Genomic DNA, 56,585 nt, shown 5'->3' on the forward strand with positions numbered 1-56,585 from the left:
CGTCAGCCTGCTTGATAAACCCGATGATCTGCTCGGTGGTGAAACGACTCTTCTTCATATCCGTCCTCGTGATTGACGGACTTTACAGCTTCATGTGGTACGGCTCAGTGGGGGCAGGTCACCAGCACCGGTTTTTCCGGCGTCGACGTGGCGGTCACGCCCGCTTGTTGCGTCTTGCTGTGCTCGAGGCGATAGATATACGCCTGCGGACCAATCCGGCGCAGATCACGCAGATCGGCGGCGGCGACCTCGCTGCGGGCGGCGCCCACCACTGGCAAAGCCGAAGCAGAGCAGGGCGCGGTCGCGCAGGCCTTCCAGGCTGTCATCGCAGGTCGCCAGCATGGCCTCGAGTTCGGCCAGGGTGATCGCGGTCTTCTTGCGCGGGCGTTCGCCGCGCTTGACCGCGGCCCGCGCGGTCCGGCTCAGCACCGTACGGATGGCCGGCTGCTCGCACGGATTGGTCACGTGCTTGAGCCGGTGCGCCATGGACAGTACCGCGATCCGATGGCGCACGGTCGCCAGGGGCCACGGGCCTAACTTTGCCTTGAGGCCCGCGGCGACCAAACGCCGCACCACGTGATCGACCACGAATTGCAGCACGGTGGCTTCCGGCACCGGCAGCATCTGCTCGACGCCGTAGGGCGCGCATGCCAACCCGCCCAATAACGCAGGGCGCTGGCGTAGCTGCGCGTAGTGTTGGCTGCAGCCGCTTAAATCGTCGCAGTCCGGTTTTTCCGTGGAACTCGAGAGCAAGCCTGCGAACGCGGCCCCACATGACTTTACATAATATACATTATGCGCGCATATGCGTATGCAGGTGGGAGGCCCATACTGTTGTCGTCACCCGCTTGACCATGTCCATCGACCGCCTAACCATGTCCACCCGCTTAACCGTGTCATCCCTTCTTCGGATTTATGGCTTTGGATGACCTAAGTCGCGTCCAAACAGGCAACTAAGCGAGATCTGTGAACAATGCCGGCCTCTACACGGGCATCGCTGCGACTACTTAACTGTGTCCACCGCTTAACCATGTCATCTGCCCACTGCAGCTAGTCGAGGCTTCAATCGTCCGCACGAGTGTCCGTTGGCGTTTCCCGGGTGAAGCTTGGCCAGCACCTTGGCGTGGCGGAGCACCTCGGCAGCTTCCAGCGGACCGCCGTGGCCCATGTGGAAGCGCTTGGCACCGCTGTTGACGAGCCGCTCCAGCTCACGGGCTACGGTCTGCGGGTCGTCCTCGAATGGCGGGCGGATGGCGTGGCCGTTGAAGGCGATCCCACCGATCAGGATGCCCGAGGCAATCAAGTCGCCGACCATCGCATCCTGCGAGGCCAGTTCGATACCGATCGAGCCTGGGGTATGCCCAGCCGTGTGACGCACGATGCCGTCGACGCCGAACTCCTTGAGCGAGATGGTCTCGGCATCTTTCATCAGCAGGTCGGGCGCGAAGCCCACGTAGGGCTCGTGCGGTACCGGCGTCTTGACGAAGAGCCGGCCGACCCAGCTGGTGGTGCAGTAGGTCATCGGCACCTTGCGGCTGTAGTAATCGGTGTCGTCCTGGTGCGCCAGGATCGGCGCGCCCGACAGTTCGCGGATGCGCGCGGCGCTGCCGGCGTGATCCGTATGTGCGTGGGTCACCACGATCAGCTTGATGTCCTTGAAGGTCAGCCCATGCTTGTGCAACACGCGTTCGACCTTGCGTTCCGAGCCGGGGATGCCGGTGTCGACGAGGATGCTGCCTTCGTCGGTCTTGATCAGGTGGGCGTTGACCATGTTGAACGGCAGGATGGGGATCTGGATGATCTCTTGGTTGTTCATGGAAGTGTCCTGTTGAAATGATGAGGTATCGAGGCGAGTCGCTTGGGCGGCGGATGCTTCCCCACCGCGTATGCGTCGTTTGCGGTGGGCTGCATCAGCGTCTTCTTGCCGACGTCGGTGCGGTTACGGATGACGCGATGCGTCTCCTGCGCTTGCGGTCAGGCGGGCCACGCCGCAGTCACCGCAGCGGGTCAGCGCAACCTCGCGCTGGGAATCGGTCAGCGCGAAGAAGCCGCCTTTGGGTTGCGCCAGCACGAACGCCTTGATGATGCTGGTGAGATCCGCCGGCGCTTCCAGTGGCAACAGGTGTCCCCTGCCCTGGAGTACCACCAGCCTGGCCTGGGGAATGCGCGAAAGCAGTTCGCGACGCAGCACCTCGGGCGGGTCGACCCGATCGTGCTCACCGGAAATCACGATGACCGGCACATCGATCTTCGGCACGACCGCGGTGATGTCTTCCTGGCTGGTCGCCAGTGGCCAGGCTGCCTTGGCCGGGCTGGCACCGGCCAGACTGTCCGCGATGACCGTGTCGAGATCGCCGTCGGACAAGCCGCCCGGTGCGAGCACCTGCTGCACGGTCGCGACGATGCTCTCGCGCGAGTCGTAGGCATGCACCATGCCCTGGCGAGCGTCGAGCGGAAGCGCCAACGGCGTCGGCGGCGCCGGAGCCACCAGGACCAGTCCCGCCAGGCCGCGCGGACGCCGCGATGCCGCCAGCTGTGCGGCCTTGCCGCCCATCGAGTGGCCGATCAGGATGTAGCTCTCCAGCCCCAGCGCGTCGACCACGGCGAGCACGTCGTCGGCCAGGTCGCTCAACGCATAGCCTGCTTCCGGTGCAGCGGACTTGGCCCAGCCGCGCTGGTCGATGGCGACGGTGCGGTAGTCGGGAGACAGCGCGTCGACCACGTGTTGCCAGGTACGCAACGAGCCGCCCCAGTAGTGCAGGAACACCAGCGTCGGTCCGCCCGCGCCCCGTTGCTCGACATGCAGCTCGAGACCATTCGCTTTGATCATCATGGGATAGCACTCCTGCGTGTCATCAGGGCGTGGCGCCGATCCAGGATCGGTGCCACGCCATACGGCCATTGCGGCCAGGCGTGGCGGGTCAAGCCGCCGCCGTGAGGATGAAGTCGGCCACGGCCTGCGGCTGGGACAGCATCGGAACGTGGCTGCTGTCGACGCGCGCCACGGTGGCGTTCATGCGCGCAGCCATGCGCTCCTGCTCTACGCGGGGAATCGCGTGATCCTGGTTGCCGATGAAGTAGAACGTGGGCCGGCTGCGCCATGCCGCTTCGGTCAGCGTGCCGCCCAGTGCGGAGGCGTGCAGCGGTCCCTGCGTGGCATGGATGACGGCCTTCTCGGAGTCGTCCAGGTCCTGCGCGAACAGGGTGAAGATGCCTTCACGGGTGAGCTTCAGGAAACCCTGCGCATCCGGGCGTATCTCGGCGTTGAGCGGTGCCGCCTCGAACGTCTCGAACAAGGTGCCGGCCGACTCGCCCGCATCCGGCGCGAACGCGTCGATGTAGACCATGCGGGCCACCTTCGGGTCGTTGCCCGCTTCGCCGATCACCGCGCCGGCATAGCTGTGCCCGACCAGGACAACCTCACCCTCGGCCAGCGCGATGGCGCGCTGCACGGCAGCGACGTCGGCGTCGAAGCCGGTCAGCGGCAGCTGGACGGCGGTTGCGGAGAGCCCCTGCCTGGCCAGCAGCGGGATTACCTTCGACCAGCTCGAGCCATCTGCCCAGGCGCCGTGGACCAGAATCACATTGGGGATGGAAGCGCTCATGCGTTTTCTCCGTAGCGGTGTCGGCGGGTGCCGTGGGTTGTTTGACGGAGAAACTGTAGGCGACACAGCGATGGCAGAAAGGACATAATTCCCACTCATTCTGCCAATGGAGAGAACCGGACATGCCGCGCGCCAAAACAGCCAGGACACTGTGGTTTGTCGTGTTCCCGGGGTTCGAGTTGCTCGACCTTGGCGGCCCGCTCTGCGCATTCACGCTGGCGCGGGACTTTCATCAGGGCGGTTACGACATCCGCGTCATCTCCGCCAAGGGCGGCCTGGTTCGCGGAAGCTCCGGCATCGCGATCGACACCACGGCGCCATCGCCGCGCGGGCATGTCGACACTTTGATGGTGGTGGGCGCGCCGACGCCGGACGCATCCGATGCACAAGCCGAGACGGTGGACCTCGTGCGCGCCATCGCCCCGCGTGCCCGACGCACGGCGAGTGTCTGCACCGGGGCTTTCCTGCTCGCGGCCGCCGGTCTGCTGGACGGCCGCCGGGCCACCACGCACTGGCGCTGTGCCGCCGAGCTGCAACGCCGCTACTCCACGATCAAGGTCGAGTCGGACCGGATCTTCATCCGCGAAGACGACATCTGGACCTCCGCCGGCATCACCGCCGGGATCGACCTCGCGCTGGCGATGATCGAGGAAGACTGCGGCGCCGAAACGTCCAAGGCCATCGCGCGCGACCTGGTGGTCTACCACCGCCGCAGCGGAGGACAGTCGCAGTTTTCGACCCTGCTCGATCTGGAGCCGACCCCGGGTCGTATCCGCGACGCGCTGGCCTACGCCCGCCAGCACCTCAGGGAACATCTTTCCGTCGAGCGGCTGGCCGAGGTGGCCAACATCAGTCCACGCCAGTTCGCACGCCAGTTCACCGCCGAAACCGGCGAGACCCCTGCCCGCGCCATCGAGCGCCTGCGCTGCGAGGCCGCCTTGCCACGGATCGAAGAAGCCAGCGAGCCGTTGGAGCAGATCGCAAGGCAGGTCGGTTTCGACATGGAGCGCCTGCGGCGCGCCTGCCTGCGCATCTATGGGCTCTCACCCCAGGCCCTGCGCCGCCGCAGCCGCGGCTTGCAGGGCTAGCGCAGAGCATGGGTAGCGCGTGGTCTCGCCTGGCTCGGGGTGGCAGCCGGAAGCGTCGGGCCTCGAACCGGATCGTCAATTGGTTACGTGCCGGCATCACCATGGACGGGAGGCGCAACGCCGAGCAGGAGATGAAGGATCGTGGCGCACGTTACGAACCGCCCCTGATGCCCATTGCGTCGAATGTCGTGGTCAATGGACGACTGGTGACGGGGCAAAATACCGCGATCCGTCAGGGCGATGGCGAAGCAAGTGGCGGCGATCAAAGCGGCGAAGCGATTCGTGCCGAAGGCCATCCGCCTCACCCCCGATAGCCAGCCCTAATCGCCGTCCCGTGCCTGGGCGACGCGGACATCAACACGACGTCGCCACCACACGCATGACGGCGATAGCTACGCAGTACGTCTCGAAAACCGGTCACCCGACCAAAGGTCTATGTAGGTGAATGCACCAAGCACCTGCGCCACCACGTCCCCGCCAACGGCGTCGACATGCTTTGTGGGTATCGATACCCCGACGCGTCCATCCTTCAGGGTAAATACCTCGGCACCCAGGCCTGCGCCGTCCAGCGTCCGTGCCACTAACGCGGCGTCAGCATCTTCGATAATGATTTGCTGTCCCATCAGCTTTTGAACTCCACCGCAGCCAGGTCGCCCAGGGCCGCTTTGATGCGATCGAGCTGCGCGCTCGAAACTCGCTGCCCTCGGATGTCGTAGACAAGGCGACAGATGGATAAATGATCTGGCAAGTGGTTCCTGGCGTGAAGGATGCGGGCCCGGTTGTATTCGGTGCTTTGAAGTATCTTCGCATCGCTCGAAAGGTCGTGATTTGCCACGAATACGAATACTCCGCGTTCCTCGAGTACATATTCTGGCGTAATCACGTGGGTAGGCCTTTGCCAAAAGGAAATGGGTTCAATCTTAACGAAATCGCCCTCCCCGCACGGCCTCATGGAATTGCCCGCTCTGGGTCGCGAGCGGATCTTTGAACTCAAGCAACAAGGCGATCGCGCCATGCGGCGAGCAGAGATGCCTGTCACGTCGCATCACTGCACCGTGTCGACAAACCGCTCCGTCAGCAGATCCAACAGGCTGCGCAATCGATTCAGCCGCTTCAGGTCCTTGTGGTAGCCCAGCCACGTATCGCGTGACGGCGGCGGTTCGCCCAGGTCGATGCGGCGCAACGTCGGAAAGGCGTCACCCAGCGCCACCGGCAGCACGGCCAGGCCGATCCCTTCGGCGCACATGCGCGCCTGCGCCTCGCGGTTGTTGCTGGTGAACGCCACTGTGGCGTGCGGCAGGTGCTTCTTCAGCCAGCCCACGTCTGGCATGCCGCCGAACGCGGCGTTCATGGTGACCAGGCGTGCGCCGCGGCCATCCTTGCGCAGACGGGCACCGTCGCCACGTGCATACAACGCATACGGCATGCGCAGCAGGCGGCGCGAGATCACGTCCGGCTCGTCGAATGCCTTGATGCGGAATGCCAGGTCCGCCTCGCGCCGCGCCAGACTGTACAGACGCGCGTCGGTAAGTAACTCCACCGTCACCGCGGGATGCCGCCGGGCGAACTCGGCCAGAACCGGCGCGAGCACGTAGCTGCCGAACCAGTCCGACGCCGCCAGTCGAAGCTGCCCGCTCAGCGTGCTTTCGCGGCCAGCCAGGCCACGCTCGAAGGCGAGTGCTTCCTCCTCCATGCGCTCGGCGCTGGCTACCACCGCCGCGCCCTCATCGGTGAGCACGAAGCCCTCGGCCGTGCGCTGGAACAGCGTCTGCCCTACCGCGGCCTCCAGCGCACGCAGGCGACGGCCCATGGTGGGCTGGGTCTGCCCCGCCACACGCGCTGCGGCGCCCAGCGAACCCTCGCGTGCGATGGCGAGAAAGATGCGTACGTCGTCCCAATTCATCGCTGGCTCCGGCAGTGGGAGTTCATGCATTTTTGCATGAATGGAAAACGAAAGCGTTGATTCCCATGCGCCCGGATCGGATCCATCATGGCACCACCTTCCGTTGGACACCTCGCCATGAACTCGCTTCCCACCACCATGCAAGCCGCCGTCGCCGAACAGATCGACACCCCGCTGCGCCTCGTGGAGCTTGCCGTGCCGGCACCCGGCCCGGGCCAGGTGCTGGTGCGCGTGGCCGCCGCCGGGCTCAATCCGCTGGACACCAAGATCCGCGCAGGCAAGGCAGCCCACGCGAGACATCCGCTGCCGGCGGTGCTGGGTATCGACCTGGCTGGCACCGTGGTGGCGCTGGGTACCGACGTTCATCAGTGGCAGATAGGCGACGCCGTCTACGGCATGACTGGCGGCGTCGGCGGCGTGCAGGGTTCCCTTGCCGAATACGCGGCGGTGGATGCCGCATTGTTGGCGCCGAAGCCCGCGAATCTGTCCATGCGCGAAGCCGCAGCGATACCGCTGGGTTTCATCACCGCGTACGAGGGGCTGGTGGACCGAGCCGGTGTGCGTGAGGGCCAGCGCGTGCTGGTGCACGGCGGCGCCGGCGGGGTTGGGCATCTCGCCGCGCAGCTCGCCCGTGCCCGCGGCGCGGAGGTGTTCGCCACCGGCAGCGCCGCGCAGAAACCCATGATCGAGGGCTACGGCGCCACCGCCATCGATTACACCACCACGCCGGTTGCCGACTACGTGCAGGCGTACACCGATGGCGAAGGTTTCGACGTCATCTATGACACGGTCGGCGGCGCCACGCTGGACGCCTCGTTCGAGGCAGTGCGCGCGTATCATGGCCACGTGGTCAGCGCGCTCGGCTGGGGCACGCACGCGCTGGCACCGCTGTCGTTCCGCGCCGGTACGTATTCCGGCGTGTTCACCCTGCGCCCGCTGCTCACCGGTCAGGGCCGCGCCCACCACGGCGAGATCCTTCGCGAGGCCACCGCGCTGGCCGAGCGGGGCCAGCTGCGTACGCACCTCGACCCGCATCGCTTCTCGCTGGCTGAGGCGGAGCAGGCTTATCAGCTGATCGAGAGTGGCAGGGCCGCCGGCAAAGTGGTGGTGGATGTGGCGGGTTAAGACGCGAACTGACGTTCGGTCATCATTCCTGTTGCGATCTTGCTAAGAACGTACAAGCGTTAAGGAGACGCCGTGTCGTAGCGTCTCGCTAAGCATGGCGATCGCGAGCTGGCGGTCGTCCTCAAAAACTCCCGGTGCCTACCCCATGTTTCACGGCTTATGGCTTCGCTGGAGGATCGACATGGGACCCCGACGGGCGCTTGGCGCTGTTCCGCTGACCCTGCCCTGGCTCGACCGCAGGCGTTCACGCATGGAACCGTGTTTGAGGATGCTATTGCAGACCGTGATAGCGAGCACTGCCCTATTCTGCGGCCAGGCCTCATCCGATGAGATCGACGATCAAAAGGCGCGCCTCACCCGAGAAGGTGTGACTCCTGCATTGATATATGACGGAAGCGCTGTCGCAAATACTTCCGGCGGTATACGAACAGGCACGGCCTATGTCGGCAATCTACGCTTGCAGCTTGCCCTGGATGGAAACCAACAGCTTCGTGCACCAGGCTGGACAGCCTTTTTCCAGGTGCTTTCGATACACGGCGGCCAGCCGAGCAACTTCATCGGAGATGCTCAAGGCGTCAATAGCTATGCGGCAAAGCCGGCGCTGCGATTCTACGAAGCATGGGGGCAGTACAGCTCGCAGAGCGGACGTTGGTCGCTACTTGCCGGCCGATATGATCTCAACTCAGAATTCTATCGCCTCGCGTCTAGCGGTCTTTTCTTGAACAGTTCGTTCGGCATGGGGCCTGAGTTCTCCCAAAGCGGCATCGGTGGACCATCCATCTTTCCCGACACCTCATTCGGAGCCAGGTTTACCTTCAAACCCAACGCTAGTGTTCTGATTCGTACAGCGGTCATGGATGGAGCACCGGCCAATCGGGCCGATGGGCAGAGTCGATTTCCTGGTCAAAAAGAAGGTTTACTGCTTGTCTCGGAGATCGCCTTCCTGACTCGCCCGGGGTCAGACGGTTCGCAGGGCATTGCCAAGTACCGCGTGGGTCGCGGTGCAAACTTCCCTGCCTACGACGACAAACTTGCTATCGGAGCATGGCACTACACCGGCACGTTTCGCGACCTGAGCCTCGTTGACAACAAGGGACGTCCTTTGCAACACGAAGGCAGCAGCGGTGCTTACGTACTGATAGACCGAACGCTATTGAGGTCGGCCGACAATCCCAAGGCACGGCTATCGGGCTTCCTGCAATACGGCGTCGGGGACGGGAGAATCACTCAGTTCGACTCGTTCGTCGCCGCAGGTCTTACGGCCTCCGGATTCATGACAAGCAGGCCGGACGATACATTTGGCGTCGCCCTCACCTCTGCACGGAACGGATCGCACTACATCGACTCGCTCGAGAGGCAGGCGATTCCAACGACAGGCCGCGAGACTTCCATTGAGGCCACCTATCTTCTTCAGGTGAATCCCAGGTTGGCCATTCAACCGGATATTCAGTACGTGATCCATCCTGGCACGAACACCACGAGAGCAAATGCAACCGTTGTCCAGGTGCATTTTCAATGGATGCTCTAGGGGACATGGGCACGGCCGGAGTCACGATTCACACCATCCTTCGCAACGTATTGTCGTGACGAATAAAGTGGTGCCACAGCGATGCGGCCAGGTGGGCGCCAATGACCCAGTAGAAGATCTCCCCGAGTGTCTCGTGAAGTTCACCGACCCACTCATGGGCGGCATGGTCGGGCGCGACCAGCGCGGGAAGCGACCAACCGCCCCACGGCAGGCTGACGAGTTCGCCGCCATAGTTGACCTGAAGTATGCCAAGCACAGGCTGCACCAACAGGAACGCAAACAAGGCGAAATGCGACACGCGGGCGATAAGGGCAACCATCCTTCCGGGCGCAGGAACGATGGGCGGTGGTCGGGTGGTGAGCCGGGAAAGAATGCGGGGTATCAACAGTGCCAGCACGGCAAGTCCTGCAAGATAATGCCATCGCATGATGGCCGGGGCCTCGTCGTCACCGAGGTTGACGAACACATACGCCGCCACGACCGCCAGGACCGTGAGCCAGTGTGTCCAGCGCACGAGTGCGGAGTAGCGGTTTGAAGGTTGCTTCATCGGTGTCACCCTTGTTTGGGCGGCGATGCAGGGCATCGGCATGCCGCGATTGAGCTCGGATGCCGATAGGTTAGGGGTCAGGATCGAGCAGGCTGTTGACGCAGATCAATGGCCGATAGCGGTGCACTTGCTAAGGCCGCGCTAAGGTCACGCCCGTTCAGCCATCCCCAATCGCTTGATCTTGTACCAAAGCGCCCGCTCGCTGATCTGGAGCAGCCGCGCGGCAGCGGCCTTGCTTCCGCCGGCCCGCTTCAACGCCTCGTCGATCAGATGCCGCTCCAGCTCATCCACGTGCAAGCGCAGGGAGAGTGAGTCGCTTTTGTTCGGCGCAGCCTTCGCGTCGACATCGGCGGCGCCGGTCGTAGGCACGGCCGGCGCCGGGCCGAGGCCCGCGGGCAGGTGCGCCACCGTGATCAGGTCGCCGCGGCACAGCACCATGGCCCGTTCGATGAGGTTTTCGAGTTCACGCACGTTGCCCGGCCACGCGTAGCTTTCCAGGATCGCCAGCGCGTCGGCCGACATCCGGGGCGGCGTCCGGCTGAGTTCGATCGAATACTTGTGAATGAAGTAGTCGACGAGCAACGGGATATCGCCGTGCCGGTCACGCAGGAGCGGCACATCCACCCGGACCACGTTGAGCCTGAAATAGAGGTCTCGCCGGAGCAAGCCCGCATCCACGGATTGTTGCGGATCCCGGTTGGTGGCCGCCACGACTCGCAGGTCGACCGGCGTGGCCGTGTTGCCGCCTACTTTCTCGATCACGCCTTCCTGCAGGACGCGAAGCAGCTTCGCCTGGAGACCGACGGGCATTTCGGTGATCTCGTCCAGGAACAGCGTTCCGCCACTGGCGAGCTCGCACTTGCCGATACGATCGCGCAAGGCACCGGTGAACGCGCCCTTGACGTGTCCGAACAATTCGCTCTCGAGCAACTCGGCGGGAATCGCAGCGCAGTTGATCGGCACGAAAAGCCCGCTGCGCCCGGAAGCCACGTGGATCGCCCGTGCCACCAGCTCCTTGCCCGTGCCCGTTTCGCCGACGATGAAGATGCTGCTGCGCGTCGGAGCCACCTGTTTCAGGAGATCGTAGAGATCCTGCATGGGCTTGCTCGTGCCCACGAAGTCGCCCCAGCCACGGGACACCTCCTCCTTCAGGAAGCGGTTCTCACGCTGCACCACCTGCATCGTCAGCGCGCGCGTGACCGCCATCTCGATGGTTTCCATCTCGAAGGGACGGATGACATAGTCGGCCGCGCCCACCTTCATCGCCGCCACGGCGGTTTCGATGGTCCCGTAGGCTGTCATCACGATGACCGGAATATCGTTGTCGGCCTCACGCAGCGCGCGCAGCAGGCCGATGCCATCCAACCTGGGCATGCGAAGGTCGGTAAGTACAAGATCGAACGATCCCGTCTCGAGGATCGCCAGCGCTTCCTGGCCATCGCTCGCCTGCTCCACGTCGTGCCCCATGGACTTCAGGGAAAGCTCCAGGATGCGACGCATCTTCGCTTCGTCGTCTACCACCAGGATGCGTTTTGCGGTCATGTCTCGGGTTCTTGGTCATTGAAGCGCAGGTTGAACGAAGCGCCGCCCCAGGCGCTTTCGCCTACGGACACCGTGCCGCCGTGCGCCTGCACGATCTGTTGCACGATGGTGAGGCCGAGGCCGATCCCCCCTTCCCTGCGGCTGAAGAAGGGATCGAAGATCCGTTGCCGCAATTCGATGGGCACGCCCGGGCCATCGTCGGCGACGCTGACCCATAGCGCATCCTCGTCACGGTGGGTGCTGACCCGGATTCGGCCGCCCTCCCCCACGAACGACAACGCGTTGAGGATGAGGTTCAGGAAGACCTGCATCATCTGTTCCCTGTCGCAGCGGAGCATCACCTCTCCCCCGTCGGATTGCCTGGACAGGGTGACGTTGGCGCGCTCCACACGCGACTCGAGGAGGGCGATGACATTGTCGACGATCTCCAGCAGATCGTGCGACATGAAGTGCGGCGGATTCGGCCTTGCGCATTCGAGCAGCAGGGTGACCAGGCGATTCAGCCGTTCGGTTTCACTGAAGATGAAGCCGATCAACTCGCGCTGCCTCTCGTCGAGGTCGGCCTGCCTTTGCAGCAACTGGGCCGAACTTCGCAGGATGCCCATCGGGGTGCGCACTTCGTGCGCCATGATCGCGGCCATTTCGCCGACCACGGCCAATTTGCCTGCGCGAACGATCTGCTCGCGCGACTGCTCCAACGCCTGGATCATGTCGGTATAGGCGCGATGCAGTTCCTCCACTTCCGAGGTGGCGCCGGACGGCATGGTGGGGAGCAGTGTCTGACCCTGACGGAAGCTCCGTGTGAAGGCCGTCAAGGCCACGATGGGCGACGCGATGCGGTCGGCCAGCCGCGATGAGATCCACAGCCCGATGAGCAAGGTGACGAGCAGGACACCGAGCATGGCCCATAGAAGCGCCCAGATAGGGCCGAACGATACCGACGTCGGCTCGATCATCAGGATGTGCCAGCCCATGCCCTCGAACGGCGGGTATCCTTCGGACGTGGCCGCCCCGACGAGCAGGTCGCCGTATCCCAGCCCTGCCCCGTCGTGCACATAGGAAGTGGCCCCGGATCGCGGAAGCAGCCAGTCGTCCAGGCGGAGACGCGAAAGGCCCGGCGCAGTGCGCAGGCCGGCCGACGCACCGAGTGCGCGGCCCTCGCTATCGATCAGGAGCAGATTGCGCGCACCGTGGTTCACCGCACCATCGAGTAACCGCTGCACGGCCCCCCAGTCGAGGAATACATAGAGATAACCGATCGTGCCTTCGCCGAAGGCATTGGCTATGGGACTGCGCAGTACGATGGCGCGTGTACCGGCGCCCGGCGACACCAGCGCCATCGAAATAGCATCGAGACCCTGCCCCGGAACGCCGCGCCATCCAGACAGCCGCGGCGCATCGCCGCCGATGTAGGACGGATCGCTCGCGGCGACGACGCGCCCCTGGGGGTCCGTACACAGCAGTACGTCATAGACCGTGTCCTGCCCGGCCCGCAGGTTCGCAAGGAAGTTCGACAGGCGCTTGTCGACATCCTTCACCCGGATGTCCTGCATGACCTCCAGGCCTCGCCATACGCGCATGTTCTCGACATGGGCGAAGAGGAAGGTGTCGATGCGCTGCATCATGGCCGTCGCGCCGAAGCGGAGGTTCCCCGCGATTTCGGATCGCAGGGCGCTACGGAACTGGAAAAACGACAACACGCCGACCACGGCCATGGTGCCGAGCATGGTCCATAACAGGAGCCGAAAGAGTACCGATCGTGTGGTCAAGTCAGGTCAGCTTTGCGAATGCCGGCACCAGTGTCGCAGAATCGTCCACGTTTCATCCCCCTGAAGGTATCTCCATGCGCCGGTACCCCCGTCGTCCCCCGAGCCTGGGCGTGATCGCTCTCGTGGCGGCCCTTTGCTCCGCCTCGCCGGTCCACGCCGGTGACACCGCGGATGGGAGCCCGTGGCAGCCGGCACCCTATACCCTGGGCCAGGGACTGTACTTTCCGGCCCTGGGCCTTCGTATCGGTGGCTACGCCGACGTTCACTTTTTCGACCTCGACGGTTCGCGCAGCACGTCGAGCCTCCGTGACGCCAGCATGTTCGTCACGAAGGACCTGGGCAGCCGATGGCAGCTCTTCACCGAACTGGCAACCTCCCGCACCACCAACGTGACCGGCGCCCGGAACGAGGGAGGGGATGCCGAGGTGGACGTGGAGCGACTTTACGCCGATTTCCACGCCACCCCCTCGGTCACGTTCCGGTTCGGCAAGTTCCTCACCCCGGTGGGCGAGTGGAATCTGGTCCACGCCGATCCGCTGACGTGGACGGTCTCGCGTCCGTTATCCACATCGGCGGCGTTCGCCCGGCACGCCTCGGGTGCCATGGCATTCGGTACGGTCGGCATCAAGGGGCGGGATCTGGACTATTGGGTGTTCGCCGACAACAGCCAGACGCTGGGCGTGGGTCAGGATGCGGACGACGCATTCACGGATTACACCGGCGACCGCAGCCCGCGGAACAACTTTCGCCACGCGGTGGGCGGTCGTGTCCTGTACCACCTTGCCGGCGACAGCCTCAGCGTGGGTGCTTCGTACGTGAACTATCAGCTGGATATGCCGCGGCACGATTACCAGCTCATCGGTGTCGACTTCACATGGACGCTGCGGTACCTGGAACTGACGGGCGAAGCGATCTACCGGGCCGGGCCATCGCAGCTGTCCGACGAGCGCGGCGGCTTCATCGAAGCGGGGGTACCCATCGCCACCCGGCTCTATCTCATCGGCCGGGTGGAGCGCTATCACACGACGACGCCGGAAACCACGACCACGGTGCGCACCGAAGCGATCAACTACCGGCCCGTGCCGGGGGTGGTCCTCAAGCTGGAACACCGGAACGGGCGTGGTGGGGACATCGTTCCGGCCGGCTGGCTGGCCTCCGTGTCGGTGTTGTTCTGACGCATGCGAACCAGCAGACGCATTGCGCGTTACCTCTTCGGTGCGCTGGTTGCCGCCGGCCAGCCGGCATGGGCGGGTCAGCTGCAGATCGCCGTGATCACCGCGCCCGCCGAACCGCGCCTGACGTTCGACCGGGACACGCTGCGCAATGTCTATCTCAAGCGCATCTTCGTCGACGGTGACGGCCTGAAGCTCACACCGGTGAACCTTCCCACGGACGCGCCGTTGCGCGACGCCTTCTCCCGCACGATCGTGCGCATGCCCGCCGCGCGCTTGCAGGATTATTGGGACAAGCAGTACTTCCAGGGCGTCAGTCCTCCCTACGTGCTCGGTTCGGACGAGGCCGTCGTCAGGTTCGTCGCGGCCACTCCGGGCGCGATCGGTTACGTGGCGTCGTGTCATGTCGACACGAGCGTCCATGTGGTCGCCCTGCTGCCGTGGCCGGCGGGCATGACCAACATGCCGGCACTTTGTCCGGACCGTGCCGGCCCCTGATTCATCCGACATTTCTTGCAGACAATTCATGCGCACTGCAACGAATGAAGGCCGTCGCGTCGCGTAAAATCCGCGTTATTCCCTTATCCATCAACGTGATAGGTGGATGGCACGGTTCTCGCAAAAGAGGGGCACCTCCCCTCGTCGCGAGCGATGCCCATGTCCCCTGCCCCATCGCCTTCCTCGTCCGATCCCTGCGTGCTCGACGCAGTGGAGCCCCTGCTCGCCGAATTGCGCACTCCGGTAAGCGTGAATGTCCTCCACTCGCAGCACCCTGAGCGCGCCGACGCCGAGGCATTCGTGCGTCGGGTCTTCGAGCGGCGCTACGGCGCGGATGTCCAGACTTTTCATCCGACCCTGCTGAGCTTCCGCGACCCAGCCCGGCACAGGGCGGTGGTCGGCTTTCGTGGCGGTCACGACGGCGCGCTGTTCTCGGAACAATATCTGTCCTCGCCGGCGCCAGGCATGATCGCCGATCGGCTGGGTATCCAGATCGATCGCGGCGAACTCGTCGAGGTCGGCCACCTCGCACTCGATAAACCCGGCGATACCCGGTGGGTCATCGCCGCCGCCACGCAACACCTGCACGCGCGGGGTTACCGCTGGGTGCTCTTCACGGCGACGCGTGCGCTGGTCAATGCGTTCCAGCGCCTGGGCCTGCATCCGATCGAACTGGCCACCGCACAGGCATCCCGCCTGGCGGACGGCGGCTCGCACTGGGGCGACTACTACCGCACCAAGCCGGTCGTATGCGTGGGCAACATCGATTCGGGCCATAGGAAACTGCATCGGCACATCGGCCCGTCGCAGCCATGGCTGCGGGCGCTGCTGCGCGAAAGCCGCGAGAGCGCCGATCCGGACGCGCCCCCGTGCGCCTTGACGTGCGGAGGTGCGTGATGCGCCACGTCCTGAAGCAGATGGCACGACATGCGCTCACGCAACCGGACACGATCGCACTGGACGACGGCCGTTCGACGTTGACGTACCGCGATCTAAACCGTGCGATCGCAGCCGTCGGCGCCCGCATAGCCGCTGAGCGCATCGCGGTGATGATGGACAATGGCGTCGCATGGGCCGTCGTCGACCTCGCCATTGCTGCGTGTGGCGCCGTGTCCATACCCGTGCCCGCCTTTTTCAGTGACGGGCAGATCGAGCACCTCCTGGCCGATGCGGCGCCCGATCTGCTGATCACGGATCGCCCTGATGGCGGTGTGGCCTCGCCACGCATGCTCTACCACGAGGCGATCATGGTCGCCGGCACCGAGCTTCACCTCTTCAGCCTCGCGGTCAAGGATCGGCGTACGCTGCCGTCCGACACGCGCAAGATCACGTACACATCGGGAACCACAGGGCGGCCGAAAGGCGTGTGCGTCACTGGTGACTCCATAGACCAGGTCACGGATTCCCTGGCGAGCGCGGTGTCCGCCGAACCGGGCGATCGAAGTCTCACCGTGCTGCCATTGTCCACGCTGCTTGCGAACATGGGCGGCATCTACGTGCCCCTGAGCCGTGGCGCCACCGCCGTGCTGCCTCCGCTGACGCAGTGTGGTTTCACAGGTTCCAGCGCCGTGGAGCCGCGTGCCTTCCTTGCTGCCTTTCATCGCTTCGCACCCACCGCCACGATCCTCGTTCCGCAGTTGCTGAAGCTTCTGGTCGAATGCGCGCAAGGTGGGGCAACCCTTCCTTCCACGCTGCGCTTCGTGGCCGTCGGCGGCGCGCCGTGTTCCGAGCCGTTGATCGAACGCGCCAAGGCGCTGGGCATTCCGGTGTACGAAGGATATGGCTTGTCGGAAGCTACGTCGGTTGTCTGCATGAACAGGCCCGGCAACGAGCGTCCGGGCAGCGTCGGCATGCCCCTGCCGCATGCGCGCCTGCGCATCGCCGATGACGGCGAGATCATTGTCTCCGGCGCGCTTTTCGGCGGCTATCTCGGGCTGAACGAGGCACCGCCGGAGCGATGGCACACCGGTGACACCGGGTGGCTCGACTCCGATGGATTCCTCTACGTCAACGGCAGGAAGAAAACGGCCTTCGCCACCGCATACGGACGCAACGTGTCGCCCGAATGGGTGGAGAGCGAGCTCGTCGCTACCCGGCCCATCTTGCAGGCCGCCGTCTTCGGCGAAGGGCGCGACTTCAACGTGGCGGTGATCGTGCCCACGCCAGGCGCATCGCCGGGCCACGTCGACAGCGCTGTCGACGCAGCCAACGCGCGGCTCCCCGACTACGCGCGCATTCACGCGTGGCATGCCGCCGAACGCCCCTTCAGTGCCCATGACGGAACCGCCCGCCCAACCGGCGGGCTGGACAGGCAGGCCATCGCCGCCCGCTACGCCTCCAACATCGATGCCCTTTATGAAAGAGAAGCTCCGCATGTCCACCCATGATCGTCTCGTGCGCGACACAGAAGCGAACCGGCAGGCGTTCCTGTCCATCCCCATCATCCAGCGCGCCCTTCGTGGCCAGGTCACGCGCCGCGAATACATCGCGTTCCTGGGCCAGGCGTACCAGCACGTGCGGCAGACGGTCCCGCTCATGATGGGCATGGGCTACCACCTGCCCGAACGGCTCCGCTGGATGCTGCCGGCTGTCGCCGAATACATCGAGGAAGAGATCGGCCACGACCAGTGGATCCTCGACGATCTGCTCGCCTGTGGGGCAGACCCCGACGCCATCCGCCTTGCGCCGCCGATGCACTCCACGGAAATGATGATCGCCTATGCCCATGACGGCATTGCTCGCGGCAACCCCGTGTCATTCCTGGGGATGGTGTTCGTGCTGGAAGGCATCAGCGTGGCGCTCGCCAGCCGTGCGGCGGGAGCGCTCCAGACCGCCCTCGGCTTACCGAAATCCGCGTTCCGTTATCTCGCCTCGCACGGCGCGCTCGACGTAGACCACGTGGGCTTCTACGAGCGTCTGGTCGACCGTCTGGACACGGAGGCCGATCGCGAGGTCCTGATCCACGCAGCCAACCGGTTCTACGTGCTCTACGGCGACATCTTCCGCGAAATCGATGCCACCACATCTGAAGGAGACACCCCATGATCGCTTTCCGTTCATCGATCGCCATGCTTGTCTGCGCATGCCTCGCGGTCGTTCCCTCGCTATCGCGTGCCGATGACCTGGACGCCGCCATCAAGGGCCTGAGCCAGGACTGGTCGCACGTGACCTACGAGTTGCCCAAGGCACAGCAGGACGACGCATACACCGCGCTCGAAAGTCGCGGTTCGGCACTCATAGCCCAATACCCGCAACGGGCCGAACCCCGTGTATGGCAGGCCATCATCCTGTCCACGCATGCGGGCGAGCACGGTGGCCTGGGCGCGCTTGGCATGGCGAAGCACGCACGCGATCTGCTCCAGGAAGCGCAGAAGATCCAGCCCGACGTCCTGCACGGATCCATCTATACGACACTCGGCAGCCTCTACTACCAGGTGCCCGGATGGCCGCTGGGTTTCGGCGACAAGGACAAGGCACGAACGCTCCTGCAAAAGGCGTTGCAGATCGATCCCGACGGCATCGATCCGAATTATTTCTACGCCGATTTCCTCTACAAGACTGGCGACAAGAACGGCGCCGTGGAACACCTGAAGAAGGCGCTCGCGGCCCCACCGCGGCCAGGCCGGGAGCTGGCGGACAAGGGCCGCCGGGCGCAGGTGCAGAAGCTGCTCGATACGGTCGCCGCGGACAAGTGACCATGAGCCTGGACCTTCGCTCGCAACGTATCCTCCTCACCGGCGCCGCAGGTGGCATCGGCCGGGAGCTGGCCTTGGCGCTCGCCGCAAGAGGCGCGCGCCTGGGCCTGCTCGGGCGCACCGATGCGTCCGTTGCCAGCCTCGATCACCTCGTCGCCACGCAGCGGCTCGATGCCGTCGTGATCCAGGGCGACCTGACCGATGCATCGGCACGTCACGCCGCGGTGTGGCGCATGATCCAGGCCTTTGGCGGCCTCGACGTGCTTATCAACCTCGCAGGAGTCCTGGACTTCCGCTTCTTCGACGAAGCGGACGCCGGCGCCATCACCCGTGCCCTGCAGGTCAATGTCGAGGCACCCATGCAAATGGTGCGCGAGGTGCTGCCCGCCATGCTGGGCCGGGGCTCCGGGCGCATCGTCAATGTGGGCTCCACCTTCGGGAGCATCGGCTATCCCGGCTTCGCCGCCTACTCGGCGAGCAAGTTCGCGCTGCGCGGTTTCTCGCAAGCCCTGCGTCGCGAATTGCATGGTACGGGCGTCGGGGTTACCTACGTTGCCCCTCGTGCCGTCCGCACGGCCTTCAATCCTCCGGCGGTGCACCTCATGGCCGAGCGCAAGCTCATGCGCATGGATGAGCCTTCGTGGGTGGCGGCGCGCATCGTGCAGGCTATCGAGCAGGAACGGAACGAGGCTTACCTCGGCTTCCCCGAAAGCCTGTTCGCACGCATCAATGGCGTGTTCCCCTCGCTGGTCGACGGCGCGCTGAAGAAGGTTCTGCCGGATCTGTCCCACCACGCACGGAGCGTCCCGTGATCGCGCCCGATCCCATCGTCGGTCACGGGATATACCGCATCCTCGTGTGCCGTCCCAACCATCGGCTGGGCAACACGCTGCTGCTGACTCCGCTTATCACCGAACTCCAGGCGCGGTACAAGGGCGCCGAGATCGATATCGTCAGCGAGGGAGATATCGCTCGCGATGTGTTCAAGGGCTTTTTCAGCGTAAGACAGGTCTTTTGCCTGCCGCGGCGCGGCTTCAAGCATCCGATCGCGTTCCTGCGGATGATCCTGCGCATCCGGCGCACGCACTATGACCTGATCGTGGACCCGAGCGTGCACTCGGGCTTCGCCAGGGCGCTGACAAGGATCTTTCGGGGGCGATACAAACTGGGTTTCAGCGACGCGCCCACCAAGGCGCTCACGCATGCCGCGCCCAGGACGGTGGCGGGACGGCACATGGGGAAGCGCCCCGTGAACCTGGTCCGCTGGGCGTCCGGCGACGACGTTTCCGCCTTCCGGAACCATCCGCCCCTGGTGATCCACCTGAGCGAGGATGAACGTGCAGAAGGCCTGGAAGCCCTCGCGGCACTGACCACTCCTGGCCACGGGGCGCCATCGACGTTCCGTATCGGCATCTTCGCCAATGCGACCGGTGCCAAACGCTACAGCACGGAATGGTGGGCCGACTTCATGGCGACGCTGAGCGCGGCCCACCCCGCGGCGTCAATCCTGGAGATCATCCCCGCACACGGACATTCCATGCTGCGCGAGGCATGGCCGGGCTATTACTCGTCGGACATCCGCAGGATGGCGGCGGTGCTGGGCGGGCTGGACCTGTTCATCACCGCCGATTGCGGCGTCATGCACCTTGGCGTCGCGGCGGGTGCTCCGACCATCGGCCTGTTTCATGTCACTGCGACCGACGTCTATACCCCCTACGGCGGGCACAATGCCGGCCTGGATACGGGTACATGCAGCGGCCGCGATACGGCACGGCATGTTCTCGGCATGATGGAGATCAGCCTCAGCAATCGCCGTGCAACCAGCGATCCGGTGATTACCGACGTGCGCGCCCCGACAGCCAGGCGTAGTACAGGATCGGAATGACCAGCAGGGTCAATACGGTGGACACCAGGATGCCGAAAATCAGGGAAACGGCGAGCCCCTGGAATATGGGGTCGTCGATGATGAAGAAACCTCCCACCATCGCCGCCAGCCCGGTCAGCACGATGGGTTTTGCACGCACCGACGCCGCCTCCACCACGGCCTCGGCCAGCGGCTTCCCGTCCGCGATGGCGTGATTGATGAAGTCGATGAGCAGGATCGAGTTTCGTACGATGATGCCGGCAAGGGCGATCATGCCTATCATCGACGTGGCCGTGTACTGCGCACCGACCAGCGCATGGCCGGGCATCACGCCGATGACCGTCAAGGGGATCGGCGCCATGATGATCAAGGGCACCACATAACTCTTGAACTGGCCGACGACCAGGAGATAGATGAGCATGAGGCCGACGGAATAGGCCAGGCCCATGTCACGGAACGTTTCATACGTGATCTGCCATTCGCCGTCCCACTTCACGGTGATTCCGGATGTGTCTTTCGGCTGTGAGATGAATTGCTGGTCGATGGTCTCACCCGCCACCCGATGCTGCTTGAGGGCTTTCACCAGGGAGAACATGCCGTACAACGGACTGTCCATCGCACCCGCGTCGTCGCCCACCACGTATGCATAAGGCAGCAAATCCTTGTGGTAGCGCGCGTTTTCCCACGGGGCCTCGATAACGTCGACCACTTCCGAAAGCGGTATCAGCGCGCCACCCTGGGCACGCACGCGCAGCGCGAGCAATTGCTGCATGGCGGCCTGGTCGCCTGGCGGCAAACGCAAGCGTACCGGGACGGCATACTTGGCGTGGCCGTCCATGAGGAATGTGGCATCGTCGCCGGACAGCGCCGTACGAACAGCCTGTGCAACGACGGCCTGTGTCACGCCGAGTTTGGCGGCACGGTCGCGATCGACCACGATGACCTCCCTCGGTGCGTCGGCCTCCACGCTGGAATCGATATCCACGATGTCACGGTTGGCATGGAACAGTTCCTCCATGCCCCTGGCTGCGCGGCTCACGACCTCCTCATCGGGGCCATATACCTCGGCGACGATCGGGGCCAGCACCGGAGGGCCCGGCGGCACCTCCACGACCTTCACCGACGCCCCGTAGCGCGCGCCGATCTTCGCCAGTTCCGGCCGAATGGCCAGAACGATGGCGTGGCTCTGGCGATGGCGGTCCGCCTTGTCCACGAGGTTCACCTGCAAGTCGCCGACGGTCGCCCCCTGGCGCAAGTAATACTGACGGACCAGGCCGTTGAACGTGATGGGGGCGGACATCCCCGCGTACCCTTGCCAGTTCCTTACCTCGGGAACCTTTGCTATCGCCTGCGCCAGTTCGCCCAGCAGGCGGTCGGTCCGTTCGACGGTGCTTCCCTCCGGCATGTCGACCACCACCTGGAATTCCGACTTGTTGTCGAAAGGCAACATCTTCAGGACCACGGCGTTAACGACGACGAATCCCACCGCAACCAGCACGAGCAGCACCATGGAGCCAAACAGCCATGTCCGGTGGCGACGCGAAGCGCGGCCCTGGATGAAGGGAGACATCAGCCAGCTGAAGAGGCGATGCAGCTTCCCCGACGCAGGCGCCTCGTGGCCCATCGCCCCCGGGTTATCGGCGCCATGGCGAAGCAAGCGCAGCGACAACCATGGGGTGAAGACGAGCGCCACCATCAGCGAAAGAAGCATGCCGGCCGAGGCGTTGATCGGGATCGGACGCATGTATGGCCCCATGAGTCCCGATACGAAAGCCATCGGCAGGAGCGCGGCGATCACGGTGAACGTGGCGAGGATGGTCGGCCCGCCCACCTCGCCGACCGCCGCCGGGATCGCCTCCCGCAAGGTCTGCCCGCCCAGGGCCATGTGGCGATGGATGTTCTCCACGACCACGATGGCGTCGTCCACCAGGATGCCGATGCAGAAGATCAATGCGAAGAGCGAAACGCGATTGATGGTGAAACCCATCGCCCACGACGCGAACAGCGTGAGCATCAAGGTGATGATGACCGCCGTGCCCACCACGATGGCCTCGCGCCACCCGAGGGCCAGCCACACCAGCACGACCACGGAGAACGTGGCGAAGATCAACTTGTGGATCAGCTTGTCGGCCTTGTCGGTGGCGGTCTGCCCGTAGTCGCGGGTAACGGTCACATGGACGTCGCCAGGAATCAGCACGTTTCGCAAGCGTTCGATACGCGTCGCCACCTCCGAGGTGATGTCGGCGGCGTTGGCACCGGGCTTCTTCGCGATGGCTAGGGTTACGGCCGGTGCCGAGCCGGTCGCCGGTCCGGGTTTTCCCGCGGGCGCGCCGAACCAGGCATAAGTCGCCGGCACATCGCTGCCTTGGTGGATGCGCGCCACATCGGACAGAAAGACAGGTTGGCCGTCCTTGGAGCCGATGACCAGCCGTGAGACCTCTCTCGCATCGAGCAGGAAGGTGCCGGCGGTGACGGGGATATCCCGATCGTGCGCGATCCGCTCGCCGGCTTGCATGACGACGGTGGACGCCTTCAATGCACCCGACAAGTCACCCAGCGCCATGCCATAAGAGGCAAGCTTTGCCGCGTCCAGTTCCACCATGACGGCCCGATCGGGGGCACCGATGGTGTAGACATCGCGCGTCCCCGGCACGCGCTTCAGCTCGGTTTCCAGGGTGTGCGCCACTTCCGCGAGGCGGGTGGGATCCTCGCCTGCCCGATCGCTCCATAGCGTGAGCGCCATCACCGGAACGTCGTCGATGCCCATCGGCCGGATCAACGGTGGACCCACCCCCAGGTTTGCCGGCACGAAATCCTGGTTCTGGAAAACCTGGTTGTACAGGCGAACGATGGCCGTCTGGCGCGGCACGCCTACCTGGAACTCCACGGTGATGACGGCCATGCCTGGCCGGCTCACCGAATACACGTGTTTGATGCCCTCGATCTCCGAGAGTTTCTGTTCCAGCGGAAACGCGACGAGGTTTTCGACATCGCGAACGCCCGCGCCGGGAAAAGGCACCATGACGTTGGCCATGGTCACGTCGATCTGGGGTTCTTCTTCCCGGGGTGTGACGAGCATCGCCGCCAGGCCAAGCAGGAGCGCCGCCAGTGCCAGGACAGGCGTCAACGGCGACATCTGGAAGGCCCGGGCGATCCGGCCGGAGAGACCCAGCTTCCGATCGTTCATTTGCCGCTGCCCTGGCGATGATCGATCAACCAGCGCGTCGCCGCCGACGGGTCCAGGGCAATCCGTTCCCCGCTATCCACCCCGGAAAGCAGCTCGACCCTGTCGCCATAGCGTTCGCCCACCCTCACCTGGCGCAAGGACACGTTGCCGCCGCCGATCACGTACACCGCCTGGAGTTCGCCGTGACGAACGAGCACGCTGGCCGGGACCATCAGGCGATGGGTCTGGCCAGTGGCAAAGGCCACCTTTACCGTCATGCCCGGATAAAGCCCGGTGTTTTCCCCAGGCAGCTCGGCGCGAACCGTGAACGAATGCGTGCCCGGGTCCGCATAGGGAAGGACGATGACCCTGCTCGCCGCCACGCGTCGCGCCGGTTCGCCATCCAGAAGGATTTCGGCGGCGTGGTACGTGCGGATCGCGTCGACTGAACTCTGCGGCACCTGCACGGTGACGCGCAGCTCCTTGAGCGATGCGAGTGCGATGAGTTGTTGTGGCGCCGGAGGGCCCGCCTGCACCGACTCACCGACCTGTACGAAGCGCTGCGTGATCACACCTGCATAGGGCGCCCGCACGACGGTGTAGTCCTCTTGCATGCCGACCTGGCGGAACGTCGCCTCCGCGGCCACTAGCGCCGCTTGCGCACTGTCGCGCTGGGCAAGCGCCTGGTCCCGTTCCGCACGGGCAACAACGCCTTTCTCCGCGAGAGTGGCGATGCGGTCGTAATTCACCTTCGCATTCACATAGGCCGCGCGGGTCGATGCGATCTGTGCCTTCGCCGCTCGCGACGCGGACGCCTGTTCGACATGGCTGAAGCGTACGAGCACGTCTCCCTCGGCAACGACATCGTTCACGTCATAGGGCAGCTCGACGACACGGGCGGTTGTCTGCGCGGAGAGAATCGCCGAATTCACGGCTTCGACCGTTCCATCCCAAACCTGTTGCTGCGGGTACGTCTCCGCACTCACCACCATGGATGTCAGTCGCGGTGGCTCCTGCTCACGGGGCGGTGCAGCCGGCTGCCCACATGCCGTGAGGACCATGACCAGCAACAGCGGCAACGCCTGCGTGCTCTTGAAGCGATCCATCGTCAACATCCGCGACAGTCGGTCATGCACTTCTACCGGGGAAGGCGCTGCCGGGACGCACGCCCAGTCGCGCCAATATCCTGGCCAGCGGGCAGAAGCCCGAGAACGACGCCTGCAGCAGATTCGCCCCGACGAACAAGGCGAGCAACAGCCACCATGGCGATACCAGATACGCCAGGGCGACGGAAAGCAATACCATCGCGCCGGCGAAAGCCAGGACGATGCGGTCGATGTTCATGGCAAGCACCTCATGTCGGTGGAGAGAATCACTTTGCCGCCCGCTCACCCTTGAGCGGGTGGATGCCCAGCAGTTTCAGAACGTAGGTCTCGATGACGGGATGCGTGTTGCCTGTCCGGACCTTGTTGAGGAAGTACTTTTCGAAGGCGGCCTTGGCGAGGCGAACCCATTTGCCTTCCTTGATCCAAACGACGTTTCTCGGCGGTATTTGCGGCAGGGCCACGAACGCCGCACCCGTGTCTCCCATGTCGGCCAGGCAGACGGCATTCCACGTCGCCTCGGCTTCCGGAGGCCGGCCATCCAACGCCGATTTGATGTTCGCGACGATGGCACCGACCATCGACTCGATCATGAATCCGGTCTTGGGAGCGCCCGTGGGTACGGGCGTCGCTTCCACGGGGGGAATCGCGACGCAGACGCCCGCGGCAAATACTTCGGGAAACGTCGGGTTGCGCTGATGCTTGTCGATGACGACAAAGCCTCGCGGATTGGTCAGGCCTTCCACGCCACGCAGCGCCGGCACGCCGGTGAAGGCGGGAATGAACATGGCGTAGGCTTGCGGCAATTCGTGGCTGCGGTGGACGTGACCTTGATCGTCCATCTCATCGACCTTGACCATGTGGGCGTCGATGGAGGTGACTTTCGCGTTGGTTATCCAGCGGATGTCCCGCTGGCGCAGCGCCGCCTCCAGCATGCCCTTGGAATCGCCGATCCCTCCGAGTCCCATGTGCCCTATGTAGGGTTCGGCGGTCACGAAGGTCATGGGAACGAGGTCGCGCAGCTTGCGCCGACGCAGGTCCGCATCGACGATCATGGCGAATTCATAGGCCGGGCCATAACAACTGGCCCCCTGCACGGCGCCAACGACCACGGGGCCGGGGTGGTTCAGGAAGGCCTGATACGCCTCCCAGGCATGTTCCGCATGGGGGCCGGTGCAGACGGACTGGGTAAACCCGCCATCGGGCCCCAGGCCAGCCACCTCATCGAATGCCAGTCGTGGCCCCGAGGTGATCACCAGATAGTCGTAATCGATGACCTGGCCGTCGACCAGGACCAGGCGTTTGTCGCCTGGCTGCACGGATTGCGCGGGGACCGGTTTGAAGGCGATGTCGTGCTTACCGAGCGGCCCCTCCAGGGCAACCCGTATCTGCTCCGGCTTTCGCCATCCCACCGCGATCCACGGATTGGAAGGCGTGAAGTTGAAAAACGGGCCGTCGCCGACCACGGTGATCCGGTGGTCCGTGCCCAAGGCCGCCCGGAGATCGTACGCCGCCGCGATCCCGCCAAGACCTGCACCAAGAACGACGATGTGTGCCATGCGTGCATCCTCCTTACGGCCATGACTGAAGCGTGGAACCTCCATGCCGGCAGCCTGGTGACGGTGATCAAGCGATATGTAAATTAGTATATTCTAATGTAGATTTACCTTAATTAGATGTTCGTGGTATTGTCAAGACCGTCGATGACGTTGACGGAGCGCTTCATGCCGCAGGCGAGCCATCTGGTGGATATGCGAGAACGCGCCGAGGACGCTTCTCAATTGCTCAAGGCCCTGGGTAATGCCCAGCGCCTGCGCATGCTCTGCCTGCTGGTGGAGGGCGAGATGTCGGTGGGCGAACTCAACGAACAGCTGAGCGACCTGAGTCAGTCGGCGCTTTCCCAGCACCTGGCCAAGCTGCGCAAGGAGGGCCTCGTCACCACCCGCCGGGAGTCGCAGACCGTCAAGTACCGGTTGGCTCCCGGCCCGGCAGAACGCCTCATCGAAACGCTCCACGGCATCTACTGCGCAAAACCGGACTAATCCCGCTAGCGACGTCGGTTGCCGGGAGATTCCTGCCACACAGCCGGAGACGACCATGACCTACTACTTCGCGAGGAAGCTCGATCTCGATTTCGACGAGGCCATCCAGCATGTCACCGAGGCGCTCAAGGCAGAGGGTTTCGGCATCATCTCGACCATCGATGTCCAGGACACGCTGAAGAAAAAGATCGATGTCGATTTTCGTCCCTACCGCATCCTGGGCGCGTGCAACCCTCATCTTGCGTACGAAGCGCTTTCCATCGAAGACAAGGTGGGCACCATGCTCCCCTGCAATGTCGTGGTGCAGGCCATGGACGATGGAACGACCGAAGTCGCCGCGATCGATCCGGTGGCATCGATGCAAGCCATCGCCAATCCTCGGCTCGAGGCCAAGGCAGCGGGCGTTCGCGACAAGCTGAAGAAGGTCGTCGATTCGCTTTGACCTTCGCCGGTTACCGCCCCCTGCCCTTTTGAAATGCCCCGGCAGAACGCAGGCCACCCTCACTCACTGCGTCGCCCGTGATCCTCACACAAAAATCCAGGAACGCGCGTACCTTCGCCGCGGGATGCCGGCGGGATGGATAGATCGCGTATAGCGGAAACATCTCGTCCGGCCAGTCCGGAAACAATTCAACGAGCGTCCCGGAATCCAGCAGCGGCTGGATGCCCAGGGACATCAACTGGGCGACACCGGCGCCGGCGACGCACGAGGCGATCATCGTACTCACGTCGGTCAGGAGCAGCGGTCCTCGCGTAACCACCGGCTGGATAGTCCGGCCTCGATGGAATTCCCAGCCGAAGGGATGACCCGTCTGTGGGTCACGAAACTGCAGGCAATCATGCATTGCGAGCTCTGCGGGTTTGGCCGGTGTGCCCCGTCGCTTCAGGTAAGACGGGGCAGCCACAGTGAGTATCCTTGTTTCAAGGAGGCGCCGTGCCACAAGCGAAGAGTCGGGCTGGGGTCCGAAACGCACCGCCACGTCCATGCCGTCGGAGACCAGGTCGCCGATCGCTTCGCGGGTGAACACCTCGATCTGGAGGTCGGGATGATCCTGACAGAAGGCCGGCAGATGCGGGGCCATGACCAATGCGGAGAAGAATGGGTCGACGTTGACGCGTAGACGCCCTTCCACTCGATGAGCCGCCTTCGACGCGCGACCGGCAGCTATCTCGATCCCCTCCAGGTGAGGCATGACCTCGTCATAAAAATGCCTCCCTTCCGCGGTCAGCCGGAGCGACCGCGTGTTGCGGTCGAGCAGGCGGATGCCCACCCTCGCTTCGAGACGAGCCATCGAACGGCTCACCCCCGAAGGCGACATGCCCATGCGTTCGGCTGCCTTGGCAAAACTCCCGGCCTCGACAACCGCCGCCAACAGGCTCACTCCACCCAGCAACCGACCATCGAACGACATCACTCTCTCTCCAGACGAGGCACTCGCGGAACAGCGCCCTGCCATCGACTCTAACGCGCTGGCGGACTGTACAAGTCGTGCGTTGAAGTCACGAGTCTAATGCCATGAATTCGCTTCAGTCACGAATTCAATAGATGCACAGTGCGCCTTGGACATCTGGAGAGATCATCAATGAATCACAAGAACAGCATCCTCATCGTGGGCGCCTCACGCGGTCTGGGTCTGGCCCTGGCGGAAGAATTCTGCACCCGCGGCTGGCACGTCATCGCGACCGTACGTAGCCCCTCCCCTGCGCTGGCCGATCTGAAGAAACGCTTTCCGGCGACACTGCAAGAAGAGCAGGTTGATATCGCCAACGAGGCCAGTGTCCGTGCTTTGCGCGACCGTCTCGATGGCCATCGCCTGGATATGCTTTTTGTCAACGCGGGGATCGCGAAGTCGATCACCTCGTCCGCAAGCACGGCACCCGAACGGGACTTCGTAGACATGATGCTTGTCAATGCATTCAGTCCGATGCGTTTCATCGAGTTGTTCGAAAGCCTTGTTGCGCCCCATGGAACGATCGGGGCCATGTCTTCGGAACTGGGCAGCATTACCAACAACGGGGGTTTCTGGGACCTGTACGCCTCGACGAAGGCCGCGCTCAATATGCTGATGAAGTGCTTTGCTTCTCGCCGACCCGATGACCGCCGCGCCATCCTCGTGGTCGCCCCGGGCTGGATCAAGACCGACATGGGCGGAGACGAAGCCACCTACACCATCGAGGAAACCATTCCGCTCTTGGTCGACATGCTGGAAAAGAACCATGGTCGCCCCGGTCTTCGTTATGTCGACCGCTTCGACAACACGTTGCCTTGGTAATCTGCCAGACGTCAGTCGCTTTCCAGCATCACATTCCGAACGAACTCCACGAATTGGCGTGCTTTTGCCGTGGCCATTCGGCCAGTGGGGAAAACGGCCCACAACTCGATATCCGGCAGTGTCCAGTCTTCCAGCAGGCGCCTTACGCTGCCGTCGGCAAGTTCCGGCGCGAACATCCAGTCGGACGCGATGGCAAGCCCCATGTGCGCGAGGACGGCGGCGCGAATGCCTTCTGCCGCGCTGAAACGGGCCCGCCCGCGTATGAGTACCGAAGCCTCCACCCCGTCGCGGCTGAAGCTCCAGGTGTTGTTGGTCTGGCTGTACAAGACCGTTTCATGGTCGACGAGGTCGGCGGGCACGCACGGTGTTCCGGCACGGGCGAGGTATTCGGTCGTCGCCAGTACGGAGCGCCGTGACGACGCCAGCTTCTGTGCCACCAGGCTCGAATCGGACAAGGTTCCCATCCGCAACGAAACGTCGATCCCTTCGGCAATCAGGTCGATCATCCTGTCGTCGAGCACCACGTCCACATCCAGGTCCGGGTGAGACTGGAGAAATCGGGGTAGATGGGGAATGACATGGAGACGAGCGAACGTGGGGGCCGCCGACACGCGTAGCCGCCCCGACAACCCCGAGCCGGCGCCCCTTGCAGCCAGTTCGGCCTCGTCGGCCTCCTGGATGGCAATGCGCGAACGTTCGTAAAAGCGCAGGCCTGCCTCTGTCGGTGTCAATCCGTGCGTGGAGCGCAGCAGAAGCTTGGCGCCAAGCCTTTGCTCCAGTTGCGCCACCGTTTTCGACACGGCCGGCTGCCCGACTTTCAGCACACGCGCCGCTCCGGAGAACGAACCCGCCTCCACCACGCGCACGAACGTGGTCATCGCAAGCCATCGGTCCACTTTATTCCTTTCGGGAATAGAAGATATCTCCACATGGTATCTGCCATTCCGACCTGGCGCTATTCAGAATCTCTTCCAACAGCCCCGGCGGGTCTCCCCGCCTGCTTCCCACAAGGATCGCGTTCATGCTCGCGCTTTACGCCTACGCCACTCCGAACAGCATCAAGGCGCTGATTGCGCTGGAAGAATTGAAGCTGGACTACACCCTGCACCCGGTCAACGTGAAACAGGGCGAGCAGAAGCGCGAGAGTTTCATCGCGCTCAATCCCAACGCCAAGGTGCCCGTGCTGGTGGATACGGAGAGCGCGTCAGGCGAGTCATTCGTGCTGAGCGAATCGGCCGCCATTCTGGTGTATCTCGCCGAGCGCCACGGGCAACTGCTACCGGGCTCCGGCCAAGAACGCGCGAGAGTATTCGAGCAGCTGTTCTTTCACGCATCGGCCCTCAGCCCGAGCTTCGGCAATGCGGGCTTCTTCACGAAGCTGGCCGCAGAGCCGCAACCGCTAGCCCAGGAGCGTTTCTCCGCCGAAGCCGAGCGCGTTTCCGCGCTGCTCAACGATCTGCTCTCCGAACGCAGGTTTGCCGCCGGCGAAGCCTACAGCATTGCCGACATCGCGCATTTCGGTTGGTTCTGGCGCCGCGCGTTCGCGGGCATATCGCTGGATGCCTACCCGCACCTTTCCCGCTGGTACGCCGGCGTCGAACAGCGACCTGCCGTACAGCGTGCCATCGCACGTATCGACGCGCTCGCCACATCCGCCTGAACCCTCTGTCGCTCCCAACCAAGGAAACAGCCATGTCCCGCTTCGCCGACTATCGCAATGCCTATCCCAACGCCCGTCTTACGCGCTCGCCGGAGGGCGTACTGGAAGTTGCCCTGCACACCAATGGAGGCAAGTTGATCTTCAACGGTCACACGCACGAACAGTTCGTGGATCTCTTCCATGACGTTGGCAGCGATCCGGAGAACCGCGTGGTGATCCTTACCGGCACCGGGGACGCCTTCATGGACGAAATCAGTCCCGAAGGTTTCGACTTCTTCACGCCCCGTGGTTACGACAAGATCTACCGCGAAGGCAAGAAGGTTCTGATGAATCTCCTCGACATCGAGGTGCCGCTGATTGCCGCGCTCAACGGCCCGGTGCTGTTGCACTCGGAGTACGCACTGCTTGCCGACATCGTCCTGGCCACGCCGGAAACGGTCTTTCAGGACAAGCCGCATTTCGACTTCGGCATCGTGCCCGGCGACGGTGTGAACCTGCTGTGGCCGGAGGTCATCGGCAGCGTGCGCGGCCGCTATTTCGTTCTCACGCGGCAGAAGCTGGACGCGGCCACCGCGCAGGCGTGGGGTGCGGTGAACGAAGTCGTGCAGGCCGATCGACTGCTGGCCCGCGCGCATGAAATTGCCGCGGAACTGGCAAAGCTGCCTCCGCTCACCAGCCGTTATACCCGTATCGCACTCACGCAGAAGCTGCGCCGGATCATCGACGAGGGCGCCGGTTATGGCCTGGCCCTTGAAGGTATCAGCGCGGCCGAAGTGGCGCGTTCGATGAGCCCGTCTGCCTGATCCGATCGGCAGGTTCGCCGCACGGGCAACCTGCCGCTCCTTCCCGTTTGGTCTCTTCCAAGGAATTCCCATGTCACTGCAAGACAAACTCGACGCGTTCAAGGCCGATTTCGAGGCCGGCAAGCCACCCTACAACGTGCCCCCTTCGGTCATCGAGACCATGCACCGCGCCACCGCCGAACTGAAAGCCTCCGGCGCTGCGCACAAGGCGCTGAAAGCGGGCGACAAAGCTCCCGCTTTCACGCTCAACGATCCCGACGGGAACCCGGTATCGTCCGACGATCTGTTGCGCAAAGGTCCCCTGGTGGTCACGTTCTACCGCGGGGTGTGGTGCCCCTACTGCAATATGGAATTGCAAGCGCTGCAGGCCACGCTGCCGGATATTCTCCGGGCTGGAGCAAGCCTGGTGGCCATCTCGCCCCAGGTCGCTGCGAACAGCCGCAAGTCGGCGCGCCAGAACGCGGTCACCTTCCCTATTCTGTCCGATGCGCATAACGAGGTCGCTGCCGCGTTCGGGCTGCGCTTCACGATGCAGGATTACCTGGTGGAACTGTACAAGTCGCTGAAGAACGATCTTCCTGCGTTCAATGGCGATCCGAGCTGGACGCTGCCCATGCCGGCACGCTACGTGATCGCGCCGGACGGCACGATCGTTTATGCCGAAGTGAATCCCGATTACACCCGTCGTCCCGATCCATCGGAGATGCTGCCGGCGATTCGCAAGGCCGCCGCTTGATCAACGCGAATGCCGCTCGCCCCATGGTGAGCGGCACAGGAGCCCTCATGTCACGTACCTTTCTCGTCACCGGCGCCAGCAAGGGCATCGGACTTGCACTTTCGACGCGGCTCGCCGCTGCCGGCCATCACGTCATAGGCCTGGCGCGCCGTGCGCCAGATGCTTTCCCGGGAACCTTCGTGCCGGTCGATCTGGGTGACGATGACGCCACCCGCTCGACGCTGCACGACATCGCGCAGCGCATTCCGCTTGACGGTGTGATCAACAACGTCGGTCTCGTCCGCCCTGCGCCACTGGCCGACGTAACGCTGTCTGCCCTGGACGAAGTGTTGCGGGTCAACCTGCACCCTGCCCTCCTCTCCATGCAGGCGGCCTTGCCCGGCATGAAAGCACGTGGCTGGGGCCGCGTCGTCAATGTGTCCAGCCTTACCATCCTCGGCATGCCGGATCGCACCGCATATGCCGCAGCCAAGGCTGCAAAGGTCAGCTTTACGCGTAGTTGGGCGCTCGAATTGGCGGGCACGGGCATCACGGTCAATGCGGTGGCGCCGGGTCCGACCGAGACCGAACTGTTCCGCGCCAACAATCCCCCAGGCAGCGACGGCGAGCGACGCTACCTCTCGGGCGTGCCGATGCAACGATTCGGGAAACCCGAAGAGATCGCTGCGACCATCGCTTTCCTGCTGACAGAGGAAGCGGGATTCATGACAGGGCAGACCCTGCATGTCGACGGTGGTGCCTCACTCGGCCGAGCCGCATTTTGAGGGACGTGCAAACGGCCCTGACGCATCGCCGCGCCGCGCCGCGTTAGCGCGTCCTGATCCCGCCAAGAAACAAGTCGACCAGGTGCGTCACCCGCGACTTCACGGCCCCGCCCTGCTCCACCGCCAGCGAGATCGCCGTGATGACGCAAAGCAGGTCGTCGAAGGAAACGTCTTTCGCGACGGCCTTGGCTTTTTGCGCACGCTGCAGCAGGCGCTGCCCTTCCGCGGTGCCTGCGTGGCATCCCGTGGTGTGGCTCTTGAGCACCGTGCCGAGCTGCACGGCCAGCCCCTGGTAGTGGCTCGCGTGGATCACGAGTTCGATCATGAACGCGCGGAGCGAGGTACCGGGGTCCATCACGTCGTCGCGCGTGCGGCTGTTGGCGGCAAGCGCGAGCAATCGTTCGTCGCAGAGCGCGCCGAGTAGGGCTTCACGCGTGGGGAACCTGCGGTAGAGGGTGCCGATCCCCACCTTCGCCCGTTTTGCCACGTCTTCAAGAGACGCGTCGGCACCGCGTTCGGAGAACACCGCGTCCGCCGCCGTGAGGATGCGCTCGCGATTGCGCGCCGCGTCGGCGCGTAGCGGCGTCTCGTCGATCTGCTGGATGGCTTCGGTCATGGAACGTCCCGGTTGCAAAGCGGATGATGCCTCCATATATTAAATGGAGCAATCCTCCACTTATATAAAGGGCTCCTATGAACAAGCGTTTCGAGGGCAAGATCGTGGCCATCACCGGCGCCAGCGAAGGCATCGGCCTCGCCACGGCGAAGGCGTTCATCGCGGAAGGCGCGCGTGTGTACATCACCGGACGCCGGCAGGACCGGCTGGACGCCGCGGTGGCGGAACTCGGCGATGCCGCTGTGGGCGTTCAGGGCGATGTGGCGAATCCGGCCGATCTGGACCGCCTCTACGCCCGCATCCGCCAGGATCACGGCAAGCTGGACGTGCTCTTCGCGAACGCGGGCACGGCGGACTCCGACGCCCTTCCCCTGACCGACATCACCGAACAGGACTTCGATCGGATCTTCGGCGTGAACGTCCGTGGCCTGCTCTTCTCCGTGCAGAAGGCGCTGCCGTTGCTTGCCTCCGGCAGCACGGTGGTCCTCAACGGCTCGGTGGCCGGAGCCAAGGGGTTTCCGGGGCAGTCGCTCTACAACGCCACCAAGGCGGCGGTGCGTTCCTTCGCCCGCAGCTGGACGTCCGACCTGAGGGATCGCGGCATCCGCGTCAACGTCGTCGCGCCCGGCGGCACGGAGACACAGCTGATGCGCGGCTATCTCGACATCCGGCCGGGTGCGGAGGAGATGTTCAACCAACTCATTCCGCTCGGCCGCATTGGCCAAACGGAAGAAGTGGCAGAAGCGGTGCTCTTTCTCGCATCGAGCCAGAGCAGCTACATCGCGGGCGCCGAGCTCGTGGTGGACGGCGGACTGGTCGCCGTCTGATCCTGGCACGCCACGTCCCGCACGGTGCGGGGGAGGCGATCCATCACGCCTTCCCCGCGCGGAGGTCCGGCGGCGAGCCGACTCAAAACCGATAGCTAAGCATCAACCGGTTGTTCGTCCAGGGCATGTTCCCTGGATTCAGGTTGTTCTTTCCGCCTACGGTGTGCTCCCACCGGTTGCGTAGCTGCAGCCCCTTCAGCAGCTTGTCGAGCTTCCATACGATGTCGACGTAGACATCGTGGCTGGTGCCGCGAAGCACGGTGTCGTAGTGCGCGTACGATGCGATCAGCTGCAGATCGTCGTGCAGCAGACTGTACTGCGCGCGTGCTTTCCAGGCGTGTCCGGGGCCCTGCTCCACCAGGCCGCGCAGCATCGAGGTCGTGTAGAGCGGATCGGTGGCGTAGGTGTTGGTATAGGGCGAGATGATGGCGCCCGCCCCGACAGCATTCCGGTCGCTGTCGAGTTTGTTGTACGAGACATCGAACTTCGCCTTGCCCACCCCCACGCCGGCGTCGACGCCCCGCGCCGAAGCGTCCACGCGCTGGCCGGCCACGCCGGTGATCTTCGTGTGCGTATCGACGATGACGTTGTCGGAACCTGTCGTCTCGCGCACGAACTGCGCACCGATGAAGGGTTTCAGCAGCGTGCCGGTGTCGAAGGTGTACATGCCATCGACGTAGCCCAATCTCCCGAAGTGCTCGAAGTCGTAGTACCACGCCTGCGCCTTCAGGCCGTGGCCGGCATAAGTGCTGCCCAGCGCGGTGGTGCCATCCTGCGACCGCGCCGACGACGGCAGCGAGCCATTGTTGCCGTACATGCTGTCGCCGTGATACGTGGACGGGTAGTACACGTTGTCGTCGTTGTAACCGTCCGACGTGCGGCTCTTCCAGCGCAGCGTGCGGATGGCGTAGATATCCCAGCCCTTCGCCGGTTTGAAGTCCAGCGTGGCGCCCTGGTATGACGCCGGCACCACGCGCGAATCCGACAGTCCCATCCACGGGGTATTGAGGTACTGGTCGCCGGCACGGACCACCACCCAGCGGTTCGCGTATTCCACGTAGGCCTGGCTGAAGCCGTCGATGACATTGTCCGGGCCCATCAGCGAGGCATCGATGCGCCCCTTGTCGTGCGACTGCGTGCCGAACGAATGCGCGGAGAACCCCGTGACCACGGCGCTGAAGCCGTCCACCTTGCCGCTGCGCACCGTGAGCAGGCCCGTCAGCGAATTGGCGAACTGATCCTTGCTCGTGGGGTTGTCGTAGTTGCGGTCGAAGCGATAGAGGCGCACCTCGCCATCGACCTTGGCGTCGCGGAAGAAGTCGTCCGCGTGGGCACAGGCGACGAGACAGGCGAACGTCGCGGCCGCGAGGATCCGGCGGCGCATCAGTGGGCCACCCGTGCGACGGGGCCGTGCTTGGCGACGGGTTGGCCTACGGTCGCATCCTGCCTACCCTTCCCCACCGGGGCGCCGCTGCGGTGGAGCATCCACACGCCGAAGAAGCTGATAACCGCGGAGGCCGCCAGCCACGCGCCCGGCATGGCCTTGTCGCCCGTGCTATGAATCAAGTAAGTGCTCACCGCTGGCGTGAAGCCCCCGAAAATCGCCTGGGCCAGACTATACGCCACGCTGAAGCCACTGGCGCGCACATGCGCCGGCATCATTTCGGTCAGGCTCACCACCATCACGCCCTGGTAGCCGCCGTAGAGGAACGACAACCACAGCAACACGGCGAGCATGCGGCCGAACGATGGCTCGGCCACAAGCCACGCCATGGCCGGGTAAGCCGTGATGGCCACCGCCAGCGAAAACGTGGTCAGCGTGCGCACGCGGCCGAATCGGTCGGATACCGCGCCCATCAGCGGCACGAAGATGAAGTTCGAAATGCCCACGCACACGGTGACCACGAAGGCATTGCGCGCGGTGAGGTTCAGCACTTCCTTGCCGTAAGTCGGGGTATAGGCGGTAATCAGGTAGAACATCACGCTGGTGAGCGTCACCAGCATCACCGCGTTCAGCACGATCTTCCAGTTCCTGAGCAGGCCGGCATAGATATCGCGCAGGCTCGGCGTATGCGTCGCCGCACGTTTCTCGAACGATTCGGTTTCCTGCAGCGTGCGGCGGATATAGAACAGCAGCGGCACGATGAGCGAACCGATCACGAACGGGATGCGCCAGCCCCACGCCATGATCTGTTCCTCGCTCAGCGAGAAGCGTAGCACCACGCCGAGAACGGCGGCGAAGATCACGGCCACCTGCTGGCTGGCGGACTGCCACGCCACGTAGAAGCCGCGCTTGCCGGGCGGTGCGATCTCGGCGAGATACACCGAGACGCCGCCGGATTCCGCGCCGGCCGAGAAGCCCTGCAGCAGGCGGCCCACGACCACCAGCAGCGGAGCCGCGAGACCGATGGTCTTGTAGTCCGGGGTAAAGGCGATGATCAGTACGCCAACCGACATGATGGCGAGGCTGGCGATGAGGCCTTTGCGGCGGCCATGGCGGTCGATATAAGCACCCAGCACGATCGCGCCCACCGGGCGCATCAGGAAGCCGACGCCGAACGTCATCAGCGACATCATGAGGGAAACGTAGCCGCTTGCGTTCGGGAAGATCGCATGGGCGATGGCCGACGCGTAGAACCCGTAGACCATGAAATCGAACATCTCAAGGAAGTTGCCGCTGACTACCTTGAACACGCGGCCGAAGCTGGAGCCGCCTTCTTGCACCTGTGCCATGCCGTTCTCTCCCCGAGACGATTGCAGGATGACACGGCTTAAGCGCGTTCCATATCTTGATACGCCGTGCCGTGATGTAAAACAGTCAAGCACTGCTGCCGAGAACGCGTCAACAGGTTTTTTCGCGCCGTTCCAGTATGTAATACGTTGATTAGGTTGGTTATTTTGATGCGATGCAGCATCGCTTGACTGGGTTTTCCAATCGGGTTTACGGTTATTTGAAACGCCGTTTTGGATATTGGAACGATGGATACCACCCTGTTGAAGGGCCTGAACGTGCTCGAGGCCGTGGCCCGCTCTCGCACCCCCCGGGGGGTCAGCGAACTGGCCCGCGAGCTCGAGCTCACCAAGAGCAACGTGCACCGCACGCTGCAGACGCTCATCGCCGCGGGATACGTGCGGCCCGGCAGCGTCGCCGGCACCTACGAGTGCACGCTGAAGCTGTTCGAGATGGCCAGCGGCGTGGTGGCGCGCATCGACGTCCGTCAACTGGCAGACCCATTCATGCAGCAGCTGGCGCGGCTGACGAAGGAAACCATTCACCTCGCGATCCTCGAGGGCATGGACGTCATCTACCTCAACAAGATCGAATCGCCGCAACCCGTTCGCGCGTATTCGACCATCGGCGGCCGGGCTCCCGCTCATTGCGTCGCCTCCGGCAAGGCATTGCTCGCCTGGCAGGGCGAAGCCCTGCTGCGTGAACTGCCCGCCCGCCTGCCCTCGCCCACGCAGCGCTCCATCGCCTCGCGCGACGCGCTGCTTGAAGAACTCGGCCGCGTCCGCCGCCAGGGCTTTGCCGTGAACCGCGGCGAATGGCGCGAGGGCGTGGGCGGTGTCGCCGCCATTGTCTTCGACATGCATGGCATGCCCGTGGCCGCCATCGGCATGTCCGGCCCGGTCGAACGCCTGCGCCCCGCCAGCGTCCGCAAATACAGCCAACTGGTGATGGAAGCCGCGCTCGGCCTGTCCCGCTCGCTCGGCTATTCGCAACCCGGCTATCCGCCGCTGGCCGCCGCCTGAACTTACCTGAGGAGTACCCCACGTGCAGCCTTTGAAAGGCATTCGAGTCGTCGAGTTCTGCAGCGTCGCCGCAGGCCCCTTCTGCGCCATGTTGCTGGCCGACATGGGTGCCGACGTCGTCAAGGTGGAACACCCGGAGGGCGGCGACAGCATGCGCGCCTGGCCCCCCATGAGCGAAGGTTTCAGCGAGAACTTCGCCTCGGTGAACCGCAACAAGCGCTCGGTCGCGCTCAACCTCAAGGACGCCGACGACAATGCCCGCGCCCGCGAACTCGCCGCCGGTGCCGACGTCGTCATCGAGAACAACCGTCCCGGGGTCATGGCGCGGCTTGGGCTGGATTTCGCCACGCTCTCGGCGATCAATTCGAAGCTGGTCTACTGCTCCATTTCGGCGTTCGGGCAGGATGGCCCGCGCGCGGGCGAAGCCGGCTTCGACCTCACCATCCAGGCCATGGCCGGCGTCATGAGCGTCACCGGCGAGGAAGGTGGCGCACCCGTGAAGTGCGGCGTGCCGCTTTCCGATTTCGCCACCGGCCTGTATGCGGCCTTCGCCGTCGCCAGCGCGCTGCGCGACGTGCGCGAGCACGGCAAGGGCACGCATATCGATGCCTCGATGTTCGGCGCCTCGCTCGCCGTGGGGGCGCTGCAGACCAGCCAGTACTTCGGCAGCGGCATCGATCCGGTGAAGCTGGGCTCGGCGCACCCGCGCAACGCACCCTATCAGGCATTCAAGGTATCCGATGGCTACGTGGCCATGGCCGCGGGCAACAACGCGCTGTTCCGGTCGGCTGCTGCCGCCATCGGCCGGGAAGAACTCGCCGGGCTCGCACGGTTCGGTTCCACCGCCTTGCGGGCGCAGCACCAGGCCGAACTGAAGCAGATTTTCGAATCGGCATTCGAGACGCTTTCGGTGCCGCAGGTGCTGGCCATGTTCCGCCAGGCAGGCGTTCCCTGCGCCCCGATCAACAGCTACAGCGACGCGCTCGCCGACGAGCAGGTCGAGTTCATGGGCTGGGTGCAGCCCCTCGAACTGCCCTCGGGAGTCGTCACCCGTACGTTCGCCTCGCCCCTGCGCTTCGACGGTCGGGGCCAGCCGATCTACCGCCGGCCGCCCGCGCTGGGTGAGCACAACGCGGAGATCTTCGGCGAAGCGCCCGCCACGGTGGAGGCCGGCCATGGATGAGTTGCTGGCACGGCGCGGCGAGGGCGTGCTCGAACTGACGCTCAATCGCCCCGAGAAGATGAACGCGCTTTCCGCCTCGCTGGTGGAGGCATTACACGCGGAACTCGACGCCGCGGATGTCGACGGCACGCGACTCGTCGTGTTCCGTGGCGAGGGCAAGAACCTCTCCGCCGGGTTCGACTTCAGCGGCTACGACGCGCAGAGCGACGGCGACCTGGTGCTGCGCTTTGTCCGCATCGAACAGTTGCTGCAGCGCGTGTTCCACGCCCAATACGACACGCTGGCGTTCGCGCAGGGTCGAAACTTCGGTGCGGGCGTCGATCTGTTCGCCGTATGCAACCGCCGCGTGGCCACGCCCGATGCGTCCTTCCGCATGCCAGGGCTGGGTTTCGGCCTCGTGCTCGGGAGCCGTCGTTTCGCCGGCCTGGTGGGTGAAAGCTGGGCCCGCCAGGTGCTGCAGGAAGGCATCACGTTCGATGGCGCCGAGGCGCATGCGCGTGGCTTTGTCACCGCGCTGGCCGATCCGGACGGTTGGGCCGCCGAACGCGAGCGCGCGGACACCGCCCGCCGCGGCCTTGGCGACGACGCCACCACGCGGCTCTTCCGCGTCACCCATACCGACACCCGCGCGGCCGACATGGCCGAACTCGTCGCTTCCGCCGCACGGCCAGGCCTGCAGGGCCGCCTGCGCGCCTACCGCGAAGCGCTGGGCAAATAAGTTACCGGAGGACACCCGTGAGCACGTCCAAGATCATTCCGCTCGGCGAACTGACATCGCTCGTCGCCAACGGCAGTTCCCTTGCACTCGGTGGCAGTTTCCTGCACCGCGGCCCGTTCGCCTTCGTCCGTGAGCTGATCCGCCAGGGCAAGCGCGATCTCGAAATCATCAAGCAAAGCCCGGGCTACGACATCGATATCCTGTGCCGCGCGGGCTGCGTGCGCCGCACACGCGCCGGGATCGTGGCGATGGAAGGAAATTTCGGCCTCGCGCCCTACTACCGAAAGGCGGTGGAGAAGAAGGAGATCGAACTGGAAGAACACGCCTGCGCCAGCCTCACCGCCGGACTTCGCGCCTCCGCCTTCGGCGTGCCGTTCCAGCCCTGTGGCGGTCTGCACGGTTCCGCCTTGCCCGAACTTAACGGCTGGCAGAAGGTTGCCGATCCCTACGGTACCGGGGAAGCCGTGTACGTCATCCCGAGGATCACGCCGGACTTCGCGGTGATCCACGCCAATGAGGTCAGCCCCGAAGGCGACGTGCGCGTGTTCGGCACCTCGCATTGGGACCGGATCATGTCGCGTTCCGCGAAGCGCGTGCTGGTGATCGCCGAGCGCGTCGCCAGCAGCGAATCCTTCGCAAGCCAGCCCGAGCTGACACTCATCCCGCATTTCCTCGTCGATGCCGTCGCCGTGGTGCCCAGGGGTGCATGGCCGGGCTCGTGCTGGCCGCATTACGAAGTGGACTACCCCGCCGTGGAAGCCTATCTGCCCGACGGCGCCGATGTGCTCGCCGCCCATCTTGCCGCCGCCCCGGAAGCCCAGGAGGCCGCCCATGCATGAGTCGTGGTCGCCGTTCTCGTTCATCGTGACGAACCTCGCCCGCTTCGTGCGCCCGCATGAAGTGACCTTCAGCGGCGTGAATTCCACGCTGCCGATGCTTGCCTGCCTGCTGGCCAAGCGCGCGTACGATTTCGAGTTCACCTACATCAACGTGGCCGGTGGCGTCGATCCGCAGCCGTCGTCCATTCCCATTTCCAGTTCGGATCCCGTGCTGGCGGAAGGCTCGCGTTCGATCTTCTCGAACGAGGATTTCTACGACCTGTGCACGCGTGGCGAAATGGACCTCTGCTTCCTGGGCGCCGCCCAGGTCGACGGCCTGGGCCAGACGAACGTTTCGAGCATCGGCGACTGGCACAACCCCAAGGTGCGCCTGCCCGGCGGTGGCGGCGGCGCGGTGATGCTGCCGACGGCGCGCCGTGCCGTCACCTGGCGCACCGAGCACTCGCGCCGCACGATGGTGGAGAAGCTCGACTTCCTCACCGCGGCAGGTGGTATGGCCGGCGTGGTCACGCCCATCGCCGTTTTCGTGAAACGCGACGGCCGCCTGGCGTTGCAGTCCTGGCACCCCGAGAGCTCGCTCGATGAAGTGCGCGCCCGCACGGCCTTCACCTTCGATGCCGAAGGTGCGGGTCCGGCGGAGCCGCCGACCGAGCGTGAGCGCGACGCGCTGCGCTCCCTCGATCCCACCGGCACCTTCGAACGCGACGCGGGCGTGCGGCTGCGCCCCGAGGCGGCCGCATGACCGGCGGTTCCTTGTCCCTGATCCTTCAGGAAGCGCTGCGCGCGCATGCGGGCCTGGGCCGCCGCGCGTTCATCGTCGGTGATCGCTCCGTGAGTTATGGCGAGTTCGCGGACCGCGTCGAAGCGTATGCCTCCGGCTTCGGCCAGGCCGGGCTGGGTCGTGGCGACTTCGTCGGCATCGCCTCCGCCAAGACCATCGAATGTGTTGCAGCGTTTTTCGGCGCCATGCGCGCGGGCCTCTGCCCCACGGTGATGGAAGCCCGCATCTCCGCGGAAGAACTCGCCTCACGCATGCAGGCGGTGGGCATGCGCCTGCTGGCTTGCGACGACGAAGAGCAGCAGGCGGGCTGTGGCGAAGCGCTTGCCGCGATAGGCGCCCGCGCGGTGCCGTTGGGCAGCCTCGCTTCGTCGGCCCCCTTCACGCCGCCGGAACTGGACGAAAGCGACCGCGCCCTGCTCCTTTTTACGTCAGGCAGCACCGGACGCCCGAAGGGCGTGCTGCTGTCGCATGGCAACCTGCTCGCCAATGCACACGGCGTGGCGCTGCACACGGGCGTGACCCCCTCCGATCGACTGCTGCACATCATGCCGCTGCACCACACCAACGGCATCAACAACCAGCTGGTAGTGCCGCTGCTGGCCGGCGCCGAGATCGCGCTGGTGGAACGCTTCCGCGCAGAGGACATCGTCGACTGCCTGCGCCACTACAAGCCGACGTACGTCACGGGGGTACCCACCATGTACTCGCGCGTGCTGTCGCGGCTGGAGCCGGGCGAGCGCTTCGAATCCCTCCGCTTCCTCCGCTGCGGCTCGGCGCCCATCACGCCGGCGCTGCATGAGGCGATCGAAGACGCCTTCGGGGTACCGCTCGTCGTGTCCTACGGCCTGTCCGAGGCCACCTGCACTACCACGATGAACCCGCCGCACAAGCGGAAGGTCGGCAGCATCGGTACCGTGCTCGACGGCCAGGAACTGGCCCTCTTCCGGCCGGGCAGCAGCGAACGCGTGGCTCCGGGCCAGGACGGCGAGATCCGCATCCGCGGCCCGGTGCTGATGCAGGGATACATCGGCGCCGAGGTGGAATCCCCCATCGTCGACGGCTGGCTGCGCACCGGCGACCTGGGCCGCTTCGACGACGAGGGCTATGTCACCATCACCGGGCGGATCAAGGATGTGATCATCCGCGGCGGCGAGAACCTCTCCCCTGGCCTGATCGAAAACCAGCTGGAAAAGCATCCCGCGGTGAAGGAATGCTGCGTGGTCGGCACCCCCGACGCCGACCTGGGCGAAGTGGCCGTGGCCTTCGTGGTGGCCCAGCCCGGTCACAGCATCGAACCGGGCGCCCTTCGCGAACACGTGCTCCAGGGGCTGTCACGGGTCTACGTTCCCGCTCGCATCCACGTCCTTCCCACCCTCCCCACCGGCAGCCTGGGCAAGGTGGATCGTCATGCCCTCAAGCGCATGGCGGCCCGCGACGATGCTTCGGCGATGCCGCGTCCCACGCCAGCATGACCTGAGAGATACCGGCTTCGACGACACCCAGGCGGACCCGATCTCGCGCGAGCACCGACAGTCCCATCAGGAATGCATCGAAGACGGCGGCCAGCGCTTCGGGCGCGACGCCCGGGTCGAGTTCGCCGCGGTCGATGCCGCGTTGTACACAGGCGATGAATCCCTTGCGGGTACGGGATCGGGAGCGCGTAAGCGCGGCACTGACCGACGCATGCTCCTCCGAACGCGCGCTCATGACGCCTAAGCCGACCATGCAACCCCTGGGATGGCCGCGTTCGTACTGCATCCTGGCGGACTGGCGCAAGGCGGTCTCGATGGCGTCCCTCGGCGCGATGTCGGTGTCCCACAAACACTCGGTCACCTGCGCATACGTTTCCAGGTAACGCTGGACGCATTCCTGGAACAGCGCTTCTTTCGACCCGAAGGCCGCGTAGAAGCTCGGCGCGGAAATCCCACCGCCCATGGCAGCCTTCAGCTGGTTCAGCGATGTCGCTTCGAAGCCATTCTGCCAGAACAGGTGCAGTGCCTCGTCGACCGCCTTGTCGCGATCGAACGTTCGTGGGCGTCCCATGACTGCCATGGCGGCATCCTCCGATCAGGTATCGAGTTAAATACTAATCGATATAGAAGAGATTGACTATGTCGGCATACGCAACTAATGTACCGACCGATACAGAATTACCGATGCGTCGCGCCCGCATCGGTCCCCGACCGCAATGTCCCGGAGTCTCCCATGCCCGACGGCACTCCCCGCGCGTCCGAGCGTTCGACACACGAGACGCATCGCTGGCTGGCCCTGGCGGTGCTCCTGACCGGTACCTTGCTGCCGCCGCTCGACTTCTTCATCGTCAACGTGGCGCTGCCCGCCATCCGTACGGACCTGCGGGCGCCGTCGGATGTCGCCCAGCTGGTGGTTTCCGTCTACGCGACCGCGTATGCCGTGACGCTCATTCTTGGCGGCCGGCTGGGCGATCTATACGGACGCAAGCGCGCTTTTGTGGGTGGCATGCTTGGTTTCGCGGTCGCCTCCGCGTTGTGCGGTTGGGCCCCCTCGCCCGCCGTGCTGATCGTCGGCCGCTTGCTCCAAGGCGTCGCCGCAGCCGTGATGGCTCCGCAGTCCCTCGCCTCCATCCACGCCCTGTTCCCAGCTGCGGAGAAAAATCGCGCGCTGAGCCTGTACGGCGCCACCTTCGGCCTGGCGTCCGTGGGCGGCCAGGTGCTCGGTGGCGTCCTCGTCTCCGCGGATGTCCTTGGCCTGGGATGGCGCAGCGTGTTTCTGATCAATCTGCCCATCATCCTGCTGGCCGTCCCGGCGGCGCTGGTCCTGCTTCGCGAAAGCACCGGCGAACGGACGGCGCGGCTCGACGTGCCGGGCGCGTTGCTGCTGGCGGCCGGACTCCTGGCCCTGGTGGTTCCGCTGATCGAGGGGCGGGAGCAACACTGGCCATGGTGGTGCGTGGTCCTGCTGATCGCCAGCGGACCGCTGCTTGTGTCGTTCTGGCGTTTCGAGCGGCGCCAGGAACGGCTAGGTGGCACACCGCTGGTGTATCCCTCGTTGCTGAAGGCCCGCGGCTTGCAGCGAAGCCTGTCGGCAACGTTCTTCTTCTACTGGCTCGCCCCGTTTTTCCTCGTTTTCGCGGTCTACGAACAGGTCGGTCTGGGGCACAACGCACTGGCCACCGGATTCGCCATCCTGCCTCTGGGCGTGGGCTTCCTCCTGGGTCCGCTATGCAGTCCGCGACTCGCAAGGCGCATGGGTGCGCGCACGGCCGCTCTTGGCATGCTGCTTGAAGTCCTGGGTGCGCTTGCCGCCAGCATGCTGGCACTGGCGCAGGCACCAGCGTGGCTTCCCGCGCCGCTCTTCCTGATCGGGCTGGGGCAAGGCATCGCCTTGCCCGCCCTCGTCCGCCTGAATGTGGATCAGGTGGATCCGCGCTGGGCCGGCCTTGCCGCCGGACTGGTCAGCGCCACGCTTCAGATCAGCGCAGCCGTGGCGACCGCGCTGGTCGGCGGCCTCTTTTTCACCCTCGCACCCGACGGCGGCGGTGCCCGGCTTACCCAGGTCGGCTTCGCCTTCGCAACTTTCACGATCGGCGCCGCGTTGGCCCTGGCTGCCGCGCTCAGCTGGCGTCAGGCACGTATTCACGGCTGATCGGCCATTCCCCCTTTCCCAAGAAGGCACCTATCCTTGAAGACACGTTCTTTCCGGCATCTGCTGGCCGTACTCGCCTGTGCAGGCATACCTTGCGCCATGGCAGGCCGGACCGATCCCGTCGCGCAGGCCGAAGCGGCGTTCGACGCCTGGCGCATGGATGAAGTGAGCGCACTGTTGCCGACGTTGCCCGACACGGCCGACGGCGACTACGTGCGCGGTCTCGTTGCCAATCGGCTGAACGATATCGAAGCGTCGAAACGCGCCCTCCAGCATGCGCTGCCCGAACTGGAGCGACGGCATTCGCCCCGCGCGACCAACGCGCTGCTTACCTTGTCCGACGACTACCAGAAGGCCGCGGCATACGGGGATCAGGCCAACGCGCTGCGCGAAGCCGTGGAGCATCACTCGAAGGACCTGGGTACGGCGGCGCAGGGTGTCAAGGATGTCCTTGCCCTGGCCACCGCTCTCAGCGGCTCGCCGCGTCAGACGATCACATTTTCCGGGCCGTCCCGATTGCCCATCCGGCGCAATCCCCTCGGCACGTTCGACGTCGACGCCGTGGCGAACGGCGTCGACGGCTCCTGGATGTTGGACTCAGGCGCCAATTATTCGGTCGTCAGCGAGAGTTTCGCCAGGCGCCTCGGCCTCTCGATCAAGGGTACGACCGGGGGCGTGGGTTCCACCACCGGGACCTCGGTGCAAAGCGAGGTGGCAGTCGTCGAGGAGATCCACCTGGGTAGTGCGACGCTTCGCCATGTCGCGGTGCTGGTGGTCCGCGACGATTTGCTGCACATGAAGCTGCCCGGCAGGGAACACCAGATCTCGGCTGCGTTCGGCTTCCCCGTGTTCCAGGCGCTCGGCCAGATACATTTCCATGGCGACAAGGCCATCTCGATCGGACCGGCGCCCGGTTCCATGGAGGGTGGCGTGCAAATCTATATGGACGGCCTGGCGCCGGTTGTCATGGTCGCCACCGAAGGAGAGTCGGTTCCCCTCGCCCTGGACACCGGTTCCAGCACCACCAGCCTGTCATCTGCCTACTGGATGAAGGTGAAGGATCGTGCCGACGCCTGGCCACGCTCGCGACATCCTTCGGCGGGCCTGGGTGGCGCGCGCAGTCTCGACACGGTCACGCAGCCTGCATGGAAATTCGCCATCGGCAAGGACGAGATAACGCTCAAGAACGTGCGTATCGAAACGGAAAGCCGGCCTGGGCCGGGCGGCCCGCCCATGTTCGGTACGCTCGGTCAGGATCTGTGGGCGAATGCCGCCGGGTTCACGCTGGATTTCCGATCCATGCGTTTTCGCATCGACCGGAATTGATACCTGCGGCGTTTTAGGCTGATGATCAGGCGCCTGCTGATCGAGGGTGGCCGTGATGAATCGACGTGACTTTCTTCGCCTCAGCGGCGCGACCGGTGCGGCCGGACTTCTCGGCGTGCAGCTATCCAGGGCGCATGCCGCTGCCACCGGGGCCGCCGGTGCACCGGGCGAGGGGCTGGCCAAGCCGGATTATGCGCTGCGCATCGGCCGGAGCCTGGTAGAGCTTGCGCCGGACCATATCGTGTCGACGACGACCTATAACGGGCAGTTCCCGGGGCCGCTGATTCGCCTGAAGGAGGGTCAGCCCGTAGTCATCGATGTACACAACGACACCGACGTACCCGAACAGCTGCATTGGCACGGCCAGTTCCTGCCTGTCGCGGTCGATGGCGCCGCCGAGGAAGGCACGCCGTTCATCCCCGGGCACGGCATGCGCCGGCTGGCGTTCACGCCCGGGCCGGCGGGACTGCGCCTCTACCACACGCACGTGCTGGCCGGCAGCGACCTGACCCGAGGGCAGTACAGCGGACAGGTGGGACCGGTCTATATAGAGCCGCGACACGAGCCGGGCCGGTATGACCGCGAAGTGTTCCTGGTCCTCAAGGAATTCGATCCGTTCTTCAGCAAGGGCGGCGACATGGCGATGGATTTCCTTGCCCCCGGGCAACGCGATCGCTCGCTGGAAGAGGCGGGCGAGTCGGCCATGAAGGCTTCGTTGGCCCGCGGCACCGCGCACGGTTACGAAGTCGGCTACCAGACCTTCGCCATCAACGGCCGCATGCTCGGCCACGGCGATCCGGTGCGCGTGAAGGCGGGCGAGCGGGTGCTGTTCCACATCATCAACGGCAGCGCGACCGAGGTACGCAGCCTCGCCCTGCCCGGCCACACGTTCAAGGTGCTGGCGCTCGACGGCAACCCGGTGCCGAACCCCGCCGAAGTGCCCGTGCTGTGGATCGGCACGGCCGAGCGCATCAGCGCCATCGTGGAGATGAACCGGCCGGGCGTGTGGGTGCTCGGCGATCTGGCCGACGACGACCGCGAGCGCGGCATGGGGATCGTGGTCGAATACGCCGGCCAACGGGGCAAGCCGAAGTGGGTAGCGCCCAAGCCGTTTGCGTGGGACTACCGACGCTTCGCGCTTCCCGGCGCGCAAGCCGCCCAGGTCGACGAGATCATCGAGATGACGTTCGCCAAGGAGAACGCCGCTGAGCAGGGCTTCAACCGCTGGACGATCAATGGTCAGGCTTTCGACATGCAGGCAATGACGCCGAAGTTCCGTCTGCAGTACGGCAAGCGCTACCGCCTGCGCATGCACAACGCCAGTGACGACATCCACCCGATGCATCTGCATCGCCACAGTTTCGAGATCACCCGGATCGCGGGTCAGCCGACGGCGGGTATCCTGAAGGACGTCGCGATGTTGGGCGGCTACCAGTCGATGGATATCGACTTCACCGCCGACCAGCGCGGGCTCTCGCTGTTCCACTGCCACATGCAGTTGCACATGGACTACGGATTCATGGCGCTGTTCGACTGCACATGACGCGCGCGGGATCGTGGTCGACCACGGTGGTGGCCCACCAATTGATTTTCGTATAGCCGTGTCGACTGCACTTCGGCGATGCGTTTCACACTGACGGCGATAGAGACCATAGTTTGAGCTATCGTCCATGCATGCCCTCGAATCCCGCCCCCATCGTTGCCGGCAAGCGCGGCCCAGGTGAACTCAACGCCCGGACCCTGTTCTGGTGGCTCCACAGCGCCGGCTGGGCCGGGGTTTTTCTGGTCGGCTATCTGTCGGCTCTTGCCTATGGAAAGTCCTACGAGTTGTGGAAGCTCCTGCTGCCTGTCGCCGTCACGGGGTTCCTCGGCACCCTCGGTCTACGCTATCTGCTACGCGCGCTGAGTGGCATGCCCCCCGTACGCTTGGCAATGCTCATGATTGGCCCGGTGCTGGCTGTGAGCGCAGCCATGGGGATTACTTACGCGGTCATCCTGTTGAACGGATGGTGCGGCGGCTGCCGGGTACCGAGTTCATGGATGGGTTACGCGGCTTACATGGGAAGCCAGACGTATATGGTGGTGGGCTGGGTCAGCCTGTATCTGGTGATCACCACTTGGCGCAAGCTGCGTGCGCAGACCGAGGCAGCCCTGGTCGCGACCTCGATGGCACACCAGGCACAATTGAAGATGCTTCGGTATCAGTTGAATCCGCATTTCCTCTTCAATGCGCTCAATGCCATATCCACCCTGGTGCTCGATCGCGACCCTGTGAACGCCAATCGTATGGTGCAGCGGCTGAGTGCATTCCTGCGTCATTCGCTGGACGCGGATCCGATGCAGCTGGTGACGTTGAAGCAGGAAATCGATGCCACGCGCCTATACCTGGACATCGAGACGGTCCGGTTTGCAGAGCGACTAACCGTGCGGATCGAGGTCGACGATGCCTGCTGGCCCGCATTGCTGCCGAGCCTGTTGCTGCAACCGCTGGTGGAGAACGCTATCAAGCATGCCGTGGCCCAGCGGGTCCAAGGCACAACGCTCATCGTGCGCGCCGGACGCGAGCATCACAGCCTGGTACTTTCCGTGTTGGACGACGGCCCAGGTGGGTCGCCCCCCGAGACGGATCCCGCGCCGTCGGATAATGCTACGCACGGCAACGGCGTCGGTCTGGCCAACACGCGCAACCGATTGCGCATGCTGTATGGCGCGCGCCAGAGTTTCGAAGCACGTAGCAGGGATGAAGGGGGCTTCATGGTCGTCCTGAAGTTACCATTCGAGGTGGGAGGCTCGGCGGGCGAATGAGTCGACGGCGAACCGACAAGAGAACGATCCGGACGCTCATTGCGGATGACGAGCCATTGGCGCGGCGTGGACTCGAACTGCGCCTGGCCGGCGACCCTCACATCGACATCGTGGCCCAAGTGGGCGACGGCGAAGCAGCGATACGGGCCGTGGTGGAGCACTCTCCCCATCTGCTGTTCCTGGACGTGCAGATGCCTGGGATGGATGGCTTTGCCACGCTCCGAGCCATCCCTGTGCAGAAGATGCCGCTCGTGGTGTTCGTCACCGCCTACGATCATTACGCGATCAAGGCTTTCGAGGTAAACGCCCTCGACTACCTGCTGAAGCCCGTGGACGACGAGCGGCTGCACCAGTCCTTGCTACGCGTTCGCGAGGCCCTGGGGCGCCGTGACGCCAGCGAGCATCGCTCCAGGCTCCTGGGCTTGCTCGGCTCGCTCCGTGGACAGCCCGCGCTTACCCTGGAGGAAGCGCTGGAGGCGCGTCACCTGTGCCCACCCCCTCCCTCCGGCGCACCATTGGCGATCCGCGATGGCACACGGACGCTGCGTCTTCCCCTGGAAACCATCCGCTGGATCGATGCCGCCGGCGATTATGTCTGCATCCACACGGACGGGGAAAACCACGTCGTGCGGACCACCCTGGGGCAGATCGAAAAGCGCCTGGATCCGGCCCGTTTCCCTCGCATCCATCGATCCATCCTGATCAACGCAATGCGAGTTAAGTCACTGCGGCCCTACGTCAACGGCGAATATTTCCTCACGCTGGATTGCGGGCAGGAATTGAAGCTCTCGCGCGGGTACCGCGACCGAATCGCCTTGTTCAAGTAGGCCCTCCCCTGCTCCCGCGCCGAGCCGTGCGAAACACGCGGTGAACGGCATTGCCTGCGTCCGGAACAGAAACCAAGCTGATCGTGAAACGCTGCATAGAAGCGGTCGATGGCCACCTGGGTCCTGGAGGGGAATATGTGCCACCACGAGATGCCGGCCAAAATGGCTGGCGGCCTGAAGAAAACGTTGTTCATGTTGTGCCTGCTGATGGCGCCGGCCAGCGTATTCGCGCAGAACACACAAACGGACGAGGATGCAATTCGCCGCACGCTCAACGACTATATCGAAGGAAGAAACAACAGCGATATGGAAAGGTTGACGCGCGCCTTCGACAAGCAGGCCGATCTTCGCTTCCGCAATCCGGACACCGGACGCCTTTCCATCTGGAGTCTGGCCGATTATGTCGGCAAGTTCACCCCGGGCAAGAAGCTTGCCTGTTCCGGCAGGATCGTTTCCGTAGATGTCGCAGGCGGCGCCGCCCAGGGAAAAGTGGTGCTGAACTGCGGCGAGAAGATCTATGCAGACTACATAAATCTCCTGAAGATCGGTGAAAGCTGGGTTATCGCCAGCAAGGTCTACTCGCTCTACCCCGCCCGAAAGAAGGTGCTGTTCGTCATCACGAGCCACGAAGCGCTTGGAACCACCGGGAAGAAGACGGGCTTCCACTTCGGTGAAGCCGCCAGGGCATACAAGCCGTTTCACGATGCAGGTTACGACGTCGACTTCGCCAGTCCCAAGGGCGGGCAAACCTACTTCCACGGGGCGGACCTGAACGACGAAACCGAGAGGTGGTTTATCCGTCACCCCGATGCCGTCGATGCGATATTCAACGCGAGGAAGTTATCGGAGATCGATCCAGAGAAATATGCAGCTGTATATTTCGTGGGAGGTCACGGCGTGATGTGGGATTTGCCCGGCGACGGCAGCAGCGAGACCATCGCCAGGACGATCTACGAGCACGGCGGTGTGGTCGGTGCCGTATGCCACGGCCCTGCCGCCTTGATCAACGTGAAGCTCACTAATGGCCGATACCTGGTCGCGGGCAAGACGGTCACCTCCTTTACCGATCGGGAGGAACGTGAAATCAAGCTGGATCGCGTGGTCCCCTTCCTGACGCAAAGAGCGCTGGAAAACAAGGGAGCGACGTTCCGGGCCGCCACCAACTGGGAGGCTAATGTGCAGGCGGACGGGCGACTCGTCACAGGCCAGAACCCTGCATCCACAAAGAAGGTGGCCGATGAAATGATCAGGCTGCTGAACGCCGCGAGCCCCGTTCAGTAAGTGTGAGGTCCGCTGGGGAGCCCGACGACGCGGGCAATATGTGTCGTACATCACGGAATGGAACGGGGACCGGACAAAGGGCACCGGATCGGCACGATCACGCGCAACGGTTCAGGAGCGTGAACGCACAAAGGTATTCCGTCACATGTCGGAAAACGGACGGTGCAAATGCCCCTTCTGGGGGTATCGCGCATTGCGGTCCTGGCCTTTAATCGGACGGTGCGCTCCCCCTCCGCACTCACCTGTAGTGTCCAATGAACCTGAAACCCAGCGACCTCCCCCTCCTGGTCTCGCTCGATGTGCTTCTGGAGGAACGCAACGTCACGCGCGCGGCATTGCGGCTCAATGTCACCCAGCCGGCGCTTTCCGGACACCTTGCACGTCTGCGCCGCCTCTTCAACGACCCGCTGCTGGTGCCCTCGCAGACGGGACGCGGCATGGTGCCGACACCGAAGGCCGAGGAAATGGCCGCCACCCTGCGGGATGCTCTCGCACAGATCGGCACCCTTAGCGAGTTCGACCAGACATTCGACCCGTCGCGCGACGCCGCGACGTTCCGCGTCGCCGGCTCGTTCAGCGCCATCGGCACCTTTGCCCGCCCGCTCATCAGGTCGTTCGACGCCTGGCACAACCGCGACCTGCGCATCGCGTTCCGCGTCGGCCGCGAAGATATCAATGTGCTCGCCCAGTTCGAGCACGGCGAGATAGACGTCCTTCTCGTACCCAGTGAGCAGATACCCCCGAGCCTGAAGGCACGGCCCCTGGTGGCAGATCGTTTCGTGATGGTGCAGCGCGCCGGCCATCCGAGGGGGCGCGGCCCGCTGACCATGGCGGAGTATTGCGCCCTGGGTCACATGATCGTCTCGCCGATCGGTCGCCTGGATGGGCTCATGGACCAATACCTTGCCGAACAGGGCTACCGGCGCGATGTGGTCGTTTCCGCACCGGACGGCGATTCGATAGGCCCGGTGCTGCTCACGACCGACCTCGTCTGCACCATTCCGCTGTCGATGGTCGACTCCGTGGGACCGGGCGTCGAGGCATTCTCCATCCCGATGGATATCCCGAACATGTCCGTTGCCATGGCGTGGCCGGAACGGCTCGACAAGCGGCCGGCCCACCGATGGCTGCGCGAACAGATCATGACGGTCGGCCAGCGCCTCGATGCCCTGCGCCGCACCGTCGACAACTACCTCCCTCCGTCACCCAAGCCCCATTCCCGTGGATATAACTGACCGCTTCGCCCTGCCCCTCAGCGACACGCCACCTTGCGGCCCCAACCTCGAATACGACAGCGCGTTCCTCGCGCTGGAGGCCGTTGCCGCGACCACGCCGGAGCGCGCGATCGGCGACGCCGTGCGAGAGGCCGAAGAGCCCGACTGGCGCGACGTGGCACGCCAGGCGGAGGCACTTCTCGACCGGACGCGAGATGTCCGGGTGGGCGCACACCTGGCCACCGCATGGCTGCGCACAGGCGGTCTACCCGCATGGTCGCGTGCCGTAGGACTTGTGCGCGGGTGGCTGGAAGCGTTCTGGGACGAGGTGCACCCGGTCGTTGACGAGGAAGATGCCGTCGAGCGCATCAATGCCGTCGGTGCCCTGGCGGCTGTCGATGACGTCATGCCCTACCTGCGGCGTACGCAGGTGCTGCGTGTGGAACGTATCGGCAGCTTTACCTTGCGCGATCTCCGCATCATGTCGGGAAGCCTCAAGGGGACCGAGGACGCGCCGGTCCGGGCGGATGCGTCGCCCGACGATATCGAGGCGGTGGTGTCGCATGTGGACGAGGCCACGCTCCGCGACACCGTCGCAGCGGTGTCCGACGTACTCGCGCACCTCGACGCCATCGACGGTCTGTTCGCGACACGAACGCCGGGACAGGGTCCCGACTTCGACGGCATGCGTCGCGAGCTGCGGGAACTCGACGCCTTCCTCCGTGCGGCATTTGCGCGGCGCTTTCCGGGAACGTCGGGGGCCGGAGTGGATGGCGCGGCGGACGAAGGCACGGAGGGCACGATCGGAGACGCGTCTGCGGGCCCGCATAGTCGCGGCCCCATCCGCGGCCCCGACGATGTGCGCCGGCTCATCGACGAGATCTGTGCATGGTATGCCGTGCACGAGCCTTCCAGTCCGGTACGGCCCATCCTCCGTCGGGCCCATGGCCTGGTGGGCCTGGGTTTCGCGGAGCTTCTCAAGGCCCTGGCCCCGGGCGGCTACTCCGAGTTTCAGAACATCGCCGGCGAGGACGAGGTCGACTGACCTCGTCACGTCGCGTTCCGGTCAGGCCAGGCGTAGCCACAGAAACATCGCGCCTCCGGCTACCGCAGCCAGCAGCACGCAAAGCATCACCGCCAGCACGGTCCTGGTCTTGCTCGCACCGGCATGGCGCGCGCCCTTCCGCACGGCGCAATCCCGTCGCCGCGCAGGCATGTCGAGACGGCCACCCGACTCGCTCGCATACCGCCGGGCGGCAACGGCCGCCTCTCCCAGGAGCTCGCGTCGACGCCAGCGATATTCGTCGGTGCGGATGCGCGATGCGCTGTGCGCGTCGCTGAGTTCGAGCAAGCTGCGGTTGATCCGCTGCGACCAGTCCATCAGCGAATCTCCCTGACCAGCCGGAACCCGACGTCCCGGTCGGCGGTACCATCGGACGCGCGGGTGGCATCGACGGAACACTGCGCCGGTCCGCTGCGGAAACTTCCGCCGCGCACCGCGAGCGCACTCCCGCGCGTGACCCACTCCCACACACCGCCAGTGACGCCGACCAGGCCCCAGGGATTCGCCTTGCCCGTGGCGGGACCCAGTTCGGGCGAATGGATCAGCCGGCCCAGAGCGGACGACGCTTCGCCGCATGCATCGCCGTCGCCGGCCCAGTTGGCACCACCCCGGGCGGCCGTCAGCCATTCCTGCTCGGTGGGCAGCCGATAGACATGGCCGCTTATCTGGGTCAGCCACGCGGCATAACGGCGAGCGAAGTCCACCGGAATGGAGCGCGCCGGATCGTTGGCATTCTGGCCGCGGTTGATGGCGCAGGTCCGGGTTGCGCGGCAGAACTGGTCGAGGTTCGCGACGGTCGCTTCGGTACGCATCATGGCGAAGGGCTTGCGGCCATTCGGAATCACGACCATCGCCGGCCCATAGGCACCGACAGCGAACGTGTCGAAGCATTCGCGGGTCGTACCCGCAAGGCCTTTCCGTGCACAGGGATCGCGCGGCGTGCCCGCGACCGGGCCGGCCGTCGCCGTGGCACGCAGCTTCTTCAGCACGTTGTCGAGCGTGCCCTCGGGCAGACCCTTCGACGCGACCATGGCCGCTTCCATGTCCTTCATGCCGGCGGCATCGTCCTGCCGCGCCGCTTGCAGGCGCTTGCTCAGGTCGTCCTGCTCGGCGCTGGTGACACTCGGTGCCTTCGCGGCATTCATGACCGCCACGGCGAGGTCATAACGCGTCTTGGCCCGACGCAGGTCTGTCCGCTCGCCCGTCGCGTCGAGCGCCGTCTGAATGCTCGCAGCTGCGTCTTTCCAGCGGCCGGCCGCGCAAGCGTTGCGGGCCGCCGCGAGCGCGGCCTGGGCAAGCAGGCCGGCTGCTTCGTCGTCCGCTGGCGGCGGTGCCGTCGCCCCCGCGTTCAATGCGCGGAAGCTTGCAAGCGCCTTGTCGAGGTCGCCCGCGGCCGATGCATGACGCAGCGACTCCAGGCGCGACGTCCGCTCGGCGATGGCGAGATCCGTGCCGTCCTGGGTGGGCGGCGGCATGGGCACGGCGGCGGATGTCGCCGGCGCCGGCCCCTTGAGCGTTTCGGCGATCGCTGCCAGTCGGTTCGACGCAGGAAACCACGTGCGGGCGATCGCAAGCTGTTTCTCTGCGGCCGCGGTGTCGCCCTGCTTTTGCGAAGCTTCGACGGCCATGCCGAACTTGAGTTCGAGTTCGGGATTGGCGAGCAGACGACTGGTCGGGTCGACCGAACGGATGCGTCCAAGGATCGCGGGAACGTCGTCGGCCGCGTCGCCGAACAGCCGTCCCGCAAGGATGGCTTCGCTCAGCGCCGTGTCGAGCCGGTTGAGCTGATCCTCGCGCTCATGCATCACCTCGTCGCGACGACGATCGAACTTCGGTGCAAAGGTCTTCAGCTCGGCTCGTAGAGCGAACGTGCGCTCTGCACCGGCGTAGTCGAGCCGCCCCTTGGCTGGGTCCCAATGCGCGGCCAGCTGGCGCACGAGAAAACCGTCGATCGTATCGGCGCCGTCGACCACCACGCGCCGCCGCTCGTCGCCGGTCAGGCTGCCGAGGCCCTGACGCACCTGATCCTCGCCGGTGAAGGCGTCCGGTTGTCCGGGATCGAACCGTCGCAGTGTGTCGGCCACGTGCTGCTGTTCCGCACGGTGCGAGGCATACCATACGCCGCCGGTCGCAACCACGCCGGCCACCACCGCCGCGGCGACCCACGGTGTCGCGCGTTCGCGCAGCCGGCGGCGGCGCAACCCGGCCAGCACCGTGGCGATATCCGCCGTACGCCGTTCGGCCGTCACGGCCAGCGCATCCGCCAGCGCCTTCTGCTGTCGCTTGTCGAGGCCCGGCACGACGGGTGGCTTGAGCCCGGCGCTCAATGCTTCCTCCGCCGTCTTCTTGCCGAAGGGGTGGTGGCCGGTAAGCAGCTCGGCAACCACGCATCCGAACGCATAGACGTCGTCGGCTGGCGCCGGCGGTTCGCCACGAAGCATCGCCAGGCTCGCGTAGGCGGGCGTCATGGCGCCGAGGGTGCCTGCGTCGAACACGGTCTCGTCGTCGTGACCGTTGCGCGGCACGTTGCCGTCGCGCGCCACGTGGCCGGCACGGGCGATCCCGAAGTCGAAGACCTTGGCCACGCCCGCCGCGGTGACCATGACGTTGCCGGGCTTGAAATCCGAGTGGACGACGCCGGCCTCGTGCGCGCGCTGGAGTGCCGCGGCCATGCCTTCGATCAGCGGCCACGCTTCGGCGAAAGGGAGCCCGTCACGGCCGCGGCTGCGCATCAACGCGCGCAGGTCCGAGCCCTCGACGTATTCCATCGTCATGAAGACGTTGCTGCCGTCCTTGTCGAAGTCGTACACGCGCACGATGTGGTCGTTGGCGAACTGCTGTGCCC

General features: G+C 64.7%; 53 protein-coding genes and 1 pseudogene (1 of these 54 running past the window's edge). 33 read left to right on the plus strand and 21 right to left on the minus strand.

The features are described from left to right. Positions 1–122 precede the first annotated feature (122 nt). The 4 genes and pseudogenes from HBF26_RS19440 to HBF26_RS00020 all read right to left on the minus strand — a co-directional run. Positions 123–710: pseudogene (locus tag HBF26_RS19440) on the minus strand (site-specific integrase); the annotation flags it as partial. Positions 711–1,033: 323 nt separating this feature from the next. After that, the gene (locus HBF26_RS00010; protein ID WP_167121838.1) at positions 1,034–1,816 is read right to left on the minus strand and encodes an MBL fold metallo-hydrolase; all 783 of its coding nucleotides are present in this window, start codon (positions 1,814–1,816) and stop codon (positions 1,034–1,036) included. Positions 1,817–1,939: 123 nt separating this feature from the next. Beyond that, a complete protein-coding gene (locus HBF26_RS00015) occupies positions 1,940–2,833 on the minus strand; it encodes an alpha/beta fold hydrolase (protein ID WP_167121840.1) in 894 nt (297 codons plus the stop codon). Between the two features lie 88 nt (positions 2,834–2,921). Continuing rightward, a complete protein-coding gene (locus HBF26_RS00020) occupies positions 2,922–3,605 on the minus strand; it encodes an alpha/beta fold hydrolase (RefSeq protein WP_167121842.1) in 684 nt (227 codons plus the stop codon). A gap of 122 nt (positions 3,606–3,727) precedes the next feature. On the opposite strand from HBF26_RS00020, the gene HBF26_RS00025 reads away from it, so the two are divergent. Continuing rightward, positions 3,728–4,693, plus strand: a complete 966-nt coding sequence (locus tag HBF26_RS00025) for a GlxA family transcriptional regulator (protein WP_167121844.1) — start codon at positions 3,728–3,730, stop codon at positions 4,691–4,693. A 622-nt stretch (positions 4,694–5,315) separates the two neighbouring features. Here the strand turns inward: HBF26_RS00025 and HBF26_RS00030 are convergent. Both HBF26_RS00030 and HBF26_RS00035 read right to left on the minus strand, forming a co-directional pair. Continuing rightward, entirely contained in the window at positions 5,316–5,576 is a 261-nt protein-coding gene (locus tag HBF26_RS00030; protein WP_167121847.1) for a hypothetical protein, read from the minus strand. Positions 5,577–5,738: 162 nt separating this feature from the next. Further along, positions 5,739–6,596 (minus strand): LysR family transcriptional regulator, encoded by an 858-nt coding sequence (locus HBF26_RS00035; protein ID WP_167121849.1) that lies wholly within the window; start codon positions 6,594–6,596, stop codon positions 5,739–5,741. Between the two features lie 87 nt (positions 6,597–6,683). On the opposite strand from HBF26_RS00035, the gene HBF26_RS00040 reads away from it, so the two are divergent. Both HBF26_RS00040 and HBF26_RS00045 read left to right on the plus strand, forming a co-directional pair. Next, positions 6,684–7,721: a zinc-dependent alcohol dehydrogenase family protein gene (locus HBF26_RS00040; RefSeq protein ID WP_240151141.1), complete on the plus strand. Its 1,038-nt coding sequence runs from the start codon at positions 6,684–6,686 to the stop codon at positions 7,719–7,721. A gap of 268 nt (positions 7,722–7,989) precedes the next feature. Beyond that, entirely contained in the window at positions 7,990–9,249 is a 1,260-nt protein-coding gene (locus HBF26_RS00045) for a carbohydrate porin (protein ID WP_167121851.1), read from the plus strand. Between the two features lie 28 nt (positions 9,250–9,277). On the opposite strand, the gene HBF26_RS00050 is transcribed toward HBF26_RS00045, so the two are convergent. From HBF26_RS00050 to HBF26_RS00060, 3 genes are all read right to left on the minus strand, one after another. Then, the gene (locus tag HBF26_RS00050; protein ID WP_167121853.1) at positions 9,278–9,796 is read right to left on the minus strand and encodes a cytochrome b; all 519 of its coding nucleotides are present in this window, start codon (positions 9,794–9,796) and stop codon (positions 9,278–9,280) included. Between the two features lie 147 nt (positions 9,797–9,943). Continuing rightward, positions 9,944–11,338: a sigma-54-dependent transcriptional regulator gene (locus HBF26_RS00055; protein ID WP_167121855.1), complete on the minus strand. Its 1,395-nt coding sequence runs from the start codon at positions 11,336–11,338 to the stop codon at positions 9,944–9,946. Continuing rightward, the gene (locus HBF26_RS00060; RefSeq protein ID WP_167121857.1) at positions 11,335–13,065 is read right to left on the minus strand and encodes an ATP-binding protein; all 1,731 of its coding nucleotides are present in this window, start codon (positions 13,063–13,065) and stop codon (positions 11,335–11,337) included. The genes HBF26_RS00055 and HBF26_RS00060 overlap by 4 nt, the downstream gene beginning before the upstream one ends. Positions 13,066–13,181: 116 nt before the next feature. On the opposite strand from HBF26_RS00060, the gene HBF26_RS00065 reads away from it, so the two are divergent. The 8 genes from HBF26_RS00065 to HBF26_RS19820 all read left to right on the plus strand — a co-directional run bounded on the left by HBF26_RS00065 (position 13,182) and on the right by HBF26_RS19820 (position 20,357). Continuing rightward, entirely contained in the window at positions 13,182–14,282 is a 1,101-nt protein-coding gene (locus tag HBF26_RS00065; RefSeq protein ID WP_167121859.1) for a porin family protein, read from the plus strand. A 3-nt stretch (positions 14,283–14,285) separates the two neighbouring features. Then, positions 14,286–14,777 carry a type 2 periplasmic-binding domain-containing protein gene (locus HBF26_RS00070; protein WP_167121861.1) on the plus strand — a complete coding sequence of 164 codons (492 nt, stop codon included), beginning with the start codon at positions 14,286–14,288 and terminating at the stop codon, positions 14,775–14,777. Between the two features lie 159 nt (positions 14,778–14,936). Further along, positions 14,937–15,674, plus strand: a complete 738-nt coding sequence (locus HBF26_RS00075; protein ID WP_167121863.1) for a thermostable hemolysin — start codon at positions 14,937–14,939, stop codon at positions 15,672–15,674. Continuing rightward, the gene (locus HBF26_RS00080) at positions 15,674–17,164 is read left to right on the plus strand and encodes an AMP-binding protein (RefSeq protein WP_167121865.1); all 1,491 of its coding nucleotides are present in this window, start codon (positions 15,674–15,676) and stop codon (positions 17,162–17,164) included. The genes HBF26_RS00075 and HBF26_RS00080 overlap by 1 nt, the downstream gene beginning before the upstream one ends. After that, the gene (locus HBF26_RS00085; protein WP_167121867.1) at positions 17,151–17,822 is read left to right on the plus strand and encodes an iron-containing redox enzyme family protein; all 672 of its coding nucleotides are present in this window, start codon (positions 17,151–17,153) and stop codon (positions 17,820–17,822) included. The genes HBF26_RS00080 and HBF26_RS00085 overlap by 14 nt, the downstream gene beginning before the upstream one ends. After that, the gene (locus tag HBF26_RS00090; RefSeq protein WP_167121869.1) at positions 17,819–18,472 is read left to right on the plus strand and encodes a tetratricopeptide repeat protein; all 654 of its coding nucleotides are present in this window, start codon (positions 17,819–17,821) and stop codon (positions 18,470–18,472) included. Before HBF26_RS00085 ends, HBF26_RS00090 begins: the two co-directional genes overlap by 4 nt. A gap of 2 nt (positions 18,473–18,474) precedes the next feature. Next, positions 18,475–19,284: an SDR family oxidoreductase gene (locus tag HBF26_RS00095; RefSeq protein WP_205287568.1), complete on the plus strand. Its 810-nt coding sequence runs from the start codon at positions 18,475–18,477 to the stop codon at positions 19,282–19,284. Then, positions 19,281–20,357: a glycosyltransferase family 9 protein gene (locus tag HBF26_RS19820; protein WP_167121871.1), complete on the plus strand. Its 1,077-nt coding sequence runs from the start codon at positions 19,281–19,283 to the stop codon at positions 20,355–20,357. The genes HBF26_RS00095 and HBF26_RS19820 overlap by 4 nt, the downstream gene beginning before the upstream one ends. On the opposite strand, the gene HBF26_RS00105 is transcribed toward HBF26_RS19820, so the two are convergent. The 4 genes from HBF26_RS00105 to HBF26_RS00120 are packed head-to-tail and all read right to left on the minus strand — an operon-like array spanning position 20,308 to position 26,164. After that, positions 20,308–23,523: an efflux RND transporter permease subunit gene (locus HBF26_RS00105; protein WP_167121873.1), complete on the minus strand. Its 3,216-nt coding sequence runs from the start codon at positions 23,521–23,523 to the stop codon at positions 20,308–20,310. The two genes, HBF26_RS19820 and HBF26_RS00105, sit on opposite strands and share 50 nt — an antisense overlap. Then, on the minus strand, positions 23,520–24,608 hold the full coding sequence (locus HBF26_RS00110; RefSeq protein WP_240151142.1) for an efflux RND transporter periplasmic adaptor subunit: 1,089 nt from the start codon (positions 24,606–24,608) through the stop codon (positions 23,520–23,522). Before HBF26_RS00110 ends, HBF26_RS00105 begins: the two co-directional genes overlap by 4 nt. 22 nt (positions 24,609–24,630) lie before the next feature. Then, positions 24,631–24,846: a YgaP family membrane protein gene (locus HBF26_RS00115; protein ID WP_167121875.1), complete on the minus strand. Its 216-nt coding sequence runs from the start codon at positions 24,844–24,846 to the stop codon at positions 24,631–24,633. A gap of 28 nt (positions 24,847–24,874) precedes the next feature. Beyond that, positions 24,875–26,164 (minus strand): NAD(P)/FAD-dependent oxidoreductase, encoded by a 1,290-nt coding sequence (locus HBF26_RS00120; RefSeq protein WP_167121877.1) that lies wholly within the window; start codon positions 26,162–26,164, stop codon positions 24,875–24,877. A 144-nt stretch (positions 26,165–26,308) separates the two neighbouring features. Here HBF26_RS00120 and HBF26_RS00125 point away from each other — a divergent pair, with 144 nt between their 5' ends. Together HBF26_RS00125 and HBF26_RS00130 are read left to right on the plus strand one after the other, a co-directional pair. After that, positions 26,309–26,647: an ArsR/SmtB family transcription factor gene (locus tag HBF26_RS00125; RefSeq protein ID WP_425482958.1), complete on the plus strand. Its 339-nt coding sequence runs from the start codon at positions 26,309–26,311 to the stop codon at positions 26,645–26,647. A gap of 55 nt (positions 26,648–26,702) precedes the next feature. Continuing rightward, positions 26,703–27,089, plus strand: coding sequence for a DUF302 domain-containing protein (locus HBF26_RS00130; protein ID WP_167121879.1), 387 nt, complete (start codon positions 26,703–26,705; stop codon positions 27,087–27,089). Between the two features lie 10 nt (positions 27,090–27,099). Here HBF26_RS00130 and HBF26_RS00135 read toward each other — a convergent pair whose 3' ends face one another. Continuing rightward, positions 27,100–28,059: a LysR family transcriptional regulator gene (locus HBF26_RS00135; RefSeq protein ID WP_167121881.1), complete on the minus strand. Its 960-nt coding sequence runs from the start codon at positions 28,057–28,059 to the stop codon at positions 27,100–27,102. Positions 28,060–28,230: 171 nt separating this feature from the next. Here HBF26_RS00135 and HBF26_RS00140 point away from each other — a divergent pair, with 171 nt between their 5' ends. Continuing rightward, positions 28,231–28,920 carry an SDR family NAD(P)-dependent oxidoreductase gene (locus HBF26_RS00140; RefSeq protein WP_167121882.1) on the plus strand — a complete coding sequence of 230 codons (690 nt, stop codon included), beginning with the start codon at positions 28,231–28,233 and terminating at the stop codon, positions 28,918–28,920. 11 nt (positions 28,921–28,931) lie between these two features. Here HBF26_RS00140 and HBF26_RS00145 read toward each other — a convergent pair whose 3' ends face one another. Beyond that, positions 28,932–29,816, minus strand: coding sequence for a LysR substrate-binding domain-containing protein (locus HBF26_RS00145; RefSeq protein WP_167121884.1), 885 nt, complete (start codon positions 29,814–29,816; stop codon positions 28,932–28,934). A gap of 125 nt (positions 29,817–29,941) precedes the next feature. On the opposite strand from HBF26_RS00145, the gene HBF26_RS00150 reads away from it, so the two are divergent. The 4 genes from HBF26_RS00150 to HBF26_RS00165 all read left to right on the plus strand — a co-directional run bounded on the left by HBF26_RS00150 (position 29,942) and on the right by HBF26_RS00165 (position 32,883). Continuing rightward, positions 29,942–30,580: a glutathione S-transferase family protein gene (locus HBF26_RS00150; RefSeq protein ID WP_167121886.1), complete on the plus strand. Its 639-nt coding sequence runs from the start codon at positions 29,942–29,944 to the stop codon at positions 30,578–30,580. 32 nt (positions 30,581–30,612) lie between these two features. Beyond that, positions 30,613–31,383, plus strand: a complete 771-nt coding sequence (locus tag HBF26_RS00155) for an enoyl-CoA hydratase/isomerase family protein (RefSeq protein ID WP_167121888.1) — start codon at positions 30,613–30,615, stop codon at positions 31,381–31,383. A gap of 70 nt (positions 31,384–31,453) precedes the next feature. After that, positions 31,454–32,119: a peroxiredoxin-like family protein gene (locus HBF26_RS00160; protein WP_167121890.1), complete on the plus strand. Its 666-nt coding sequence runs from the start codon at positions 31,454–31,456 to the stop codon at positions 32,117–32,119. Beyond that, the gene (locus HBF26_RS00165) at positions 32,116–32,883 is read left to right on the plus strand and encodes an SDR family oxidoreductase (RefSeq protein ID WP_240151143.1); all 768 of its coding nucleotides are present in this window, start codon (positions 32,116–32,118) and stop codon (positions 32,881–32,883) included. The genes HBF26_RS00160 and HBF26_RS00165 overlap by 4 nt, the downstream gene beginning before the upstream one ends. A 43-nt stretch (positions 32,884–32,926) precedes the next feature. Here HBF26_RS00165 and HBF26_RS00170 read toward each other — a convergent pair whose 3' ends face one another. Then, positions 32,927–33,499: a TetR/AcrR family transcriptional regulator gene (locus HBF26_RS00170; protein WP_167121892.1), complete on the minus strand. Its 573-nt coding sequence runs from the start codon at positions 33,497–33,499 to the stop codon at positions 32,927–32,929. Between the two features lie 77 nt (positions 33,500–33,576). Between HBF26_RS00170 and HBF26_RS00175 the strand changes: the two genes are divergently transcribed. Then, positions 33,577–34,326 carry an SDR family NAD(P)-dependent oxidoreductase gene (locus tag HBF26_RS00175; RefSeq protein ID WP_167121894.1) on the plus strand — a complete coding sequence of 250 codons (750 nt, stop codon included), beginning with the start codon at positions 33,577–33,579 and terminating at the stop codon, positions 34,324–34,326. A gap of 82 nt (positions 34,327–34,408) precedes the next feature. Here the strand turns inward: HBF26_RS00175 and HBF26_RS00180 are convergent, their stop codons facing one another. Together HBF26_RS00180 and HBF26_RS00185 are read right to left on the minus strand one after the other, a co-directional pair. After that, on the minus strand, positions 34,409–35,710 hold the full coding sequence (locus HBF26_RS00180) for an OprD family outer membrane porin (protein WP_167121896.1): 1,302 nt from the start codon (positions 35,708–35,710) through the stop codon (positions 34,409–34,411). Then, entirely contained in the window at positions 35,710–37,059 is a 1,350-nt protein-coding gene (locus HBF26_RS00185) for an MFS transporter (protein WP_167121898.1), read from the minus strand. The genes HBF26_RS00180 and HBF26_RS00185 overlap by 1 nt, the downstream gene beginning before the upstream one ends. Before the next feature lie 246 nt (positions 37,060–37,305). Between HBF26_RS00185 and HBF26_RS00190 the strand changes: the two genes are divergently transcribed. Genes HBF26_RS00190 through HBF26_RS00215 form a run of 6 tightly spaced genes read left to right on the plus strand, consistent with a single transcriptional unit; the run spans position 37,306 to position 43,072 of the window. Next, the gene (locus HBF26_RS00190; protein WP_167121900.1) at positions 37,306–38,079 is read left to right on the plus strand and encodes an IclR family transcriptional regulator; all 774 of its coding nucleotides are present in this window, start codon (positions 37,306–37,308) and stop codon (positions 38,077–38,079) included. A 22-nt stretch (positions 38,080–38,101) separates the two neighbouring features. Continuing rightward, positions 38,102–39,262, plus strand: coding sequence for a CoA transferase (locus HBF26_RS00195; protein WP_167121902.1), 1,161 nt, complete (start codon positions 38,102–38,104; stop codon positions 39,260–39,262). Continuing rightward, positions 39,255–39,980, plus strand: a complete 726-nt coding sequence (locus HBF26_RS00200; protein WP_167121905.1) for an enoyl-CoA hydratase/isomerase family protein — start codon at positions 39,255–39,257, stop codon at positions 39,978–39,980. Before HBF26_RS00195 ends, HBF26_RS00200 begins: the two co-directional genes overlap by 8 nt. A 17-nt stretch (positions 39,981–39,997) precedes the next feature. Then, positions 39,998–40,819 carry a CoA-transferase gene (locus HBF26_RS00205; RefSeq protein WP_167121907.1) on the plus strand — a complete coding sequence of 274 codons (822 nt, stop codon included), beginning with the start codon at positions 39,998–40,000 and terminating at the stop codon, positions 40,817–40,819. After that, complete coding sequence (locus tag HBF26_RS00210) at positions 40,812–41,561, plus strand: CoA-transferase subunit beta (protein ID WP_167121909.1); 750 nt, start codon at positions 40,812–40,814, stop codon at positions 41,559–41,561. The genes HBF26_RS00205 and HBF26_RS00210 overlap by 8 nt, the downstream gene beginning before the upstream one ends. Then, entirely contained in the window at positions 41,558–43,072 is a 1,515-nt protein-coding gene (locus HBF26_RS00215; RefSeq protein ID WP_167121911.1) for a class I adenylate-forming enzyme family protein, read from the plus strand. Before HBF26_RS00210 ends, HBF26_RS00215 begins: the two co-directional genes overlap by 4 nt. Here HBF26_RS00215 and HBF26_RS00220 read toward each other — a convergent pair. Continuing rightward, complete coding sequence (locus HBF26_RS00220; protein ID WP_167121913.1) at positions 43,014–43,652, minus strand: TetR/AcrR family transcriptional regulator; 639 nt, start codon at positions 43,650–43,652, stop codon at positions 43,014–43,016. The genes HBF26_RS00215 and HBF26_RS00220 overlap by 59 nt on opposite strands. 153 nt (positions 43,653–43,805) lie before the next feature. Here HBF26_RS00220 and HBF26_RS00225 point away from each other — a divergent pair, with 153 nt between their 5' ends. The 8 genes from HBF26_RS00225 to tssA all read left to right on the plus strand — a co-directional run bounded on the left by HBF26_RS00225 (position 43,806) and on the right by tssA (position 53,722). Further along, the gene (locus tag HBF26_RS00225; RefSeq protein WP_167121915.1) at positions 43,806–45,224 is read left to right on the plus strand and encodes an MFS transporter; all 1,419 of its coding nucleotides are present in this window, start codon (positions 43,806–43,808) and stop codon (positions 45,222–45,224) included. Between the two features lie 36 nt (positions 45,225–45,260). Next, on the plus strand, positions 45,261–46,550 hold the full coding sequence (locus HBF26_RS00230; RefSeq protein WP_167121917.1) for a retropepsin-like aspartic protease: 1,290 nt from the start codon (positions 45,261–45,263) through the stop codon (positions 46,548–46,550). A gap of 55 nt (positions 46,551–46,605) precedes the next feature. Continuing rightward, positions 46,606–48,093 carry a multicopper oxidase domain-containing protein gene (locus HBF26_RS00235; protein ID WP_167121919.1) on the plus strand — a complete coding sequence of 496 codons (1,488 nt, stop codon included), beginning with the start codon at positions 46,606–46,608 and terminating at the stop codon, positions 48,091–48,093. A 131-nt stretch (positions 48,094–48,224) separates the two neighbouring features. After that, positions 48,225–49,355 carry a sensor histidine kinase gene (locus HBF26_RS00240; protein WP_167121921.1) on the plus strand — a complete coding sequence of 377 codons (1,131 nt, stop codon included), beginning with the start codon at positions 48,225–48,227 and terminating at the stop codon, positions 49,353–49,355. After that, positions 49,352–50,182: a LytR/AlgR family response regulator transcription factor gene (locus HBF26_RS00245; protein ID WP_167121923.1), complete on the plus strand. Its 831-nt coding sequence runs from the start codon at positions 49,352–49,354 to the stop codon at positions 50,180–50,182. The genes HBF26_RS00240 and HBF26_RS00245 overlap by 4 nt, the downstream gene beginning before the upstream one ends. A 108-nt stretch (positions 50,183–50,290) precedes the next feature. Further along, entirely contained in the window at positions 50,291–51,463 is a 1,173-nt protein-coding gene (locus HBF26_RS19380; RefSeq protein ID WP_167121925.1) for a nuclear transport factor 2 family protein, read from the plus strand. 254 nt (positions 51,464–51,717) lie between these two features. Then, positions 51,718–52,698, plus strand: coding sequence for a LysR family transcriptional regulator (locus HBF26_RS00255; RefSeq protein WP_167121927.1), 981 nt, complete (start codon positions 51,718–51,720; stop codon positions 52,696–52,698). Further along, entirely contained in the window at positions 52,685–53,722 is a 1,038-nt protein-coding gene (gene tssA, locus HBF26_RS00260) for a type VI secretion system protein TssA (protein ID WP_167121929.1), read from the plus strand. The genes HBF26_RS00255 and tssA overlap by 14 nt, the downstream gene beginning before the upstream one ends. A 21-nt stretch (positions 53,723–53,743) precedes the next feature. On the opposite strand, the gene HBF26_RS00265 is transcribed toward tssA, so the two are convergent. Then, positions 53,744–54,058, minus strand: coding sequence for a hypothetical protein (locus tag HBF26_RS00265; RefSeq protein WP_167121931.1), 315 nt, complete (start codon positions 54,056–54,058; stop codon positions 53,744–53,746). Next, a protein-coding gene (locus tag HBF26_RS00270) for a bifunctional serine/threonine-protein kinase/formylglycine-generating enzyme family protein (RefSeq protein ID WP_167121933.1) crosses the window boundary here: on the minus strand, positions 54,058–56,585 show its 3' portion. Its footprint extends 394 nt past the window's final position; only the last 2,528 of its 2,922 coding nucleotides appear in the window; the start codon falls outside the window, past its right edge — the gene reads right to left on this strand; the stop codon is at positions 54,058–54,060. The genes HBF26_RS00265 and HBF26_RS00270 overlap by 1 nt, the downstream gene beginning before the upstream one ends.

Origin of the sequence: Luteibacter jiangsuensis (genome assembly GCF_011742555.1) — a bacterium.
GTDB classification, from domain to species: domain Bacteria; phylum Pseudomonadota; class Gammaproteobacteria; order Xanthomonadales; family Rhodanobacteraceae; genus Luteibacter; species Luteibacter jiangsuensis.

Excerpts from the sequence above, each read along its gene's own strand:
- HBF26_RS19380 (WP_167121925.1), top strand. The coding sequence starts at position 50,291 with ATGGCCACCTGGGTCCTGGAGGGGAATATGTGCCACCACGAGATGCCG.
- HBF26_RS00010 (WP_167121838.1), bottom strand. The coding sequence starts at position 1,816 with ATGAACAACCAAGAGATCATCCAGATCCCCATCCTGCCGTTCAACATG.
- HBF26_RS00110 (WP_240151142.1), bottom strand. The coding sequence starts at position 24,608 with ATGGATCGCTTCAAGAGCACGCAGGCGTTGCCGCTGTTGCTGGTCATG.
- HBF26_RS00135 (WP_167121881.1), bottom strand. The coding sequence starts at position 28,059 with ATGTCGTTCGATGGTCGGTTGCTGGGTGGAGTGAGCCTGTTGGCGGCG.
- HBF26_RS00265 (WP_167121931.1), bottom strand. The coding sequence starts at position 54,058 with ATGGACTGGTCGCAGCGGATCAACCGCAGCTTGCTCGAACTCAGCGAC.
- HBF26_RS00115 (WP_167121875.1), bottom strand. The coding sequence starts at position 24,846 with ATGAACATCGACCGCATCGTCCTGGCTTTCGCCGGCGCGATGGTATTG.
- HBF26_RS00245 (WP_167121923.1), top strand. The coding sequence starts at position 49,352 with ATGAGTCGACGGCGAACCGACAAGAGAACGATCCGGACGCTCATTGCG.
- HBF26_RS00080 (WP_167121865.1), top strand. The coding sequence starts at position 15,674 with ATGCGCCACGTCCTGAAGCAGATGGCACGACATGCGCTCACGCAACCG.
- HBF26_RS00015 (WP_167121840.1), bottom strand. The coding sequence starts at position 2,833 with ATGATGATCAAAGCGAATGGTCTCGAGCTGCATGTCGAGCAACGGGGC.
- HBF26_RS00125 (WP_425482958.1), top strand. The coding sequence starts at position 26,309 with ATGACGTTGACGGAGCGCTTCATGCCGCAGGCGAGCCATCTGGTGGAT.
- HBF26_RS00225 (WP_167121915.1), top strand. The coding sequence starts at position 43,806 with ATGCCCGACGGCACTCCCCGCGCGTCCGAGCGTTCGACACACGAGACG.
- HBF26_RS00210 (WP_167121909.1), top strand. The coding sequence starts at position 40,812 with ATGCATGAGTCGTGGTCGCCGTTCTCGTTCATCGTGACGAACCTCGCC.
- HBF26_RS00085 (WP_167121867.1), top strand. The coding sequence starts at position 17,151 with ATGTCCACCCATGATCGTCTCGTGCGCGACACAGAAGCGAACCGGCAG.
- HBF26_RS00185 (WP_167121898.1), bottom strand. The coding sequence starts at position 37,059 with ATGGCACAGGTGCAAGAAGGCGGCTCCAGCTTCGGCCGCGTGTTCAAG.
- HBF26_RS00175 (WP_167121894.1), top strand. The coding sequence starts at position 33,577 with ATGAACAAGCGTTTCGAGGGCAAGATCGTGGCCATCACCGGCGCCAGC.
- HBF26_RS00150 (WP_167121886.1), top strand. The coding sequence starts at position 29,942 with ATGCTCGCGCTTTACGCCTACGCCACTCCGAACAGCATCAAGGCGCTG.
- HBF26_RS00095 (WP_205287568.1), top strand. The coding sequence starts at position 18,475 with ATGAGCCTGGACCTTCGCTCGCAACGTATCCTCCTCACCGGCGCCGCA.
- HBF26_RS00105 (WP_167121873.1), bottom strand. The coding sequence starts at position 23,523 with ATGAACGATCGGAAGCTGGGTCTCTCCGGCCGGATCGCCCGGGCCTTC.
- HBF26_RS00240 (WP_167121921.1), top strand. The coding sequence starts at position 48,225 with ATGCCCTCGAATCCCGCCCCCATCGTTGCCGGCAAGCGCGGCCCAGGT.
- HBF26_RS00090 (WP_167121869.1), top strand. The coding sequence starts at position 17,819 with ATGATCGCTTTCCGTTCATCGATCGCCATGCTTGTCTGCGCATGCCTC.
- HBF26_RS00025 (WP_167121844.1), top strand. The coding sequence starts at position 3,728 with ATGCCGCGCGCCAAAACAGCCAGGACACTGTGGTTTGTCGTGTTCCCG.
- HBF26_RS00160 (WP_167121890.1), top strand. The coding sequence starts at position 31,454 with ATGTCACTGCAAGACAAACTCGACGCGTTCAAGGCCGATTTCGAGGCC.
- HBF26_RS00065 (WP_167121859.1), top strand. The coding sequence starts at position 13,182 with ATGCGCCGGTACCCCCGTCGTCCCCCGAGCCTGGGCGTGATCGCTCTC.
- HBF26_RS00220 (WP_167121913.1), bottom strand. The coding sequence starts at position 43,652 with ATGGCAGTCATGGGACGCCCACGAACGTTCGATCGCGACAAGGCGGTC.
- HBF26_RS00155 (WP_167121888.1), top strand. The coding sequence starts at position 30,613 with ATGTCCCGCTTCGCCGACTATCGCAATGCCTATCCCAACGCCCGTCTT.
- HBF26_RS00060 (WP_167121857.1), bottom strand. The coding sequence starts at position 13,065 with ATGCTCGGCACCATGGCCGTGGTCGGCGTGTTGTCGTTTTTCCAGTTC.
- HBF26_RS00180 (WP_167121896.1), bottom strand. The coding sequence starts at position 35,710 with ATGCGCCGCCGGATCCTCGCGGCCGCGACGTTCGCCTGTCTCGTCGCC.
- HBF26_RS00055 (WP_167121855.1), bottom strand. The coding sequence starts at position 11,338 with ATGACCGCAAAACGCATCCTGGTGGTAGACGACGAAGCGAAGATGCGT.
- HBF26_RS00075 (WP_167121863.1), top strand. The coding sequence starts at position 14,937 with ATGTCCCCTGCCCCATCGCCTTCCTCGTCCGATCCCTGCGTGCTCGAC.
- HBF26_RS00200 (WP_167121905.1), top strand. The coding sequence starts at position 39,255 with ATGGATGAGTTGCTGGCACGGCGCGGCGAGGGCGTGCTCGAACTGACG.
- HBF26_RS00215 (WP_167121911.1), top strand. The coding sequence starts at position 41,558 with ATGACCGGCGGTTCCTTGTCCCTGATCCTTCAGGAAGCGCTGCGCGCG.
- HBF26_RS00070 (WP_167121861.1), top strand. The coding sequence starts at position 14,286 with ATGCGAACCAGCAGACGCATTGCGCGTTACCTCTTCGGTGCGCTGGTT.
- HBF26_RS00050 (WP_167121853.1), bottom strand. The coding sequence starts at position 9,796 with ATGAAGCAACCTTCAAACCGCTACTCCGCACTCGTGCGCTGGACACAC.
- HBF26_RS00120 (WP_167121877.1), bottom strand. The coding sequence starts at position 26,164 with ATGGCACACATCGTCGTTCTTGGTGCAGGTCTTGGCGGGATCGCGGCG.
- HBF26_RS00045 (WP_167121851.1), top strand. The coding sequence starts at position 7,990 with ATGCTATTGCAGACCGTGATAGCGAGCACTGCCCTATTCTGCGGCCAG.
- HBF26_RS00040 (WP_240151141.1), top strand. The coding sequence starts at position 6,684 with ATGGCACCACCTTCCGTTGGACACCTCGCCATGAACTCGCTTCCCACC.
- HBF26_RS00020 (WP_167121842.1), bottom strand. The coding sequence starts at position 3,605 with ATGAGCGCTTCCATCCCCAATGTGATTCTGGTCCACGGCGCCTGGGCA.
- HBF26_RS00035 (WP_167121849.1), bottom strand. The coding sequence starts at position 6,596 with ATGAATTGGGACGACGTACGCATCTTTCTCGCCATCGCACGCGAGGGT.
- HBF26_RS00170 (WP_167121892.1), bottom strand. The coding sequence starts at position 33,499 with ATGACCGAAGCCATCCAGCAGATCGACGAGACGCCGCTACGCGCCGAC.
- HBF26_RS00255 (WP_167121927.1), top strand. The coding sequence starts at position 51,718 with ATGAACCTGAAACCCAGCGACCTCCCCCTCCTGGTCTCGCTCGATGTG.
- HBF26_RS00190 (WP_167121900.1), top strand. The coding sequence starts at position 37,306 with ATGGATACCACCCTGTTGAAGGGCCTGAACGTGCTCGAGGCCGTGGCC.
- HBF26_RS00130 (WP_167121879.1), top strand. The coding sequence starts at position 26,703 with ATGACCTACTACTTCGCGAGGAAGCTCGATCTCGATTTCGACGAGGCC.
- HBF26_RS00235 (WP_167121919.1), top strand. The coding sequence starts at position 46,606 with ATGAATCGACGTGACTTTCTTCGCCTCAGCGGCGCGACCGGTGCGGCC.
- HBF26_RS00140 (WP_167121882.1), top strand. The coding sequence starts at position 28,231 with ATGAATCACAAGAACAGCATCCTCATCGTGGGCGCCTCACGCGGTCTG.